This is a genomic window from Pseudomonas sp. 44 R 15, from assembly GCF_900004965.1.
GTDB lineage: Bacteria > Pseudomonadota > Gammaproteobacteria > Pseudomonadales > Pseudomonadaceae > Aquipseudomonas > Aquipseudomonas orientalis_A.
Genome location: NZ_CVTU01000099.1, coordinates 123088 through 179533, shown reverse-complemented (window position 1 = coordinate 179533; position 56446 = coordinate 123088). Strand labels below are relative to the sequence as shown.

General features: G+C 56.9%; 58 protein-coding genes, 2 pseudogenes and 1 riboswitch. Of the genes and pseudogenes, 30 read left to right on the top strand and 30 right to left on the bottom strand.

Annotation, left to right across the window (positions count from 1 at the left end):
- Window positions 1-224: 224 nt before the first annotated feature.
- Entirely contained in the window at window positions 225-794 is a 570-nt protein-coding gene (locus BFP93_RS17050) for a xanthine phosphoribosyltransferase (RefSeq protein WP_003176890.1), read from the bottom strand.
- 58 nt (window positions 795-852) lie between these two features.
- A complete protein-coding gene (gene rep, locus BFP93_RS17045) occupies window positions 853-2862 on the bottom strand; it encodes a DNA helicase Rep (RefSeq protein ID WP_065893961.1) in 2010 nt (669 codons plus the stop codon).
- A gap of 266 nt (window positions 2863-3128) precedes the next feature.
- Between rep and BFP93_RS17040 the strand changes: the two genes are divergently transcribed.
- On the top strand, window positions 3129-4793 hold the full coding sequence (locus tag BFP93_RS17040) for a putative bifunctional diguanylate cyclase/phosphodiesterase (RefSeq protein ID WP_065893960.1): 1665 nt from the start codon (window positions 3129-3131) through the stop codon (window positions 4791-4793).
- A gap of 67 nt (window positions 4794-4860) precedes the next feature.
- On the opposite strand, the gene BFP93_RS17035 is transcribed toward BFP93_RS17040, so the two are convergent.
- Window positions 4861-6264, bottom strand: coding sequence for a NorM family multidrug efflux MATE transporter (locus BFP93_RS17035; protein WP_065893959.1), 1404 nt, complete (start codon window positions 6262-6264; stop codon window positions 4861-4863).
- Window positions 6265-6416: 152 nt separating this feature from the next.
- Between BFP93_RS17035 and BFP93_RS17030 the strand changes: the two genes are divergently transcribed.
- Window positions 6417-7337 carry a LysR substrate-binding domain-containing protein gene (locus BFP93_RS17030; protein ID WP_065893958.1) on the top strand — a complete coding sequence of 307 codons (921 nt, stop codon included), beginning with the start codon at window positions 6417-6419 and terminating at the stop codon, window positions 7335-7337.
- Between the two features lie 178 nt (window positions 7338-7515).
- On the top strand, window positions 7516-9492 hold the full coding sequence (locus BFP93_RS17025; protein ID WP_065893957.1) for a methyl-accepting chemotaxis protein: 1977 nt from the start codon (window positions 7516-7518) through the stop codon (window positions 9490-9492).
- A 5-nt stretch (window positions 9493-9497) separates the two neighbouring features.
- On the opposite strand, the pseudogene BFP93_RS17020 reads toward BFP93_RS17025, so the two are convergent.
- Window positions 9498-10796 (bottom strand): annotated as a pseudogene (locus BFP93_RS17020) (YifB family Mg chelatase-like AAA ATPase); the annotation flags it as partial.
- A 531-nt stretch (window positions 10797-11327) separates the two neighbouring features.
- On the opposite strand from BFP93_RS17020, the gene BFP93_RS17015 reads away from it, so the two are divergent.
- Genes BFP93_RS17015 through BFP93_RS17000 form a run of 4 tightly spaced genes read left to right on the top strand, consistent with a single transcriptional unit; the run spans window position 11328 to window position 16747 of the window.
- Window positions 11328-12638: a tyrosine-type recombinase/integrase gene (locus BFP93_RS17015; protein ID WP_176717571.1), complete on the top strand. Its 1311-nt coding sequence runs from the start codon at window positions 11328-11330 to the stop codon at window positions 12636-12638.
- Entirely contained in the window at window positions 12635-14269 is a 1635-nt protein-coding gene (locus BFP93_RS17010; protein WP_141687983.1) for a hypothetical protein, read from the top strand. The genes BFP93_RS17015 and BFP93_RS17010 overlap by 4 nt, the downstream gene beginning before the upstream one ends.
- Window positions 14266-16332, top strand: a complete 2067-nt coding sequence (locus BFP93_RS17005; RefSeq protein WP_065893953.1) for a hypothetical protein — start codon at window positions 14266-14268, stop codon at window positions 16330-16332. The genes BFP93_RS17010 and BFP93_RS17005 overlap by 4 nt, the downstream gene beginning before the upstream one ends.
- A complete protein-coding gene (locus tag BFP93_RS17000) occupies window positions 16325-16747 on the top strand; it encodes a hypothetical protein (protein ID WP_083205683.1) in 423 nt (140 codons plus the stop codon). Before BFP93_RS17005 ends, BFP93_RS17000 begins: the two co-directional genes overlap by 8 nt.
- Before the next feature lie 206 nt (window positions 16748-16953).
- Here BFP93_RS17000 and BFP93_RS16995 read toward each other — a convergent pair whose 3' ends face one another.
- A complete protein-coding gene (locus tag BFP93_RS16995; RefSeq protein ID WP_032856845.1) occupies window positions 16954-17367 on the bottom strand; it encodes a hypothetical protein in 414 nt (137 codons plus the stop codon).
- A gap of 34 nt (window positions 17368-17401) precedes the next feature.
- Between BFP93_RS16995 and BFP93_RS16990 the strand changes: the two genes are divergently transcribed.
- From BFP93_RS16990 to BFP93_RS28915, 5 genes are all read left to right on the top strand, one after another.
- Complete coding sequence (locus BFP93_RS16990) at window positions 17402-17620, top strand: hypothetical protein (protein WP_065893951.1); 219 nt, start codon at window positions 17402-17404, stop codon at window positions 17618-17620.
- Between the two features lie 217 nt (window positions 17621-17837).
- A complete protein-coding gene (locus BFP93_RS16985; RefSeq protein WP_065893950.1) occupies window positions 17838-18458 on the top strand; it encodes an SLATT domain-containing protein in 621 nt (206 codons plus the stop codon).
- A complete protein-coding gene (locus BFP93_RS16980; RefSeq protein ID WP_065893949.1) occupies window positions 18451-19734 on the top strand; it encodes an SMODS domain-containing nucleotidyltransferase in 1284 nt (427 codons plus the stop codon). The genes BFP93_RS16985 and BFP93_RS16980 overlap by 8 nt, the downstream gene beginning before the upstream one ends.
- Before the next feature lie 72 nt (window positions 19735-19806).
- Complete coding sequence (locus BFP93_RS28530) at window positions 19807-20022, top strand: helix-turn-helix domain-containing protein (protein WP_065893948.1); 216 nt, start codon at window positions 19807-19809, stop codon at window positions 20020-20022.
- Window positions 20023-20071: 49 nt separating this feature from the next.
- Window positions 20072-20689, top strand: coding sequence for a hypothetical protein (locus tag BFP93_RS28915; RefSeq protein WP_065893947.1), 618 nt, complete (start codon window positions 20072-20074; stop codon window positions 20687-20689).
- 288 nt (window positions 20690-20977) lie between these two features.
- Here BFP93_RS28915 and BFP93_RS16965 read toward each other — a convergent pair whose 3' ends face one another.
- The 3 genes from BFP93_RS16965 to BFP93_RS16955 all read right to left on the bottom strand — a co-directional run bounded on the left by BFP93_RS16965 (window position 20978) and on the right by BFP93_RS16955 (window position 26439).
- A complete protein-coding gene (locus tag BFP93_RS16965; protein ID WP_065893946.1) occupies window positions 20978-22099 on the bottom strand; it encodes a hypothetical protein in 1122 nt (373 codons plus the stop codon).
- Between the two features lie 66 nt (window positions 22100-22165).
- Window positions 22166-25471 (bottom strand): UvrD-helicase domain-containing protein, encoded by a 3306-nt coding sequence (locus BFP93_RS16960; RefSeq protein ID WP_065893945.1) that lies wholly within the window; start codon window positions 25469-25471, stop codon window positions 22166-22168.
- A gap of 2 nt (window positions 25472-25473) precedes the next feature.
- Window positions 25474-26439, bottom strand: a complete 966-nt coding sequence (locus BFP93_RS16955) for a hypothetical protein (RefSeq protein ID WP_141687981.1) — start codon at window positions 26437-26439, stop codon at window positions 25474-25476.
- Window positions 26440-26583: 144 nt separating this feature from the next.
- On the opposite strand from BFP93_RS16955, the gene BFP93_RS16950 reads away from it, so the two are divergent.
- The 5 genes from BFP93_RS16950 to ppa all read left to right on the top strand — a co-directional run bounded on the left by BFP93_RS16950 (window position 26584) and on the right by ppa (window position 30479).
- Window positions 26584-27675 (top strand): TauD/TfdA family dioxygenase, encoded by a 1092-nt coding sequence (locus BFP93_RS16950; protein WP_141687980.1) that lies wholly within the window; start codon window positions 26584-26586, stop codon window positions 27673-27675.
- A 138-nt stretch (window positions 27676-27813) separates the two neighbouring features.
- On the top strand, window positions 27814-27975 hold the full coding sequence (locus tag BFP93_RS28910; protein ID WP_176717570.1) for a hypothetical protein: 162 nt from the start codon (window positions 27814-27816) through the stop codon (window positions 27973-27975).
- A 1023-nt stretch (window positions 27976-28998) separates the two neighbouring features.
- Window positions 28999-29060: riboswitch (Fluoride riboswitch) on the top strand.
- 138 nt (window positions 29061-29198) lie between these two features.
- Window positions 29199-29582 (top strand): fluoride efflux transporter CrcB, encoded by a 384-nt coding sequence (crcB, locus tag BFP93_RS16945; RefSeq protein ID WP_017337059.1) that lies wholly within the window; start codon window positions 29199-29201, stop codon window positions 29580-29582.
- A gap of 10 nt (window positions 29583-29592) precedes the next feature.
- Window positions 29593-29946: a DUF190 domain-containing protein gene (locus BFP93_RS16940; RefSeq protein WP_058410836.1), complete on the top strand. Its 354-nt coding sequence runs from the start codon at window positions 29593-29595 to the stop codon at window positions 29944-29946.
- Window positions 29947-29948: 2 nt separating this feature from the next.
- On the top strand, window positions 29949-30479 hold the full coding sequence (gene ppa, locus BFP93_RS16935; protein ID WP_058410837.1) for an inorganic diphosphatase: 531 nt from the start codon (window positions 29949-29951) through the stop codon (window positions 30477-30479).
- A 165-nt stretch (window positions 30480-30644) separates the two neighbouring features.
- Here the strand turns inward: ppa and arsH are convergent, their stop codons facing one another.
- From arsH to BFP93_RS16910, 5 genes are read right to left on the bottom strand one after another with little or no spacing between them, the layout of a single operon-like run.
- Window positions 30645-31358: an arsenical resistance protein ArsH gene (gene arsH / locus BFP93_RS16930; protein ID WP_065893944.1), complete on the bottom strand. Its 714-nt coding sequence runs from the start codon at window positions 31356-31358 to the stop codon at window positions 30645-30647.
- Window positions 31359-31405: 47 nt separating this feature from the next.
- Window positions 31406-31876, bottom strand: a complete 471-nt coding sequence (locus tag BFP93_RS16925; RefSeq protein WP_065893943.1) for an arsenate reductase ArsC — start codon at window positions 31874-31876, stop codon at window positions 31406-31408.
- 16 nt (window positions 31877-31892) lie between these two features.
- On the bottom strand, window positions 31893-33176 hold the full coding sequence (locus BFP93_RS16920) for an arsenic transporter (protein ID WP_020192021.1): 1284 nt from the start codon (window positions 33174-33176) through the stop codon (window positions 31893-31895).
- 25 nt (window positions 33177-33201) lie between these two features.
- Complete coding sequence (locus BFP93_RS16915; protein ID WP_065893942.1) at window positions 33202-33558, bottom strand: metalloregulator ArsR/SmtB family transcription factor; 357 nt, start codon at window positions 33556-33558, stop codon at window positions 33202-33204.
- On the bottom strand, window positions 33555-33977 hold the full coding sequence (locus tag BFP93_RS16910; protein ID WP_065893941.1) for an arsenate reductase ArsC: 423 nt from the start codon (window positions 33975-33977) through the stop codon (window positions 33555-33557). The genes BFP93_RS16915 and BFP93_RS16910 overlap by 4 nt, the downstream gene beginning before the upstream one ends.
- 140 nt (window positions 33978-34117) lie before the next feature.
- On the opposite strand from BFP93_RS16910, the gene BFP93_RS16905 reads away from it, so the two are divergent.
- The 3 genes from BFP93_RS16905 (at window position 34118) to BFP93_RS16895 (ending at window position 36218) form a co-directional block, all read left to right on the top strand.
- Window positions 34118-34552 (top strand): GNAT family N-acetyltransferase, encoded by a 435-nt coding sequence (locus BFP93_RS16905; protein ID WP_065893940.1) that lies wholly within the window; start codon window positions 34118-34120, stop codon window positions 34550-34552.
- 144 nt (window positions 34553-34696) lie between these two features.
- Window positions 34697-35902, top strand: coding sequence for a chromate efflux transporter (chrA, locus tag BFP93_RS16900; RefSeq protein ID WP_065893939.1), 1206 nt, complete (start codon window positions 34697-34699; stop codon window positions 35900-35902).
- A 10-nt stretch (window positions 35903-35912) separates the two neighbouring features.
- Window positions 35913-36218, top strand: coding sequence for a PadR family transcriptional regulator (locus tag BFP93_RS16895; RefSeq protein WP_020192026.1), 306 nt, complete (start codon window positions 35913-35915; stop codon window positions 36216-36218).
- Window positions 36219-36637: 419 nt separating this feature from the next.
- Here BFP93_RS16895 and BFP93_RS29720 read toward each other — a convergent pair whose 3' ends face one another.
- The 5 genes from BFP93_RS29720 to BFP93_RS16875 form a co-directional block, all read right to left on the bottom strand.
- Window positions 36638-36904, bottom strand: a complete 267-nt coding sequence (locus tag BFP93_RS29720) for an antitoxin Xre/MbcA/ParS toxin-binding domain-containing protein (RefSeq protein WP_074847880.1) — start codon at window positions 36902-36904, stop codon at window positions 36638-36640.
- A gap of 134 nt (window positions 36905-37038) precedes the next feature.
- Window positions 37039-37668: an HAD family hydrolase gene (locus BFP93_RS16890; RefSeq protein ID WP_065893938.1), complete on the bottom strand. Its 630-nt coding sequence runs from the start codon at window positions 37666-37668 to the stop codon at window positions 37039-37041.
- Window positions 37669-37749: 81 nt separating this feature from the next.
- Window positions 37750-38247, bottom strand: a complete 498-nt coding sequence (locus BFP93_RS16885; RefSeq protein ID WP_065893937.1) for a hypothetical protein — start codon at window positions 38245-38247, stop codon at window positions 37750-37752.
- A gap of 98 nt (window positions 38248-38345) precedes the next feature.
- On the bottom strand, window positions 38346-38663 hold the full coding sequence (locus BFP93_RS16880; protein WP_033901845.1) for a hypothetical protein: 318 nt from the start codon (window positions 38661-38663) through the stop codon (window positions 38346-38348).
- A 76-nt stretch (window positions 38664-38739) separates the two neighbouring features.
- Window positions 38740-39474 (bottom strand): metallophosphoesterase, encoded by a 735-nt coding sequence (locus tag BFP93_RS16875; protein ID WP_032856874.1) that lies wholly within the window; start codon window positions 39472-39474, stop codon window positions 38740-38742.
- Between the two features lie 176 nt (window positions 39475-39650).
- Between BFP93_RS16875 and BFP93_RS16870 the strand changes: the two genes are divergently transcribed.
- Window positions 39651-40127: a helix-turn-helix domain-containing protein gene (locus tag BFP93_RS16870; protein WP_065893936.1), complete on the top strand. Its 477-nt coding sequence runs from the start codon at window positions 39651-39653 to the stop codon at window positions 40125-40127.
- Between the two features lie 52 nt (window positions 40128-40179).
- Here BFP93_RS16870 and BFP93_RS29310 read toward each other — a convergent pair whose 3' ends face one another.
- Complete coding sequence (locus BFP93_RS29310; RefSeq protein ID WP_235865615.1) at window positions 40180-41376, bottom strand: hypothetical protein; 1197 nt, start codon at window positions 41374-41376, stop codon at window positions 40180-40182.
- Between the two features lie 115 nt (window positions 41377-41491).
- Between BFP93_RS29310 and BFP93_RS29025 the strand changes: the two genes are divergently transcribed.
- Window positions 41492-41620, top strand: coding sequence for a transposase domain-containing protein (locus tag BFP93_RS29025; RefSeq protein WP_218061235.1), 129 nt, complete (start codon window positions 41492-41494; stop codon window positions 41618-41620).
- Window positions 41621-41682: 62 nt separating this feature from the next.
- Here the strand turns inward: BFP93_RS29025 and BFP93_RS16860 are convergent.
- Window positions 41683-41889 (bottom strand): annotated as a pseudogene (locus BFP93_RS16860) (magnesium chelatase domain-containing protein); the annotation flags it as partial.
- A 280-nt stretch (window positions 41890-42169) separates the two neighbouring features.
- Complete coding sequence (locus BFP93_RS16855) at window positions 42170-42433, bottom strand: accessory factor UbiK family protein (protein ID WP_003195432.1); 264 nt, start codon at window positions 42431-42433, stop codon at window positions 42170-42172.
- A gap of 420 nt (window positions 42434-42853) precedes the next feature.
- On the opposite strand from BFP93_RS16855, the gene glnK reads away from it, so the two are divergent.
- From glnK to sutA, 4 genes are all read left to right on the top strand, one after another.
- Window positions 42854-43192, top strand: a complete 339-nt coding sequence (gene glnK / locus BFP93_RS16850; protein ID WP_002555808.1) for a P-II family nitrogen regulator — start codon at window positions 42854-42856, stop codon at window positions 43190-43192.
- A gap of 35 nt (window positions 43193-43227) precedes the next feature.
- Window positions 43228-44568 (top strand): ammonium transporter, encoded by a 1341-nt coding sequence (locus BFP93_RS16845; protein WP_065886966.1) that lies wholly within the window; start codon window positions 43228-43230, stop codon window positions 44566-44568.
- 210 nt (window positions 44569-44778) lie between these two features.
- On the top strand, window positions 44779-45204 hold the full coding sequence (locus BFP93_RS16840) for a secondary thiamine-phosphate synthase enzyme YjbQ (protein WP_065893934.1): 426 nt from the start codon (window positions 44779-44781) through the stop codon (window positions 45202-45204).
- Window positions 45205-45306: 102 nt separating this feature from the next.
- Window positions 45307-45639: a transcriptional regulator SutA gene (gene sutA / locus BFP93_RS16835; protein ID WP_065886968.1), complete on the top strand. Its 333-nt coding sequence runs from the start codon at window positions 45307-45309 to the stop codon at window positions 45637-45639.
- Between the two features lie 195 nt (window positions 45640-45834).
- Here sutA and BFP93_RS16830 read toward each other — a convergent pair whose 3' ends face one another.
- The 6 genes from BFP93_RS16830 to BFP93_RS27595 are packed head-to-tail and all read right to left on the bottom strand — an operon-like array spanning window position 45835 to window position 50417.
- Window positions 45835-46530, bottom strand: coding sequence for an HAD family hydrolase (locus tag BFP93_RS16830; RefSeq protein WP_065893933.1), 696 nt, complete (start codon window positions 46528-46530; stop codon window positions 45835-45837).
- Window positions 46527-47426 (bottom strand): tyrosine recombinase XerC, encoded by a 900-nt coding sequence (gene xerC / locus BFP93_RS16825; RefSeq protein ID WP_065886970.1) that lies wholly within the window; start codon window positions 47424-47426, stop codon window positions 46527-46529. The genes BFP93_RS16830 and xerC overlap by 4 nt, the downstream gene beginning before the upstream one ends.
- A gap of 2 nt (window positions 47427-47428) precedes the next feature.
- Window positions 47429-48145 carry a DUF484 family protein gene (locus BFP93_RS16820; protein WP_065886971.1) on the bottom strand — a complete coding sequence of 239 codons (717 nt, stop codon included), beginning with the start codon at window positions 48143-48145 and terminating at the stop codon, window positions 47429-47431.
- A 13-nt stretch (window positions 48146-48158) separates the two neighbouring features.
- Window positions 48159-48989 (bottom strand): diaminopimelate epimerase, encoded by an 831-nt coding sequence (gene dapF / locus BFP93_RS16815; protein ID WP_065893932.1) that lies wholly within the window; start codon window positions 48987-48989, stop codon window positions 48159-48161.
- A gap of 3 nt (window positions 48990-48992) precedes the next feature.
- On the bottom strand, window positions 48993-50240 hold the full coding sequence (gene lysA / locus BFP93_RS16810; RefSeq protein WP_065893931.1) for a diaminopimelate decarboxylase: 1248 nt from the start codon (window positions 50238-50240) through the stop codon (window positions 48993-48995).
- Window positions 50241-50249: 9 nt separating this feature from the next.
- Complete coding sequence (locus BFP93_RS27595) at window positions 50250-50417, bottom strand: LPS translocon maturation chaperone LptM (protein ID WP_003195417.1); 168 nt, start codon at window positions 50415-50417, stop codon at window positions 50250-50252.
- Between the two features lie 238 nt (window positions 50418-50655).
- Between BFP93_RS27595 and cyaY the strand changes: the two genes are divergently transcribed.
- From cyaY to rnk, 3 genes are all read left to right on the top strand, one after another.
- A complete protein-coding gene (gene cyaY / locus BFP93_RS16805; protein ID WP_065886973.1) occupies window positions 50656-50988 on the top strand; it encodes an iron donor protein CyaY in 333 nt (110 codons plus the stop codon).
- Between the two features lie 2 nt (window positions 50989-50990).
- Entirely contained in the window at window positions 50991-51209 is a 219-nt protein-coding gene (locus BFP93_RS16800) for a DUF1289 domain-containing protein (protein ID WP_065893991.1), read from the top strand.
- Between the two features lie 131 nt (window positions 51210-51340).
- The gene (gene rnk, locus BFP93_RS16795) at window positions 51341-51754 is read left to right on the top strand and encodes a nucleoside diphosphate kinase regulator (RefSeq protein WP_065893930.1); all 414 of its coding nucleotides are present in this window, start codon (window positions 51341-51343) and stop codon (window positions 51752-51754) included.
- On the opposite strand, the gene BFP93_RS16790 is transcribed toward rnk, so the two are convergent.
- The 3 genes from BFP93_RS16790 to BFP93_RS16780 all read right to left on the bottom strand — a co-directional run bounded on the left by BFP93_RS16790 (window position 51751) and on the right by BFP93_RS16780 (window position 55394).
- Window positions 51751-54591 (bottom strand): class I adenylate cyclase, encoded by a 2841-nt coding sequence (locus BFP93_RS16790; RefSeq protein WP_065893929.1) that lies wholly within the window; start codon window positions 54589-54591, stop codon window positions 51751-51753. The genes rnk and BFP93_RS16790 overlap by 4 nt on opposite strands.
- Window positions 54592-54759: 168 nt before the next feature.
- Window positions 54760-55014: a TIGR02647 family protein gene (locus tag BFP93_RS16785; RefSeq protein WP_065886976.1), complete on the bottom strand. Its 255-nt coding sequence runs from the start codon at window positions 55012-55014 to the stop codon at window positions 54760-54762.
- 95 nt (window positions 55015-55109) lie between these two features.
- On the bottom strand, window positions 55110-55394 hold the full coding sequence (locus tag BFP93_RS16780) for a hypothetical protein (protein WP_065893928.1): 285 nt from the start codon (window positions 55392-55394) through the stop codon (window positions 55110-55112).
- 125 nt (window positions 55395-55519) lie between these two features.
- Here BFP93_RS16780 and BFP93_RS16775 point away from each other — a divergent pair, with 125 nt between their 5' ends.
- The gene (locus BFP93_RS16775; protein ID WP_065893927.1) at window positions 55520-56179 is read left to right on the top strand and encodes a glutathione S-transferase family protein; all 660 of its coding nucleotides are present in this window, start codon (window positions 55520-55522) and stop codon (window positions 56177-56179) included.
- Window positions 56180-56446: the final 267 nt, after the last annotated feature.

Here is a 56446-nt window from a genome sequence, read left to right as displayed (position 1 = left end):
AGCAGCCGTTACCGCAGAAACGGATATGTACTCGATCTGATCCAACATCCTGGTCGGCCCAGAGGCCGCCATCGGGGGCAAGCCCCCTCCCACAGGGTCCCGCGGGGTACCTAAAAGTTGTGTAGATACTCATGCCCCGATGACAGTGTGTCAGTCAACACATTGGGTGACTGATACACCGCTATCGGGAGCAAGCCCCCTCCCACATTTTGAGCCGCGTTGATTCAGATGAAGGTCACCACCCCACCGGCCAGCGACTTCACCCGTGCCAGCGATTCAACCCGATAACCCTGCGCATCCAGCTCGGCACGGCCGCCCTGGAACGACTTCTCGATCACAATGCCCAAGCCGGCCACGGTCGCGCCGGCCTGCTTGATGATCGAAATCAGCGCCTGGGACGCCTTGCCGTTGGCCAGGAAGTCATCGATGACCAGCACGCGGTCGCTGCTGGTCAAGTGGCGCGGGGAGATCGCCACGGTGCTTTCGGTTTTCTTGGTGAAGGAGTACACCGTCGCCGACAGCAGGTTTTCGGTGAGGGTCAGGGACTGCTGCTTGCGCGCGAAGATCACGGGCACGCCGAGGTTCAGGCCGGTCATGATCGCCGGAGCGATGCCCGAGGCTTCGATGGTGACGATCTTGGTGATGCCCGAGTCCTTGAACAGCGCGGCGAATTCGTCGCCGATCAGTTTCATCAGTGCCGGGTCGATCTGGTGGTTCAGAAAGGCGTCAACCTTGAGTACCTGATCGGAAAGCACGATGCCTTCTTCGCGAATTTTCTTGTGCAGTGCTTCCACGGAAAGCTTCCTCTGATGGCGCAACAGGCGCCGAAAGTAGATTAAAAAGTAGTCGATTCTAGCGCTTTAACATCGCGCGTATATCGGCCAGGGCGCTGTTGCCGCGAACGGCCTTCACCTCGGTCGGGGTGTCGTCGTTGCCTTCCCAGGCCAGGTCATCCGGCGGCAGCTCATCGAGGAACCGGCTGGGGGCACAATCGATGATTTCGCCGTATTGCTTGCGCTTGGCGGCGAAAGTGAAGGCCAGTGTCTGACGCGCGCGGGTAATCCCCACGTAGGCCAGGCGCCGTTCTTCCTCGATGGTGTCGGCTTCGATGCTGGAGCGGTGCGGGAGAATTTCCTCTTCCATGCCCATGATGAACACGTAGGGGAATTCCAGGCCCTTGGACGCATGCAAGGTCATCATCTGCACCCCTTCGGCGCCGTCTTCCTCTTCCTGCTGGCGCTCAAGCATGTCGCGCAGCACCAGCTTGCCGATGGCGTCTTCGACGGTCATTTCACCGTCTTCGTCTTTTTCCAGGGTGTTCTTCAGGGCTTCGATCAGGAACCAGACGTTGCCCATGCGGTAGTCCGCGGCCTTGTCGCTGGAACTGTTGGTGCGCAGCCAGTTTTCATAGTCGATGTCCATGACCATGCTGCGCAGGGCACTGATCGGGTCTTCGCCGGCGCACTGCTCACGGACCTTGTCCATGAAGCGCTTGAAGCGCGACAGGCGATCGGTGAAGCGGGTGTCCAGGTGTTCGCCCAAGCCGATTTCGTCGGTAGCGGCGTACATCGAGATCTTGCGTTCGGTGGCGTAGTTGCCGAGCTTTTCCAGGGTCGTCGAACCGATTTCCCGACGCGGCACGTTGATCACGCGCAGGAAGGCGTTGTCGTCATCCGGGTTCACGATCAGGCGGAAGTAGGCCATCAGGTCTTTGACTTCCTGGCGCCCGAAGAAGCTGTTGCCGCCCGACAGGCGATACGGCACCTGGTGGTGCTGCAATTTCAGTTCGATCAGCTTGGCCTGGTAGTTGCCGCGATACAGGATCGCAAAGTCGCTGTAAGGGCGGTCGGTGCGCAGGTGCAGGCTGAGGATTTCCACCGCCACGCGCTCGGCTTCGGCGTCTTCGTTGCGGCAGCGGATCACACGGATTTCGTCGCCATGACCCATCTCGCTCCACAGTTGTTTTTCAAACTCGTGGGGGTTGTTGGAAATCAGCACGTTGGCGCAGCGCAGGATACGGCTGGTGGAGCGGTAGTTCTGCTCCAGCATCACCACTTTCAGCGACGGATAGTCATCCTTGAGCAGCATCAGGTTTTCCGGGCGGGCGCCGCGCCAGGCGTAGATCGACTGGTCATCGTCGCCCACCACGGTGAACTGATTGCGCGTGCCGATCAGCAGCTTCACCAGCAGGTATTGGCTGGCGTTGGTGTCCTGGTATTCGTCCACCAGCAGGTAGCGCACCTTGTTCTGCCACTTTTCCAGGATGTCCTTGTGTTCCTGGAACAGTTTGACCGGCAGCAGAATCAGGTCGTCGAAGTCCACCGCGTTGAACGCCTTGAGCGTGCGCTGGTAGTGGGTGTAGACGATGGCGGCGGTCTGCTCCTTGGGATTGCGCGCGGCTTCCAGGGCTTCGGCGGGCAGGACCAGGTCGTTTTTCCAGGCGCCGATCATGTTCTTGATCTCGTCGACGCCGTCGTCGCCCGCGTATTCCTTCTGCATGATGTCGGTCATCAAGGCTTTGACGTCGGTCTCGTCGAAGATCGAGAAACCCGGCTTGTAGCCCAGCCGCGCATGTTCCTTGCGGATGATGTTCAGCCCCAGGTTGTGGAACGTGCACACGGTGAGGCCACGGCCTTCGCCACCCTTGAGCAGGGTGCCGACGCGCTCTTTCATTTCCCGCGCCGCCTTGTTGGTGAAGGTCATGGCGACGATGTACTGGGCGCGGATGCCGCAGTTCTGGATCAGGTGCGCGATCTTGCGGGTAATCACGCTGGTCTTGCCGGAGCCAGCACCGGCGAGCACCAATAGAGGGCCGCCGACGTAGTTCACGGCTTCTTGCTGCCGGGGATTGAGTCGGGACATACAGAGTTCAGGGAGTCGTTATTCAAAAGGGCGGGCATTTTAACAGGCTGGCAAGATTCTGCTGCCTTAGAACGACGGTGTGACGTACCACTCGATCTAAATTTGCCGGTTTTGTTACTTTGCCGCAGGATGTCGTGGGTATCGCAACTATTTTTCACAGTCTGCGTGTTTGATAACACCTATCATTGGTCATGCATTTGTTATCGTCAGGCCGCACGTCATAATGCCCGCCGCCAACGAATTTTTGCAGAGTCTAGGGAGCTAGCTTGTCTACGCCTGTCGAACCCTTGCGTTTGCTGCTGCTGGCCGATACGCCGGCGTGGGCAGCGTTGTTGCGCGAGTGCCTGGCGCCGATGGGCGATGGGGCTGTGCTGATCAGTGCCCCCAGTTGGGACTCGGTGAGTCGTCTGTTCGACGACGATCACGAAGCGGTGCTCTTGACCACGCCCAACCTGCAACCCGGTCCCGGTCGTTGCAGCCTGCCGTGTGTATTGCTGCTGGAACAGGAACCACTGGTTGCGCCGCTCGGCGTCAGCGATTGGCTGATCCATTCTGCGCTGGACGCCGGTACCTTGCGCCGCTGCCTGCGCCATGTGCGCGAGCGTGGCGTGCTGGAAAACACGTTGCAGCGCCTGGCCGAACAGGATCCGCTGACCGGTATTGCCAATCGTCAGGGTTTCCAGACCTTGCTGGCGGCACGGCTGGCGGAAAACGAAGGCCGCGGCCTGGCCCTCGGTCATCTGGACCTGGACAATTTCCGTCACGCCAACGATGCCCTCGGTCACCAGGCCGGCGACCGCTTGATCCTGCAGGTGGTCTCACGGCTCAAGAGCCAGCTTGAAGCCGGTGATCAACTGGCGCGCCTGGGCAGCGATGAGTTCGCGCTGCTGATCGACACCCGCCGTGCGCCCCAGCGCGCCGAATGGATGGCCGAACGCATCACCGAAGTCATGGCTGAGCCTTACTGGGTGGACGGCGAGAGCCTGCTGATCGGCTGCAGTTTGGGTGTGGCGCATGCCCGGGCCCGCGCCGGGGCCGACCCGTTGATGTGGCACGCCCATATCGCCATGCAACAGGCCAAAAGCACCCAGGGCTGTACCTTTCATATCTTCAACGAACGCATCAACCGCAACGCGCGCAGCCTGGCCGACCTGGAAAGCGAGTTGCGCCGTGCCTTGCGCCGCGATGAGCTGGAGCTGCATTACCAGCCGCGCCTGGACCTGGATGACGGGCATATCGTCGGCCTCGAGGCCCTGGTGCGCTGGCGCCATGGCGAGCGTGGACTGTTGCCGCCGAGCGAGTTCGTGCCCTTGGCCGAGCAGAGCGGCCTGATCGTGCCGCTGGGGTACTGGGTGATTTCCCGGGCCCTGCGCGACATGCAGGACCTGCGCGAACGCGGCCTGCCGGCGTTGCACATGGCGGTCAACCTGTCGTTTCGCCAGTTCCAGGACAGCCAATTGCTCTCGACACTCAGCCGGCTGATTGCCGAGCGCGGCGTGGAAGCACAATGGCTGGAGTTCGAGCTGACCGAAACCGCCGTGATGCGTCGCAGCGACCTGGTCAAACAGACCATGGACGCCCTCGGCCGCCTCGGTGTGCGGTTTTCCCTGGATGACTTTGGTACCGGTTTCTCATCGTTTGTGCACCTCAACAGCCTGCCGATTGCCTTGTTGAAGATCGACAAGAGCTTCGTCGGTGGCATGGAAGAGCGCGAAGAGAATCGCAAGCTGGTACACGCCATGATCAACCTGGCCCATAACCTCAACCTGGAAGTGGTGGCCGAAGGCGTGGAAACCCCTGAGCAGCTTGAGCTTCTGAGACTGTTTGGTTGCGATCAGGCCCAGGGTTACCTGATCAGTAAACCCTTGCCGTTGACTGAGCTGGTGGAGTATCTGACCTCCGGCAAAAGCCAGCAGGCGTTGTCGGGCTGAGTTGTAAACTCGATTGAACCTGTGGGAGGGGGCTTGCCCCCTCGCACAGGTCTGACCGAGCAGGGCTTTACTCTGTCTGTGCCGCCTGAAAGGCAGGCTGTATGTCCGGCTCTCGCCGAATCATCCGCTTCATCTTCGCCTCGAACGCCCAGGTCAGGCTCACCGCCGCGCACGCCAACCCCAACGCCAGGCCCCACCACACACCGGTCGGCCCCCAGCCCAGGGTGAACGCCATCAACCAGGCTGATGGCGCGCCGATCAGCCAGTAGCAACCGAGCCCCACCAGGAACGTGGTCTTGGCGTCCTTGAGGCCGCGGATGCAGCCCATGGCAATGGTCTGCACACCATCGAACAGCTCGAACCAGGCGGCGACGGCCAGCAGGCTGACGGCCAGGACGATGACATCATGAAACGCCGGATCGTCATGGTCGAGGAACAGCCCGATCAGCGGGTCGGCAGACAGCCAGAACACCAGGGCAAACCCCAGCATCAACAGGGCACCAAAGCCGATGCCGACCCGTCCGGCCATGCGTGCCCGCAGCAACTGCCCGGCGCCATAATGCTGGCCGATACGCATGGTCACCGCGTAGGACATCCCCGCCGGAACCATGAACGCCACCGAGACGATCTGCAGGGCAATCTGGTGCGCCGCCAACTGCGTACTGCCCATGGTGCCCATGCACAGCGCCGCAAACGCGAACAGCCCGACTTCCACCGCATAGGTGCCCCCAATCGGCAGGCCCAGGCGCCACAACTCGCGCAGGTACCGGGTATTGAGGCGCAGCAGCCCGCTGCTCAGTGGATAGGCGGCGTAGGTGCGGTTGCTGCGGATGTACCACATCAGTGCCAACGCCATGCCATTGGCGACGATGGCTGTGACCAGGCCAATGCCCATCAGCCCGAGTTTGGGCAGGCCGAACATGCCTTCGATCAGCGCGTGATTGAGCAGGTAGTTGACCACCGTGCCGCACAGGCTGATGACCATCACCGGGGTGGCTTTGCCGATGGCGCTGGTGAAGCCGCGCAGAGCCATGAAGCTCAGATAGCCGGGCAGGGCGAACGGCAGCAGGGTCAGAAATTGCCCGGCGGCCTGCACGTTGGTTTCGGTCTGGCCGAACATCAGCAGCACCGGCTTGAGGTTCCACAGCAGCAGCGCTGCCGCCAGGGCCATCAACCAGGCGAGCCACAGCCCGGCCTGGGTCAGCCGGGTGGCGCCTTCAATGTCGCCCGCGCCGTGACGGATGGCCACAAGGGTGCCCACTGCCGCGATCACGCCGATGCAGAAAATAGCCACGAACGAATAGCTCGCCGCGCCCAGGCCACCGCCGGCCAGGGCTTCGGGGCTCAGGCGCGCCATCATCAGGGTGTCGGTCAACACCATCAGCATGTGCGCCAACTGTGAGGCAATCAACGGCCCCGCCAGCCGCAGAATGGCCCAGAGTTCGGTACGTGCCGGATGCTGCATGATCATCGCTCTCGAGATGTCAGGGAGGTGGGGGAGGGTTGATTCTCGGCGCTTTCGGCGCATTGCACAAAGGGATAAAAGCGATCGTTTGCATGATTAAAACTCATGCCTGATTGATTCTGGTAGGGTTTGGCCATTGCGCTGTCGGAGTCATCAAAATGTCTCGTCGTCTTCCCCCGCTTTATGCCCTGCGGGCATTCGAGGCCGCGTCCCGTCACCACTCCTTCACCCGCGCGGCGCAGGAGTTGTCGATTACCCAGAGTGCGGTCAGCCGGCATATCCGTACCCTCGAAGAGCATTTCGCCTGCCGGCTGTTCCAGCGCAGCGGCCGTACCTTGCAACTCACGGAGGCGGCGCGCTTGTTGCTGCCCGGCGTGCGCGAAGGTTTCGCCGCCCTGGAGCGCGCCTGCCATACCCTGAACGCCGAAGATGACATCTTGCGTATGAAAGCACCGTCCACCCTGACCATGCGCTGGCTGTTGGCGCGATTGAGCCGCTTTCGGGCCCTGCAGCCGGGCAATGAAGTGCAGCTCACCAGCGCGTGGATGAACATCGATGAAGTGGACTTCAATCAGGAACCGTTCGATTGCGCAGTGTTGCTCAGTAACGGACACTTTCCGGCGGACTGGGAGGCCAGCCACCTGTTTGCCGAAATGCTGATTCCGGTGGGCGCGCCCAATCTATTGGATGACGGCCCCTGGGACGTGCAGCGGCTGGCAACGGCCGAACTGCTGCACCCGACACCGGACCGGCGTGACTGGCGTTACTGGCTGGAGCACATGGGGCTGACCTCCCGGGTCTCGCTCAAGGGTGGGCAGGTGTTCGACACGCTGGAGCTGGGCATGATCGCTGCCGCGCGCGGCTATGGCGTGTCCATGGGAGACCTGTTGATGGTGGCCGAGGACGTCGCCCAGAAACGCTTGAGCCTGCCGTGGCCAACGGCCGTCGCCAGCGGGGAAAGTTATTACCTGGTGTGGCCGAAAACCCGCCCCGGGGGTGAGCGCTTGCGGCGCCTGGCGGAGTTTCTGCAGAGCGAGGTGCAGGCGATGGTTTTGCCCGCGGTGACTCGCCTCGAATGAAGGGGTTGGTCTATGCACGGCAATCGTTTGCGTCATACCTCTGTGAATCGCTCAAGTATTGTGAAACCGCGCCGAAGTAGGTGTTCTGGACCAATCGTGCCCCAACGTTTCCCACTAGATAATTCGCCGAGCAGCGCTAAGAGATCAGGATGATCCTGGCCTCGGCTCAGGAGCTGTCATGTCTCAACCTCGCGCTCGGATCGCTTCCCAGTTAGGCCTCGCATTAGCCGTGATTCTGGCGGTCGTCATCAGCGGCAGTACCGTTTTCGCACTACGCTCGCTCGATACCGCCAACCTCGCGACCCGTGAGGAGCACCTGGCCAGCGAGGCGCGTTTGCTCGCCGACCAGCTCAATACCTTCCACAGCACCTTGCGCGAGAGCACTCAGCGTTTGAGCGGGCTGTTTGAAAAGCGCTTCGGCGCCGGTTTGAGCGTGCGTGCGGACCAGCCTGTCGCCGTGGCCGGTGTACAAACCCCAAGCCTGTACCTGGGCAGCGAGTTGCTGAACAACAACTTCGGCGAAGTGGACGAATTCAAGGACATGTCCGGCGGCGTGGCCACGGTGTTCGTGCGCAGCGGCGATGACTTCATCCGTATCAGCACCTCCCTGACCAAGCAGGATGGCAACCGCGCCATCGGCACCGTGCTGGATCGCCAGGGCCCGGCCTACCAGCGTGTGTTCAACGGGCAGGCCTATATCGGCCGGGCCGTGTTGTTCGATCGCTCCTATATGACCCAGTACAGCCCGGTGCGTGATGCCAGCGGAAAAGTCATCGCGGTATTGTTCATCGGCTTCGACTACACCGACGAACAAAAAGCCCAGTTCGACAACCTCAAGCGCTTCCGTATCGGCCAGACCGGTTCCTTGTCGCTGCTGGATGAGCAGAAGCAATGGTTGGTGCCGCCGGCCGGTGTGCAAGCCTTGGATCAAGCGGTCGCCGTGATGCTCGACTTGGCGAAGAAACCCGGTGAAGGCCGCTTCTGGAGTGACAAGAACGAAGATTTCTACAGCGTGTCGGTCCCCTTCGAGGGCGGCCCTTGGGCGGTCGTGGCAAGTATGCCCAAGGCCGAGATTCGTGCCGTGACGTGGGACGTGGGCATGCGCCTGGTCATTGGCAGCGTGCTGGCCATGCTGTTGGCTGTGGGGGCCACGGTATGGCTGTTGCGCAGCAAGCTCGCGCCATTGAGTGACCTGGTGCGTCAGGCTGAAGCGCTCGGCGCAGGTGATCTGAGTGCGCGCCTGAATGTCTCCAGCCATGACGAAATCGGCCAGTTGGCGCGCAGCTTCAACCAGATGGGCGAGGCACTGTCGACCATGGTTTCGCACATCCGCAAGGCGGCTGAAGAGGTCAACAGCCGGGCCCAGGCGCTGTCGGGGTTGTCTGGCGGCGCTTATGAAGGCATGGAGCAGCAGTCCGGCGAAATCACCAGCATGGCCGGCGCGGTGGAGGAATTCAGCGCCACCTCGCTGAATATCGCCGACAACATGGGCAATACCGAGCGTCTGGCCCAGGAAAATGCCCAGCAGACCCGTATCGGGCGTACCTCGATGGAAGAAGCGTCGTCGTCCCTGGAGCATATCGCCACCGCGCTGAACAGCACCGCTACGGTGATCAACACCCTGGGCCAGCGTTCCCAGGAAATCGGCGGTATCGTCGGCGTGATTACCTCTATTGCCGAACAGACCAACCTGCTCGCGCTCAATGCCGCCATCGAAGCGGCCCGCGCCGGTGAGCAAGGTCGCGGCTTTGCCGTGGTCGCAGACGAAGTGCGCAACCTGGCCTCGCGCACCCGCCAGGCCACCGATGAAATTTCCGTAATGATCCAGAGCATCCAGCAGGAAACCGGCAATGCCATCAGTACCATGGAGCACGGCAACGTGCTGATGCAGGAAGGCCTGTCGCGCAACGCGGATGTGGCCTCGGCCCTGGCGCGCATCGACGAACAGAGCCGCTCGGCCGGTCAGCAGTTCGCCGCAATCACCACCGCCACCCAGGAGCAGAGCAGCACCGCGACGTTGCTCAGCAGTAATTTGCAAAGCATCGCACTGGCCAACAGCGAGCAGCGTGAAGTGGTGTCGAACCTGGCGATCACCGCCAAAGAGCTGGAAACCCTGGCGGCGGGCTTGCGGCATGAGGTGGATCGCTTCCGCTAAGCCACTCAAGAGCTCGCTGCCGGGCGGTATTGCAAGGCCTCTTGCAAATGGTGGCGAGCGATGGCGTCTTTTTGTTCCAGGTCCGCCAATGTACGCGCTACCTTGAGCAAGCGATGAGCCGCGCGCAACGACAGCGTCAGCCGCTCGCAGGCGTTTTCCAGCCAGCCTTCGTCGACCTTCGCCAGCGTGCAGTACTCGCGCAGCCCCGGCAGGTCGAGGAAGGCGTTGGCGCAGCCCTGGCGTCGTTGCTGGCGTTCCCGTGCGTCGGCCACCAAGGCGGCCGTTTTCGCGGTGGTGTCATCGGTCTGTTGTGCCGGGCTCAGCGCCGTGGCTTCCCGCGCCACCGTCAGGTGCAGGTCGATCCGGTCCAGCAACGGCCCCGAGAGCTTGTTGCGATAGCGCTGTATCTGTTCCGGCGTACACCGGCAACGGCCGCTGGGTTCGCCCATATAACCGCACGGGCAGGGGTTCATCGCCGCGACCAGTTGAAAGCGCGCCGGGAAGCTCACCCGGTCGCGGGCACGGGAAATCACGATATGTCCCGACTCAAGCGGCTCGCGCAGGACCTCCAGCACCTTGCGGTCAAATTCCGGCAATTCATCCAGGAACAACACGCCGTGGTGGGCCAGGGTGATTTCCCCCGGTTGCGGCTTCGAGCCGCCGCCGACCAGCGCAGGGCCCGAGGCCGAATGGTGCGGCTGGCGAAACGGCCGGTGCGGCCAATGGCTCAACGGTGCCAGGCTGACCACCGATTGAATCGCCGCGACTTCCAGCGCTTCCTGCTCACTGAGCGGTGGCAGCAACCCCGGCAGGCGGCTGGCGAGCAGCGTCTTGCCGGTGCCGGGCGGGCCGCTGAACAGCAGGTTATGCGCCCCCGCCGCTGCGATCAGCAAGGCTCGCTTGGCAGCCATTTGGCCCTGGACTTCGCTGAGGTCAGGGTAAGGTTTGTTCAGGTACAACAGGCCGTCCGATCGGTAGGGCTCGATCGGCACATGTCCATTCAAGTGCGCCACCACCTGTAGCAAGTGATCCACCGCAATCACCGTCAACCCTGACGCCAGGCACGCCTCCTCAGCGTTTGCCCTGGGCACTATCAAGGTGCGCCCGGCCTTGCGCGCCGCCAAGGCGGCCGGCAACACGCCTTTGACCGCGCGTACCTCGCCGGACAGTGCCAACTCCCCCAGGCACTCGACCTCATCGAGCATCAGCGCCGGCACCTGCACGCTGGCCGCCAGGATCCCCAGGGCAATCGCCAGATCAAAACGCCCGCCGTCCTTGGGCAGGTCGGCGGGCGCCAGGTTTACAGGTCAATACCGGGGTATGGACATCTAGAGTACAAATGTCCATATGGACGTCTTCCAGCCCAGCCTTAATTAACCAATAAAGTTTCGATGATCCCAAGGGATTTCCAGTGACCCAAACTGAAGTGTTGTCGCTGCGATAACTGGCAGCTTTTGCTGGAGATGAGGATCGCGATGACCCAGCAAGCAGATCTAAGAAGTTCTGTAGATGGGTTGGGGGTGCGGAGGGCAAATATCGTCAGGGTCGACGAGCTGCCTAGCGAAAGCCGCGTGCCTGAATTCTGGATGGCTACTGCACAAAGGCAGCGAGGCGGGGCAACGTAATGGGAATGCGGAGCGGCATATCAGGCTTTTCTCAAGCCAAACCCTTGATTTTGATATAGAAGTCAAGAGAATTACAAGATTGACGAGGAGTAAATCTGGCGTAAAATATACGTTTCTTTGGTCAAGGTTGTGCCTCCAGAATCGACCAGATAACCTAATAATACGGTAAGGGTATGGCGTTGTCAATATATGGCTAAAGGTTCGAAGTGCGTGTCTTACGTGGAGTTCATTACCCTCACCCTTTTTCACATCACAGTGGCTCCAGGTGTCACCTCCTACGCCCTTCCATTCGCGCATGACCTCAAGCGGCAGAAGAATTACATCGTCCTGGGGTTCCCGATCCTGCGGTGGTCGACAGGCGCGTTATGGGATGAGGCGAATCTTTGGCTAGGTGCTCTTGCCCAAAGCATCCCTACTCAGGGCATACGAATTAAGTCTATAAGGTCTTTGGCCTATGCCCTGATAACTTTTATGCGATTTGTAGAGAGCGAAAGGCGCCCATGGAATTATCTTCCCTTGATTCCTGCAGATAGGACAATAAACAGGTACAGAAAGCACCTGATCGACGCCAGAGAGAGCGGTGAGCTAGCACCATCAACGGTCTCCGCAAAAATGTCTGTCGTGCTGCGCTTGTTTAGATGGGCTCAGATGAACAAGATCATTAGCGCCGTTGCTTTTGAGGTAACCGGAGTTAAGGTAGTTAAGGTTCCTGACCAATATGGCCGGGAGTTAGCCGTAAGTGTAAGTTTTTCGAACTTGGCTATTCCTAATCGCAAAGCCTCGGCAGATCGAGTTGAAGGCGGGCTGATGCCAGTTTCGATAGACTATAGAAATGAGCTGATTGATTTTGCACGCGATCATCTAAGTTATGACCTATATCTAATGCTTAGAATTGCGTTTGAATCTGGTCTACGGATTGAGTCAATCTGTAATTTAAAAGTCAATACTGTCAACTGGGGCACTCCTGATTTTTTTGATGCGGAGCTGTCTTGGTTACAGGTGGGGCCCAATGTGGATGGCGCGCCTGTTGCAACTAAGTTCGGGGTGCAGGGGGCCGTCATGATTGGCACAGCGCTTTTAGATGAGCTGAAAGAATATTGCAAATCCATACGGCGAATCACTAGAGAAAATAGAGCATCTGAGGATTGTGGCGAGCTGTTATTCATAACAAAAAATGGAAACTCCTACGGTCGTCGTTCGGATACTGATCGCAGCGCCATAAACTCTCTTGTTTTTGCGGCAAAAGAAAAGGCGAGGAAGATGGGTTTGAACTTCGATGATTTTCACTTTCATCGAGCTCGTGCAACCTTCGGTGTGGCGATAGTTCAGTGTGGGATGGAATGCGAACCCAGCATACCACTGTCAGATATCTTGAGCTTCGCAAGGGACTGTCTTCTCCATAAAGACGTCGAAACCACAATGAAATACGTTAGGTTTCTGCAAAATTCAAAAATCAAAGCCAAATATGCCAATGAATACACTGCAGCAATGATGGGCAGATATAACGAGCGCAGTAAATGATAGACGATCTTGGATTTGACGGTGTGGTTTATGGGGAGGAGCGAATCCCACTGACGTTGAGGTCTTGCCTTTACGTGAATGGCGCTGGCTGCCATACAAAGAAATTTGAAGAATATCGTCTGGGTAACGTCCTTGGGCTCGTGGTGACTGCACGCATCCCGCTCGTCTACGCCCTTCACTCGGAATTGAACGGGATTGTTTCATCAGGGGGTAGTCCCAGAACTTTGGAAGGCGGTGTGTCTCGTGTACGGGCTTTTTATATGTACAGTGACGGACTAGGTATCGACCCAACCAAGGCAAATGCTTGCAGCCTATATTGTGGATGGGTCAAAAGCCTCTATAAAAGTGTTAATAGCGGTGATGCTAAAGAGGACGGCTGTTACGGGAAAGCTAGTGGCATGGCGACGTTGCTCGGAAACGCTACAGGCCTGGGCCGGGAATTTTTTGTATTAAATGCTGGGCTAACGGCCCCTAGCAAAAAAAATGCATTCCCCCAAATAGATAAGCAAAACCTTGGCGATGCTAAGCGCTTTATCGATGACTTGATGGATATTCGTAACTGCTTAGGAATCGAAGCATTTCAGCGACCTCTGCCAGCGCAGCTTAAGATGTCAAATGGTCAGGAGATAATGCTGTACAGTGGCCTAACTCAGCATGAACAATTACTGACTGATAAGCTTGCAAATGTAAGTTTAAGAGTTCGGTATGCCTTATATAATGTCCGAGTGGAAACTGAATTGATGTTATTTATAAGTCAGACGTCCATGAACTTGTCGGACGCTGCAGGGCTCAAATTTCAGGAGCTAAAGTTCTACACAGTTGGTGACAGTTTTGAAGCGCGCACATACAAAGGCCGAAAACAAGGCGAAGTTATATTCACGGCTTACGGTGAGTATAAGCCTTATTTCTTGGATTTTCTTGCGTTCAGAAAAGCGCTGGGCATCAGCGAACATACCAACCTGTTATTCGGTAAGTTGCCACAGGCCGGAAGAACTGTTAGCGACAATCCTAACCCTCGTTCACTAATTCGTTTGATGAAGAAGCTGGAGCGTCCGTTTGTTATAGCGGGAGAGCTCCGGAAAACCCGGCAGAACTGGTTAGCCCGAAAAGCAGGTGACCCCGCCCTCGCCGCTGAGATAGGCCAGCATGATTTGGAAACTTTCGGTAGATATTATGAGCGCCCAAATCACCAGACAGCGACCACTGAGTGGTCGAACTACTATAGAAGTAGTGCGAAGGCTAAGCGTGCTGCACTCGTGGGAGAATGTACTGGCCAGCCTATTCCTGTAAAAGAGTTACCAGCGGGTTTTGAGAAGCCAAATTGCGTCAATCCGAATCTTTGCATTTTCTGTATTAGTTACAAAGGCATAAAAACATATTCTTATATATGGTCTATTCTTTCTTATAAGGTTTTACGCGAGCGTGAAAAGTTGGTTTCTTTGCGCAGTAGTGCGGATGTTTCTGGGTTGGAATCTGCAATAAGTCGCCTTGACCAAATCATTGGCGCGTTTGAGACCGCTGGAAAGAAATGTGCGGGATGGTTAGCAAAAGCTGCGCAGCAGACGCAAATGGGAAATTACCACCCTCGGTGGAGCGGCTTTATTCATTTGTTAGACGTGGCCAGTTTATGAGTGCGTTAGATCCTGAGTTGTTCAATAGTCTTGAAAGCCCAGAAAGCCCAGAAAGCTCGGAAGGTCTAGAGAGCCTGGAAGTCTTGCAAGGCATGGGGACAGGGCTCAAGTTTCCGCTAGATAATGACTATCCTATTTTGGTGAAAAAGGATGAGTCCACGGGACAGGATCAGGTGCTTGTCACCTATAGTCAAGAGCGATGGGATTTTTCAAGTGTGTCTGGAACAATTAAAAACTTCTATTTCTATAGGGTTTCAAATTCAGCGAAGGGGGAAATTTCTGCTTCGGGATGGAAAGCATTTAAGATGGTAATGGCGTACTTGTGGATTAACCGTGGGCACTCGATCTCGATTGAGACTTACAGCTACTACTACAAGCAGTTTCGTGCCCTTTTCGTCATAATGACTTCGCATAATGTGGATGTGCTTGAAGCCCCAATGAATGAGGATCAGGCCTACAAGGTGTTTGGGCTCCACCGTCGCGCTAGCGTGATGCTTCAGCTCATTGCCGTTTTGTATGTTGGACGTAGTCGCTTAGGCTTTTATTTTTTGGCACCGTGGGAGAGCACCTTGGTGCAGCGAATGCTTGAGCCAGTAGAGTTTCAACAAACGCCATGTATTCCATGGCGGATTTGGGAGTACCAGAAAGATCGGCTTAAGGAGTTTATGGATGATTTCATCTCATCGTCAGAGCGGCTAGGTAGGCTCCAAAACCGTTTGATCGATCTTTACGAAGGGTCTGATTATAAGCGAAACCGGGTTAAGGGGCGCGTCACCAGCGACACGCATAATATCAAACCATTGGGTAAAGATGGTCATAGGTATTTAACCTTTCACCATTATTCTACTTTCTATAGATTGTCTCCGTTATTGAGAAAGTGGATGGTACCTATTGGGAGAGATCTTGATACGATTATCTCTCAAGATGGGGCGAGAATTTTTTCATCGTATTTGACCGCTGTTTCTTATGTGGGCTTGCTCTATCTTGCTAACTATTCCGGCATGCGAAGAGGCGAGCTTTCTAAGTTGAGAGCAAACTGCTTTATTTCAGATGATGATGAAGTTCTAGGTAAGGCTTACTTTCTTTGTGGCGGCACATCAAAGACAATCAATGACCCCAATGCTCTTTGGGTAACTGATGAATATAGTGGTGAGGTCGTAAAGGCGCTGGGTGCCGTTTCAGCAATGAGATTGAGGTGCGCAAAAATTTTTAATCGGGGCAATGTCGTAGGCGCCGATATGCTCAACCCTCTTCTGCTCCTACGTGCTTATGAGCCTTGGGGCCGTGCTAGGGGTGAAGCATTAGATAAGAGCGTCGAACTCTGTAAGGATTTTTCCTACAATGGCTGGCAGGGGGTATGCCCTAACCTTTTTGATACAAGAGTGCTTACTATTACTGAAGAAGACTTCCTGTTGGCCAAAAAGTATACCCCGTCATTGGACATACAAGAATTTGCCGTTGGCAATATTTGGCCTTTTGCTCTTCATCAGCTGAGACGTACGCTACTGATAGACGCCACTGAATCTGGGGTAAGCAGGTCATCAACTCAGTATCAAGCGAAACACCGGGATACATCGATGACTCGCTATTATATATCAAATTTTCAGAGCAATCTTAGCGCTGAAATGCGTAAGGGCCTAATGGCTGAAATTGTTGCAAGTTTATCAAGGGCTGCTGTGGGTCTTAAAGAAAATCATTTTGTTTCTGTCTATGGTCAGGAGCATAAAGCGAAGCTCATCGAATTCGTAGATGTGACCGACATCAAAGACCTGGGCGAGACTGCCGACACAAGGTCTTTTTCGATCCGAGAAACATTCTTCGGTATATGTTTGAAAAAAGGCTATTGTTCATCAGGTGGAATTACTTTTGTAGGCGATTGCGGTACCTGCGCAGAGGGGCTGGGGGATAAACGTAAAGTTGCTGTATTAGTCGCTCTTAAAGATGACCTAACTTCTCGCCTCGTTGATTTCAAGTCAGGTGATTTGGATTATATTTCCATGGAGTTCCAAGTAAAGGCTATAGATGCAGCCCTCAAAACTCTTCGGAGTGATGATAATGGGTAAGGCGGAGCTTGATTTCAGTGCGGCCTTCGAGAGGCTTAAGTATGGAAACACCCTGATCCTTCCACCCGGCAGCCCGGTCTCTCAGAATAACGTTGCTAGGGAGGCCGGGAGAGACCCTTCTGCTTTGAGGAAGTCTCGATATCCTAAGCTTGTCGCAGACATCCAGGCTTGGATTGTAATGGAGGCCTCCACAACGACGGGCACGTCCACAAAGGTGGTGATTGCGGAGGAGAAGGATCCACATTTTGAATCCCAGCTAGCGGATGCAATGCTCCAACTGGACTCCCTTCGAGAAGAACGCGACCTACTGCTGTCCAAGCTTTTGATAGCAAATGACAGAATCCTACTTCTGACATCAAAAATCAAAGAAGACGACAATGCAGGCAAAGGCTCGGCTCCTATTGTGTTCACGTAGGTTATGTCGAGTGCGCCAACCGACAAGGTGAGCGATACCGACTTGCCGTCCAGATCCGTCCAGCTGTGCCGCTCGAAGGAGGCGCAGAGAGTTTCGCAGCAAGGCCAGCTGACGGCACTTGTGGCCGTCAGGCCTGATTCATCTGGCTGAGCCGTCCGAGCTTCCTGCCATACCCGACAGGAAGCTTTTCCCGATAGACTCAGAGGTCAAACAGGCAGCGTCATCTGTACCAGCCAGACAAGAGCCTCCAGGGCTTGTGTGTGGTAGTAGGCGAGGATCAGCAAGGCCGCGCCATTCAGATATCTCCCAGCCGCGATGCCTGCCTTCCACGTAGGCTTCACTTTGAGGCCATGCTCACGCTTCAGTCGTTTGATCAGTTGCTTCTGAGGCCGCTTTGACAAGGCAGCCAAACGCGAGAGCCCCAGGAACACCACCGCGAGCAACTGCATGTGGTCGCTTAAGTAGCGTTCGCCGGCGCCGAAGCCTTCAGGCAGGAAAGGCGGGGGCCCCGAGAAGGTGGCTGCAACCGCGAGGGTCGCGATCAGCACCCAAAACAGGGCCAGGGTTCGTTTGGACTGCAGGGCCGGGTATTTGGCAACGACAAGGGAGTGCGTTGTCATCAGACTCTCCGATTTGGTAGTGGACTGGGAATGAATGAGTTCAAGGAAAATTTCCCAGAACAGTCACCGCAGCGCTACTCAACTCACTGCTTTTACTGCATTCCTCGCTCTTGACGTGCTCTCGCTGTTCTCCCGCCTGGCGATGGAGGGGCATTCACTGATGCGGTGGTACTGGTCGATTTCACTGGCCTTCTGCGTGGACACCCACGCGCACAGCGACGACACCTATCGTAGGAATCGCCTGATGGCTTGAGAGTAAGGGGGCCCGGTTTCGGGCACCTGAATGCCTTACTAGCGCTTAGCCATCGCTGGCCGATTCGGCTTATGGTAACGTCCACAAGCCTTCTACCGCAGTAACCGGGACATGCTGCGGCCCAGAGGTAAATGCCGGCTTGTCAGACGACCACGTGACCTCGCGGCTCATTGGCACTGCAGTTGAGCAGCCACAAGGATTGAGCTCAGAGGTTCACATGGATCAGCAGGTAGCGCTGCGAATGATTGCGGAAAAGGCATACGACGTTGGGTATGCCGCCAAGCTTCACTTTTCGACTTTCGACATCGTTGAAAAAGCGCCTGGGTGGATCGGTATGGTCTCACTCATCATAGGTGTCCTCTCCCTCTACATCGATGTTTTGGCCGCCAAAAACATATCAGCCCTCATTACAGTGATTGGCATCTGCAGCCTTTACATCACGCTCTACTCAGAGACGAAGGGACAGTATTACCAGGCGGGTAGCGCGCTGACCGCGCTGTTTGATCGGTTGAAGGTGCTACATGCCCAATGCAAATCTGCCACTGGATTCATGCCTGCCCACCAGCAGGAATATGACCTCATTACCGAGGCGTTCCGAGGTGCGTGCCTGAACAAGCACATCCTGTTTTCTGGGTGGCTCGCCCACAAGAAATTTTTCTGGGAACAGCAGATCGACTGGATCGCCGAGTCCAGGACGTTTTCCCTGTGGAGAGACAAATTCCCGTTCTCTTTCTACGTCGTGATCATCGCAGTTTTGACTGCCATAGGCGCGGTTTCGTATCTCGGCTCCCACCCTGAAATCGCGGACGCCCTGCAAAGGATTTGCACCCATGAGTAAAGAGCTGTTTGAACAGTTTCGGAAGAATCTGGCGGTCAGGAACGCTGATGAGATCTCCAAGAGCTATCGCCAGATCACGGAGAAGCTCAACGGGAAATATTACGACAGCGACTCCACCACCCTGCACTGTCGCCAAGTCGGGTCGTACGGGCGCCATACGGCAGTCCATGGCATCAGCGATTTGGACATGGCGTTCGTACTGCCGTGGTCGGTGTATGACCGGTTTCAAAAGTATGAGAACAACAAGCAGTCCTCGCTGCTTGGCGAGATCCGCCTGGCACTCAAAGACCGGTTTCCAAACCATACCGTCCGCGCTCAGCAACAGGTAGTGTCTGTCGACTTCACGGACTATATAGTCGAAGTCTTGCCAGTATTCGAGCACGATGATGGCAGCTACACCTACCCTGATTCCAACGATGGCGGCAGTTGGAGAACCTGCAATCCGGTCGCAGAGATCAATGAGATCAACAGCCTTAACCAAGACAAGAACCACAATCTCAAGCGCCTCTGCAAAATGGTTCGCGCCTGGAAGAACGACCACGGCGTCCCCCTGAAAGGGATGCTCATCGATACCCTGTGCTACCAGTTCCTCAAAGGCACGACAGCCTACGACGATGAGTCGTACTCAGCGTACGGCGAGATGTCGCGGGACTTCTTTGCGTATCTGGTGGATATCGATGAGGACAAGGAACAGTGGCGAGCGCCGGGGAGCGGTTCGATCGTCACAAAGTCGGGCCACTTCCATCCAAAAGCAAAGAAAGCTCTGCGTCGACTGCAGGAAGCTCTGGACGATGCTGACGTTGCCCACGAGCGTTGGAGTACGGTTTTTGGCGAGCACTTCCCCGAGTACGTGGAAGAAGAGAAACAGCAAGCGATCAACGAAGGCCGAGTCAAGAACATGGAGCAGTTCATCGGCCAGAAATTCAGCCTGGATATCCAGTACAACCTGCGCATCGACTGCAGCGTCAAAAACGAAGGGGATCAACTGCGCAATCTGATGTCGAGGGTCATCCGCTACAAAATCCCGAAGGAGCGCGAGCTAACATTCTGGGTAGCCGATATTGACGTGCCGCCGCCCTATAAGATTTATTGGAAGGTAAAGAACGTAGGCCCTCAAGCAATTGAGCGAAACATGATCCGTGGAGAAATTCGGATGGACAGCGGGCCGCATCAGATCACCGAGCGATCAAGCTTCCAGGGGGATCACTACGTAGAGTGTTTTGCCGTCAAAGAAAACGTCTGCGTGGCCCGCAGTCGAATCGTTGTCCCGATCTAAGCTCACTCTCCCGCTGCGCGCCAGACGATCAAGGGCACCCGAGCAATCGGGTACCCTTCGAGCCATCAGCGGTTGACCACCGACCTCGGCATTGCCAAGCAAATGCACGCAGCGAAGACCAACGAACCTGCGATGCAGTACAGCGCGATGTCTGTGAAAGACGTCACACCCTTGAGAAAGGTACATCAGCTCAAGGCGGAAGGCCTTAACCAGAAGCAGATCGCCGAAAAAATGGGGATTTCTAAACAGACAGTGCACGACCTGTGGCACCGCAAACTGGACGTGTGACGCTCCTCACCGGGCGAGCAAGGAGTTTCTGCATCGTGAGTAAAGCGATATGAAATTGAGTAAGTTCCGTGTCGGCTGGTGGGCAAGTATCGTGGCGGGAATCGTTTTCCTGATTCCGCATCTCAGAGACGTGTCAACCATACTAGGGCCGCTGGCACCCTACATGGTTCAGCCCAGCACATCCGATGGTCTGAACCCAAAACTGCTGGGCTTGTGGTATGAAGAATACCAATACCCTCAACGCAATGGCGTTGTTGGCTTTGAGGGCACTACTGAGTTCTTTCGTAACAGGACATACCGAATCAATGGCCTCCTGAAGAGCACTACCTTTTTGCCTGTCCCGCTCTCTCCCTACACCACGATCTATAACTTCGATGGCAATGGAGAGTGGCAAGCCTCGGACGATGAGCTGGTCATCAAACTGCTGAGCGTAAGAATGCGTGTAGCCGCAAGATTGCTGGCTGGCATGACCCTCAAGATACGTGATACCTCGCGCCCACCGAGCACTGAAGAAGCCGAGTTGGAACATGGTCTCCTCATGGCCCAGTCACAGCGTTACGACATCCGCAGCACGAAAAAGAGCGAAGTAGTACTGGAGACAAACGGCCTGTTCGCTGACAGCTACCGAATCAACATGACTCGCACCAAACAGGTGTACATGAGATAGATGAGGCGCCACGCATGGGACGCCTGGGGCAAGCAACCTCGGGTGTCTATGCCTTCCGGCCTTCCGATGAACGAACCCATGGAGCTTGTTACCTACATAGGCCCCACAGTCACCGAGCCCTAGGCCCTGAATCGGCCCCATGCGCTCTTCATCCAAACACTTGCGTACCGCTGATCGAAGCACCGCCTCATCGACATCGGTGATTGCAGCTTGCTGATCACTGGGCAAGTTAATGTAGGTCATAACGAAAACATTCCTCGCTTACTGGTAGTTGGGGGTTACCTGATCTCAGGTTGAAAACGGCCAAGGCAGCCAATCCTCATCGCGCACGCCAAATTTAATATTTGACCAGTCACCCGCCATTCCACGAATCTTCTGATAGTGCTCATGATTCGCAGGAATGGCAGCCATCTCACGCCAAGATACAAACTCATCATCACCAGCAGCACAAATCAATTTATCAGTGTAATTCTTCATACCAATCGCCATACCCTGATGTGTTTCTTTATTACCGCCAGCCAATTGATTTTCAAGGGCAGCATTCTCAATACTTTGCAGCCTGAAAAGATGAGATGGATAATCATTTTCTTGGGCATCATTGCGCATTGGCTGCTGAAAGCTAAAACCCCAAAACAAGGAAGCCACCATATAGTGACACACGACAAAATTAAGGACGCGCAGTGCCATTTCATCATGACCGGAATATTCCGACTCAGGAAATAAGCTATCCCTAAGCTCTACAATCATAAACTTGAATGCATAAGCATCTGCAACTATCTCACGAGTGTGGGCAGCCAGCCTATCGGCTTCGCTCACCGTCTCGCCGCGTCCCAGTGCCTCGTGTACAAAAATATCATCAACGTCTAAAGGCGATGTAGAGGTTGCAGTCCTTGAGTTCTCAATCCTTCTGTCCCCGTGCAGATTGTGGAGATGCCCTATTTCATGCAGCAAGAGGAATACAAACAAGCCCTCGGCAAGCATTTCAAAGGCTTTTCTAAAATCATCGCGATGAAGCCACCAATATCTATTATCCGACCAATCAAATTCTGCATATTTGAACCAATAACTTAGATTGTTTCTCCAAGGCTCATAAAACTCCTCATCTGGGAATTTTTGGCGCCGCTCTGCCCCCACCAACATAGCAGAGATGCGGAATATCAAATCTAGCATACCCTTATAGACTAGAACCGCCTGGTAGCCATGAATAGCTGCTGCCTGGACTTGAATACTATCCACGAGATAGAAGCTTGAGTCACCCGTTATATACTGCTTACAAAGCCATCGACCAACATCGTTAAACTCAGAATAAATTATGTCTTCTTGAATCGAAAGATCTAGAAAAGCCTCTCCCGTTTCCGAAAAAATTTCTCTCCTAATGTAGGCTTCTACTGAGTCCGTATAATTTTGCATAGCAATCCTTTGCATGAACTTTATGTTGAATCGAACTTTAATTACGAGTAGCTCAAAGAAGGTCAGTCAGGGGATGTTGGCACAGATGCTCAGATAGGCGCAGCGCCCACAATGCCGACCTCTGGAGGCGGATCGATCACCTGCGGCAAAACGTTGAGCCATCTTGTATACGGACGTGCTCGCGGCCTGCTTGGAAGGGCCATCCATCACGTGCTGGTCAGTGATAATGGAGTAGATCTTCGCACTCGGCCTTCGAGAGCCATTGATATCAAGCATCATGGGCCGTAGGTGACTAAGGGTGTACTGGATCCCCGTCTGAGCTCGAATCCAGTGCAGCTGCCCTTTATCGACGATCATCCAAGGGAGCTCGATGCGCACACCGTTGACTTCAGAAACCATCCCTTCTTCGACGGCACCGCCGACGCTGTTAACCACCACCAGCCCACGCTTGGCGGCGGCAATCGCATCATCCATCAAGCCAGGGTCTTCTGCCCTATCTGGAAGTCCGTGTAACGCCCATGCGGCTTGGAATGCCGTGTTGGGGTCAGTGCCATCCCTCGCCACGGCCAACAGCATGTCCATAATCGCCCAGCGAGCACGGATCGAGACGTCGATTTCCTGCTCAGCAGTGAGCGCTAGCTCATAGCGATAGTGGTACTGGAGGGGGCAGCTCATGTAGGCCTGGAACGCCTCATAGCTCACAGTGGGTACCACGGTGCTGCTAGCCAACGGCAGCGGTATGATGGGTGCGGGCGGTACCTTCACCCCCGAGCGCTTAACCAGACTCGCGGGAGCAGCGCGATTGAGCGGAACTGGACGTGGCCACCCACTGATCTCATAGAGATACAAGTAATCACGAGCCCGAGACAGGGCGACATAGAGCAGGTTATTGCGCTCTACTCGCTCTTCGAACATGAACTCTGACCCAGTGCTGTTCAAAACTTCGGGAGGGATGAGATCCAACCCCCGCACATCGTATGCATAGGGTCGATTGGCACCGTATGACGCGTCGTCAACATCGGTGACGTGAACTGCTGGGTACTCAAGGCCCTTGCTGGAATGCACGGTCATAACGCTCACCGCATCCAGAACTCGCGCTTCAGGCGGTAAACCGCGATCCCCTAGCTTTTCTCCGATCCTACGGCGTAGCTCCTCGCGAAGCAGGAACTGGGAAAGCCGTGCCTGGCGGATATCTCCGTCACCATTGCGTACGGCATAGACGAACAGCCATGTTGCCAAGCGCTGAGTATGGGCCTGAATGGTCTGATCAGCAGGGTTTGGAAGACCGTAGCGCTGATCGAGCAGTACTTTGGCGACAAAATCCCAAGGCCTTGAATTCCGCTTGAGCCCTCTCAACAGCAACGCCAAATTTGACTTGGCTTGCTGGCCAGCGGGCGAGAGGCCTGGCGTAGGCAGCCATAGCCACCGGCCTCGCTGCATGCTCAATCCCGCGCCTTTGCGGGTCAGGAATATGAGGTGCTCGATGTCTTGGGGCGGCATTCGAAACGCTGGCTCAGAGATCAGCCCGACCAGTGAGCGCGGCTGTCGCATGCACAGCAGTTCCATCAGACACAGCAGCTTCTTAATCTCAGGGCGCTGGCAGACATCGCCGATGTGCAGCACTGGCACATTCAAGTTCTCAAGCGACTCAACAATCTGCTCAACGTTTGCCGATTTACGGCTGATCACGACTTGATCCCTGTACGGGACACCCCTCTGCACCAGCCCATCAATGCGCTGAGCGATGGTGACGGCTTGGGAGGGCTTGGAGTCGCACTCATACAGGGTAGGTATGACCCCGATCGAGGGACGATACGCCGTGACTGGTTCCAGAGGCATCCGGTCATTCAGTGCATGATGGATGCCTGCGCAGGAAAATAGCTCCAAGATCTCAGGCGTGCTTCGCCGATTCAGGTCGAGAGCGTAGCGGCGCACCGTTGCTCCTGGAATGGTGCTCAAGAACGTGGTGTCGAAGTGCATCAAGCTACGGATCGACGCGCCTCGCCAATGGTGAATGGCCTGACGCACATCACCGACGACCCAGAATGATTGAGCATTCAGCGCCAATTGACGAAGGAGGTCGACCATCACCTCGGTGACATCCTGATACTCGTCCACTAGTACGTGCGAGAAATGGTCGATGTACTGAGCAACGCTTGTTCTATCCCGCTTGGCCTGGGATGCAGGGAGGGCAATGAGGTCAACGTAGTCGACCAAATGCTCAGCTCGCATTGCTGTTTCGTACGCTTCAAACAGGGTGGCGATGTCTTCGCGCTCATTGGCTACATCCGGCTCGCAGGGCGGAAGTGCAGCCAAGCGCGTGCGGTAGTCGGCAACTGTGAGGCATTCTTCCTTGAGTCGTTTGATATGGCCCAGAACGCCAGGTAGCCAATCGTACGGGTTCTGTAGCCTCAGATAATACTTGAGCCGCACCTTGGGCAGCGTGCTCACCATCAGGCGAACTTGCATCAGCGGATCTGCGAGCCGAACGTCGGACTCCAGGCCGAAAATCTGATGGTATTTGCGAAGGAATTCGAGCCCGAATGCATGAAAAGTCCCGGCCCACACGTCGGCGGCTCCGGCGATGCCAGACACCTTCAGGCGTTCAACCAATTCATGAGCCGCCTTGTTCGTGAAGGTCAGCACCAAGATTTGGCTGGGAGGGATACCGCGCTCGACCAGGTGCTTGATGCGATGGATCAGTGTCGTCGTTTTACCAGTACCCGGCCCGGCAACAACGTTGACGAAGGTTTCGGACGCGGTAGCAGCATCGTGCTGCCCCTGCGTCATAAGCGGCAGAGGAGGAGGTGGAGCAGGAGGCAATATGGGGAGCAAAATGCCGTCGAATAGCTGAAGACGAACGATCTCCAGCGGTACCTCCAGAGTGGCTGCGATGACCGTGGCACCAGTACCGCTATAGAACAGTTGGCTTGCGACACCACGGGGTAGCAGAAGCTCACGAGCAAACACGTTGGCTTGAAGCTCCAAGCGCTCACGAGCACCGTATGCTTCCACCGCCACCGTAGCCTGACTGCCATAGGAATCCGTCATGCTGGTCAGATGAGCGACCGTCTGTGCAGGGCGATCGCCGTCGAGGTACCAGTGACCCAACTCATGGGCGATGAGATAGGCCGTTTCTCCTGGAGACACATCGTTGCGGATGTAGATGGTTTGAATTTCTCGCTTGAGCACCCCGCTGCCGCCACCCAACTCCGGGTGCCCGAAAGGTAAGCGCTCAATCGCGATTTCGAGTGTTTCCTCAACATGAGCCAGGAGCTCAGAGGAGCTGACGCCACCTAGAGAAGCGGCCAATCCGACCAGGGCTTCTCGGGTTTCGAATGCTTGCCGACGTGCCCGGTCGAATGGATTCACACTTAGCCCTCTAGGTTCAGGAGACGCTCTTGTTCCTCAGCCGGCAGCTGAAGCTCTTTGACTGCGACACTCCACGCCTTGCGTTCCGCTTGCACGGTGGGTTTTCCATCAGTCGCTTTGAAAGCTGGAACGCATTGGGTGGCGAACCGACGCTCCAAGGCTACCGACACAACGTCCAAAGGCTTCTTCAAAACGACAGCCAGCTTCGCCAGGACTCGCGCAGGCGCCAGTACAGAGCCACCAAGGATCATGTTGGTCAGGCCGCGTTGCTCACCTAGATCGATCTGAGGAGCGAGAGCACGGGCTTTTACCCCACTGACCTGCTCGATCGCCTTGATAGCCTCTACGACAACCTCATCACTGGTAATCGAATTAGTCGTTGCCTCACGCACAGCAGCAGCGTGAGGGCAATGGCTCAAAGCGTTGGCGAGAAGGAAGTTGGTGAATGATGACAACGAGCGCTCATATTCACCTGCGCGTAAGCGCGTTCTCATCACCAGACGCCTGTCAGCCCGGATGATCCAACTCTCCGAATCGGCACCTGCGTAATCATTGGCAGTGCGCTCGTAATCAGTCAGCAGCTCCGAAGGGTCTACTGTCCTTGATTCTTTATCGAACCGGGTCAGCCCGTCCTGCACCAGATCTCGCGCAGCGATCGACAGCGATACCCCACGGCGTTTTGCTACGCGTCTTACCAACTCATGAAGCGAGACCTTGGTAGTTAAACCAATTTGCAAGCGGGCAGCTTGTGTTCGTTCATCGGTGATTTTGGTAGTAGCGGTAGGTTGCATGGTCGCCTCCAAAGTCTGCTTATCCGCAGGCACTGTGCGTGAGACAGGTGGCATCGCTAACCGTTCGTCGGCTGGAACTTGAGGAATCAGTTCGACGAGTACGGACATCAAGCCAAGCAGCAGGTGCGGCTCGTCCTTGCCGGTGACCACTACAGGCTGGCCATTAGCCAGAGTCATCTCACACTCAATGCCCTGGGAGGTCTCCCGCAAGTGCATGAATGGCTTAAGGCAGGCTAGGAAACTAGCGCACCCTTGGAGATAATCGGCAGGCTGAAGCTTGGGCATTTTCATAGACGGATTTGGTCGCTGGTGAGATCGTGCGTGATAATCACGCTGACATACATCACTTTTATATCACTCGCGCGTGTAGGGACACAATTGATCCAGGCAATCTTTACAGAAGCAGTGCGTGTCGCAGTCAGCGAATGGCGAGCGAACGTGACCTACGAGCAAGTGCTTGAGTACCTGGCGCGCCCCGGCGATCTGGGGCGTGAGCTGCAGCCTGCGATCGAACGCGAGCTCAATAGCCGGGGGAGTAGCTGTGCAGAGGTGCAAGCCTTTGCATGGGCACAGCCTTGCCTGACGCTGGAGGGTATCTTCCGGCCAGATGACCTACCCGATACCCCTATTGATTTTTGCCCGGTGCCTGAAGCGGAAGGCACGGTTATTGCCCGAGTTACTGCGATCGCGTGCCTTGCGGCTATCAATTCCGCCACGGTTTCCTACGGCTCCGAGAACGGAGGCGATCTGTTCGTGAATCTGGTGGTATTCCCGCCTGGCCGAGGTAAATTCACAGTCAAATCGGCGGACAAGATGAGTGGGCACACGGATGGAGTGACCTTCCCGTTGCGGGGATACCGCGACCCCCTGAATGAACGCATTGCACCCTCTCCAGACTTTGTGTGCTTGTCGGCACTGCGCAACCCGAAGCAAGTTCCGACTACGGTGATGCCTCTCGACCACCTCATGGCGCGCTTGAGCCAAGAGCATATCGACGAACTCCAGAAGCCCCAGTACATCATTGGTTCGCAGCTGACCTTCCAAGATGGGATGGTAGAAATCCTAGGCGACGAACTTGATGTCGATGATGCGCAGCTTCTCTTCCAAATGAATGGAAGCTGGTGGATCCGATTCAGCCACAGCACCACGCAGATTGCTGACATCGACCACAAGTCCGCGCAGGAGGCAATGGACGCTCTGAAACACGCATGTGCTGACTGCGCAATCGCTGTTCCTCTGCAGCCAGGTGATATCGCCTTGGTAAACAATCGCATTGCGCTGCATGGCCGCAGTGAGCCTGGAAGTGAATACGGCGAGCAAACACGCTGGCTCCTGCGCACCTACGGGCTAGAAATCACTGATATCGATCCTAGCCAGTGGCATGAGGGCAGCGACTTCAAGCTATACCCGTAAACCTCAGCGCTCGGGCTATCACAAATGAGCTCGTCCGCTGCAAGCCTCTGCAAGTCCGGAATCCGTAGGTATCTCAACTGGGCAAGGTCAAAGCCCCAGGTCTGCCGCAAAACGCTGGTCGCGGATTGAAGCAGGGGCATGCCCATCGATGATCAGCTTCTGCTGCAGATGGCGTACGAGATGCCACGCCAGAGGCTCGCGGATCTCCAAGCAACCTTCGAGCTGATGGAAGCCACTGAAGCGCTGCGTGGTAAGGGCCTCTCGAAGCGCTGTAAAGCCATCAACGGTGAACACGGATAGGATTGTTCAGCCCCGGACGACGCTCGTAGGCGCTCACAATCGATCCAAGGATTCCAGGAAGATCATCCCCATAGGCTTTGCAGGCAAGAGACCAGAGCTGACCATCAGACAGTAGGGTCATTGGGCTCGCATTATCAATAAATTGGCAAAATAGCCCCAAGCGCGGCCAGAATCCAGATCCACCTGTAAACCAATTTTTTGACGTGTTAACCGCCGAGGTTTACAGATCAAAAATTTAGTTTACAGATCCGAATTTTCGAAGCGCGTAGTAGGTCACCGAGTGCGTCTTGCTAGAACATTGAAGGCGACGGACGCCAGCCGAGCCTGTTGTCCGAGACGGGTGGGATTTCAGACGGACTGATCCCAGCAAAAAAGCCCTATTGGTTTGACGTCAAAGCGTAAGCAGCAGCCTGCGGCTGCAAAGAAAGCGATTTCTCCTTGGCCCCCGGCCCACCCATTCCAACCTCAGCTTCACACCAGACCCTCAAACCCTGTGATCTAGAAACCGTAAATATCAGATGTAAAAGCCGGTGGTAGTCTGTGGGAAAGGCGGCGTCTGGGCCACTGCCGCTTTTCTCTTGCTCTCAAATATAAGAACTCCGTCTCGCTTAAAAATTTTCAAGAGGGGGGGTGAAAATAAATTGGCGATTGCCGACGAACGGTTGATAAATTGCCTATTTGTCAATCTGAGTTTTCACTCAAACATCCTCGAAAACCTATAAAAAAGGCTTTAAAGCAGGCGAAAACGCTAACATTTATGAGTTTCGATTCATCAAATGCGAATTTTGATCGCCTACGACCGCGCCCAGTAGCAGATACATTGGCCATGTCGATCATTTGTAACCGTCCGGCCAACTCACCTTCCTATCCACAATTGCTGGGACAAAAATCAGCAATCCTCCCTGGGTCAATTTTCAATCAGCGCCAACAATCAAACATATTGCCTAGCCAAAAGGGCCTTCAGATCGCTTGCATGCAGCTGCTCTTGATGCCTATTGATACCATTGGCGCTGATGCTATAGGATCAGATCAGGAGATGGCATTCCTCCTTTAACCGCCTTCGTGCTGATGATGCCTACGTGAACCCTGGACAGGGTGCGTAGGTGCGTCTCCCTGTCCTCCATTTTAGGACAGGCTATGATCTTATCCTCCGAGTTTCCTTTTTCTTTCGGCGCGAGCCGCTTGCCAGTTAGTCCACTCAGGTCTGATGAGGTGGGCTCGCCATGCTGAAGTCTTTAATGGTCATCGCCGTTGGCGCTTCACTTGGAGCCTGGTTGCGCTGGATATTGGGCATGAAACTGAATGCTCTGTTTCCTACGATTCCCCCAGGTACTGTGGTCGCGAACATGGTTGGGGGCTACATCATCGGCCTGGCCATCGCCTTCTTGGCCGCTTCTCCTACCCTCAGTCCAGAGTGGCGTCTCCTGATCATCACGGGTTTCTGTGGTGGGCTTACCACCTTCTCTACATTTTCAGCCGAAACGGTTGCCTTGATTCAGGAGGGCAGACTGGTCTGGGCGCTTGGCTCAATTTCGTTGCACGTTGCAGGCTCGTTAGCGATGACCGCTGCCGGGCTTCTGTCCTACCAAATGATTGGTACTCGCTGAGGAGATAGAAATGAAAGGCTATATGGTCGTTTTCTTCACCCAACAAAACCGTCGTTATCAGGGAAAGATGCTAGGCGATTGGATCGTCGACGTGGCTAAAGAAATGGGGTTGCGAGGCGCCACGCTCTGCACCGGAATCGAAGGGTTTGGGCACACAGGAAAACTGCATTCATCGCACTTTTTTGAGCTGGCGGATCAACCCACGGAGATTCGCTTGGCCATCACGGAAGATGAGGCAGAACGATTGTTCAAACGATTGGACTCTGAGGAAATATCGGTGTTTTTCACCAAGACGCCAATCGAGATGGGCACCCTTGGAAAAACGCCCTCCAGCTCAACACCCTCCACAACTTCGGAGCTATGAACATGAGCTACGCGGACATCCCAGCTGGCAACGCCCTCCCCGATGACTTTTTCACCGTTATCGAGATTCCTGCAAACCACTCGCCGATCAAGTACGAGGTGGACAAGTCGAGCGGACAAATTTTCGTTGACCGCTTTCTCAGTACACCGATGTTCTATCCGGCCAACTACGGGTTTATCCCGAACACGCTGAGCGACGATGGCGATCCGCTGGACGTCCTGGTGGTTTGTCCATATCCCGTCTCACCTGGAGTTGTCATCCGCAGTCGCCCGGTTGGTGTGATGTACATGACTGACGAAGCCGGAGCCGATGCCAAGGTGATCGCAGTGCCTCATGAAAAACTCAGCTCCATGTACATCGACGTAAAGGAGTGCTCAGACCTCCCTGCGTTACTCCTCGCACAGATCCAGCACTTCTTCGAAAACTACAAAGCATTGGAACCGGGTAAGTGGGTGAAGATGGGCCGCTGGGGCAGCGCCGATGAAGCGCGGGAAGAGATTCGCAAGTCGGTAGCTGCGTATATCCCCAAATAGACTTACGCCAGATTCAAATGCCTGTGTCGGAGGATCGCGCTGAGGTTCTTGCATTATGCTGGGCCTCAGTTGCTCCGATCATCAAATATCCGGGGAAAAATATGCTGGGAATGAAGGAGCGATGTTGACTCGTGATCTGACTCATATCGCTTCCTCGTACTGACGTTAGATGGAGCGCTGGCTGACGCGTTTGGAAAGCTCTTCGGCGGACTCTTTACGCTCGGAGTACCGATCAACCAAATAATCCTGGCGATCCCGCAACAGCAGGGTGAACTTCATCAGCTCTTCCATCACGTCCACGAGTCGGTCGTAGTACGAGGACGGCTTCATACGACCTGCCTCGTCGAACTCGGTAAATGCCTTGGCCACCGAAGATTGGTTTGGGATGGTGAACATCCGCATCCATCGGCCCAGTACGCGCAGCTGATTGACCACGTTGAAAGATTGCGAGCCACCGCAGACCTGCATCACTGCAAGGGTCTTCCCTTGCGTAGGTCGTACAGCGCCCATCGCCAGCGGTACCCAGTCAATTTGGGCTTTGAATACTGCACTCATGGAGCCGTGACGCTCAGGGGAGCACCACACCTGCCCCTCAGACCATTGCATCAACTCGCGCAACTCAGCGACCTTGGGATGTGTATCGGGGGCGTCATCCGGCAGCGGGAGACCTGATGGGTCAAAGATCTTGGTTTCGGCGCCAAACTCTTCCAACAAGCGGGCTGCTTCTTGAGTCACCAGCCGGCTGAAAGAGCGCTCTCGCGTCGAACCGTACAAAAGCAGAATTCGAGGCTTATGGAGCGAAGGCGTACGAGGTGCCAGTTGCTCCAACGAAGGAATGTCGATCAGGTCGGCGTGGACGTTCGGCAATGTGTCTTGCATATAAACTCCTACGGCGGCACCTGGTTGGGTGCCGCCTCGGTTGATCTTTAAAGCGAACCGATGCGGTTCAGTTCAGCTTTCAACTGGTCAGTGCTGATGGTCTTCAGTGGCAGCGCAAGAAATGCGCTCACGCGTTCGTGAATTTTGGCCAGTGTGGTTTCAAACGCTGCTGTGATCTCGGCTTCCGACCCGCTAGCCTCAGACGGGTCGGCCAGCCCCCAATGCGCCTTCAAAGCTGGCCCGAAGAAGATTGGGCATGCCTCACCTGCAGCCCGGTCACAGACAGTGATCACCATGTCTGGCGGCGAGCCTTCAAAAGCGTCCGAAGCCTTGCTGCTTAAGCCGGCAGTAGAGATACCCGCCGCCTCCAGTGTTTGCAGTGCCCTTTGATTCACCCGGCCACTGGGAAAGCTTCCTGAGCTGACAGCTTCTACGCCCTCGGGCGCCAAGTGGTTGAAAAGCGCCTCGGACAGAATGCTGCGGCAGCTGTTGTGGGTGCACATGAACAAGACTTTCATCAGAAGATTCCTTGATTCAGAAACTGAGGCGCAATGCCAGGGCAGACAAGGTGGCGACGAGGATAGGCAAGGTCAGCACGATCCCAGTCTTGAAGTAGTAACCCCAACTGATCTTGATGTCCTTCTTGGCCAGCACATGTAGCCACAACAGCGTGGCCAAACTGCCAATTGGGGTGATCTTCGGGCCTAGGTCGCAGCCAATGATATTGGCGTACACCATCGCTTGCTGAACGACGCCATCCACTTCGGCGGCATGAATGGATAAGGCACCCACCAGAACCGTGGGCATGTTGTTCATGATCGACGACAGCAATGCCGTTAGCATCCCAGTACCCAGGGATGCCCCCCAGACGCCATAACCGGCGAATACGTTCAGAATCTGGGCGATGTGATCAGTCAGGCCCGCGTTCTTAAGGCCATAAACGACCAGATACATACCCAGGGAAAAAATCACCACTTGCCATGGAGCCTCCTTGAGCACCTTGCTTGTGTTGATGGCATGACCACGAGCCGCGATGACATAGAGGACGAATGCGCAGACCGTAGCAATGGCGCTGATTGGCACACCCAGCGGCTCAATGACAAAGAATCCGATCAGGAGTAGTGCCAGCACCCACCAGCCGGCTACGAAAGTAGCGCGGTCGTGAATTGCCTCGTCCGGGTTGTCCAGTTGGTCGAGGTCATAGGTCTTTGGTAAATCTTTGCGGAAAAACCACAGCAGCATGGCTAATGTCGCTGCCACGCTGACGATGTTTACCGGCACCATGATCGAAGCATATTCGTTGAAGCCGATATCGAAGTAGTCGGCAGAAACGATGTTGACCAGGTTGGAAACCACCAGCGGTAAGCTCGCCGTATCGGCGATAAAACCGGCTGCCATGACGAATGCCAACGTAGCAGCAGGAGAAAAGCGCAACGCCAGCAACATCGCGATCACAATGGGTGTGAGGATTAACGCTGCTCCGTCATTGGCGAACAGTGCCGACACAGCTGCGCCCAGCAAGACGATGAACGCAAACAACTTACGAGTGCTTCCAGCACCCCACCGCGCTACATGCAACGCAGCCCACTTGAAAAAGCCTGCTTCATCAAGCAGCAGACTAATGATGATGACTGCGATAAACGTCCCGGTGGCATTCCAGACAATGCGCCAAACCTCTGGTATGTCAGCCAGGGTAACGACGCCTGCCAGCAGCGCCACGATGGCACCCAACGTCGCGCTCCAACCTACCCCGAGCCCCTTGGGTTGCCAGATGACGAGCACGATAGTGGCGATAAAGATCAATACGGCAATCAGCATTTCAGTAATCCGGTTGGGGCGTGAATCAGCTGCACACGCCCTGATTGATAGGGCGGTCGTTCATACCGCACAGGCGTTTAGCCTCGGTTTCCAGCCAATGCTGATTGGCGTCTACGACTTCTTTCAAAACCGCAGTTACCCACGCAGGCAAGTCGGGGTTCAGGCGGTAGTACACCCACTGACCTTGCCGGCGATCCATCAACAAACCAGCAGAACGCAGCAGGGCCAAATGACGAGAAATCTTCGGCTGGTTCAGGTCGAGTGCCGCCGTCAGCTCGCAGACACACAGCTCGCCTTCGCTCACGACAAGCAGGGAAATTTTGGCTCGGGTGTCATCCGCCAAGCACTTGAATAACGTGGTGGGGTTCATGGGTTCTGTCATAGATCCTCCAGGTGTTTGGTCTTGACCAAAACGAAGAGCTTGATGCGCTCGTGGATGTCGTGGAGCGTGTGGCGAAATGCACCGGGATCATCGCTCGTTACTGGGTCAGGAAAGTCCCAGGCAATGACTTCACCTGCACTGGGCATTGGTAGGCACTCGCTGGCGGATTTATCGCAAAGAGTGATTACGTAATCGAATCGATCAGCTTGAAACTCGCTGATGGACTTGCTTCGCAGGCCCGTCGCATCGACTCCAACTGCCTCCAATGCCTGAATCGTGCGCGGATCAATCTCAGACGGTTGGGATCCTGCGCTGAAGGCCTCGAAGCGCGGGTCGGTGTGCCGCAGTAACGCCTCTGCAAGCTGGGAGCGGACTGAGTTGGCAACGCACACGAAAAGAACTTTGATAGCAGGGGTCATGACTGGACTCGATGCATATGGAAAATCGAATATACGCTTTGGCAGATATTCGGTAAAGCGAATATGATGACCGCTGCTCAGGCTTGAGCCATAGCGGTCATGCAAAGCAAGGCATAGGGAATGACAGGGTGGAGACGGAGATGATGATCCAGACAATGCAAATAGCCGGAGGGCAATGGCAGCGCTTTCGCGACGCCTTGGAGTCTGCTTACCTTCCATCAGACGATGTGGATCTTCCGAACCGAACCTTTTTCGAATTCACGCGGGATGGTGAGACTGTTGGGTGGGGAGGGTTTGAAACGCATGGGGCAGATGGATTGCTGCGTTCCCTGGTCGTGGAGCCGGCATACAGATCGACAGGGGTTGGAGCTGAAATGCTTCGAGTCGTTGAAGCAATAGCTGCGAAGCAGGGAATCGCTCGATTTCATTTGCTGACAACAATTGCATCAGGCTTTTTTGAACAGCAGGGATACGCACTAAACCAGCGAGACTCTGAGCCGCCTCTGATTGGGAATTGCACCTCACTTGACCAATCGTTTGCATTGCACTTGACCACCTGTTTGCATCGGACTTGACCAGCCAATTGCATTGGATCTGACCACTTGAAGCACGGCGTAAGCCGATCAGAACGAGTTCCATGATGGTCGACCTCAATTATCGATTTACGCTATCGTATATCGATAATTTCATCCAGCCTTGTCAGAGATCAGGTATTGACCATGACTGAAATCACCAAGACTGACCGTAGCCCTTGGGCTGTTTTTTTGATCTTCCTCCGCTTGGGGTTCACCTCCTTCGGCGGCCCAATCGCACACCTGGGCTATTTCCGCGATGAGTTCGTGGTGCGTCGACAATGGTTGAGCGAGCGCAGCTATGCGGATCTTGTCGCCCTTTGCCAGTTCTTACCGGGGCCAGCCAGTAGCCAGGTCGGGATTGCGCTCGGGTTGTCTCGATCCGGCTACGCCGGGGCACTAGCCGCGTGGATGGGATTCACCTTGCCCTCCGCAATCGCCTTGATCCTCTTCGCACTCGGCATCGCCAGTTATGGTGATGCCATGCCTGCTGGCGTGCTGCACGGTCTGAAGGTGGTGGCCGTGGCGGTGGTCGCCCAGGCTGTCTGGGGCATGGCGCGCAATCTTTGTCCCGATGCGCCGCGTATTTCCATCATGGCAGCGGCGACCTGCTTCGTGCTGCTCGTACCCTCTGCCTGGGGGCAAGTGAGTGTCATCATCCTTGCAGCCATCGTCGGCCTGCTGCTATTCAAACCACAGCAGGGCGAGGCCCATGATCCACTACCGATCAGCGTGCGGCGTCGCGTTGGCTTGTTCTGGCTGGCCCTGTTCTTTGCCCTGCTGCTTGGGCTGCCGTTGCTGACAGCTGTGTTCCCGAGCCAGACACTTGCGATGATGGATGCCTTCTACCGCGCCGGCTCGCTGGTATTCGGTGGCGGGCATGTGGTGCTGCCGCTGTTGCAAGCTGAGGTCGTACCAACAGGCTGGGTCGACAACGAAGCATTCCTCGCGGGCTATGGTGCGGCGCAGGCCGTGCCGGGGCCTCTATTCACCTTTGCAGCATTTCTCGGTGCCTCGATGATCCAAGCACCAACTGGCTGGCTTGGCGGGCTGATTTGCCTGCTGGCGATCTTTGCGCCGTCTTTCCTGCTGGTGGTGGGGGCCTTGCCATTCTGGAAGCACCTGCGCCGTAACCTGCGTACGCAGGCAGCACTGCTGGGCATCAATGCGGCCGTGGTCGGCCTGCTGCTTGCTGCTCTCTACCAGCCGGTATGGACGAGTGCGATTCATGGCCCGCAAGACTTTGGCCTGGCCCTCGTGGCACTGGTGGCGTTGATGTTCTGGAAGCTGCCGCCGTGGCTGGTCGTGCTGGGCAGCGGTGTCCTGGGCGCGCTGTTGAGCATTGCACTGTGAGATACATCGAGTGACCGACAAAGACCTCTACGGCGGGTTGATCCGCCTGCATATCCTGCACCACGCTGCCGAGGCTCCCATCTTCGGGCTGGCCGTCATAGAGGAGCTGAGCCACCACGGTTACAAGCTCAGCGCGGGCACGCTGTATCCGATGCTGCACGGTTTGGAGAAGAAGGGTTATCTGTGCTCGCACCATGAACGCACTGGGCGCCGCGAGCGACGCATGTATGAGATTACCGATGAAGGCCGAGCCGCGCTGGCAGATGCCAAGGTGAAGGTTAGGGAGTTGTTCGGCGAGTTAATCGAAGGACGCTGATGGTCTTAACCGGAGTGCCTGCGACCAGCTACTTGCTTTCATGACCGCACACTGACCGAAAGCAGTGGCCTATTAGCTACGTACGCTTTTGGCCGACTTCTGCCCGTCAAGGCGTACCCGTGCGCCGGTCAAATTCGATGCAAACAACTGGTCAAGTCGAGTGCAACAGGTGGTCAAGTCCATGCAATTACGCATCTGATCTCACAGACGGAGCAGTTCAGGGGGCTTTGCCCTGGCTCGGCTTGCTACATGTGCAAGGCGTTACCATTCGTCAATGGCTTATAGTCTGCCCACCCGATAGTCTGAAAAGCCAGATCGGAAAAATGTGGCAGTGAGGCTCAGCACACAAGACCACGAATCGCACAGTCTCTGGTGCGGCGGCCCTCACTCGATAGAACGCAACGACAGGCTAAATGGGATTAGGCACGTATGCCGTGATCAAGCCGCATAATCTCGTCATGGATAATTGTGAATCCCATAGGTGTGCACAGCACCCTGCAGGGTGTCTGACGGCCTACACCTACTATAGATCTTACTAGCCATCGCTGCGCCTTCTTTCGGCTTCCAAACACTTCCAGCGCGATTGAGAAGACCTGCTCGTAACGCGTCTGAAAACAGCGATGCCTAGCACTCCAGCAGCCGATCGGGGAGCGAACGCATCGCCCGACAATCCTAAGCTCATTCATGCTTCACCCTCTGGTGATACTGGTCTGGTCGCCCCTCGTACTCTGTGCAGGGGGCATCCTGGTAGGGCCACCTCGTGGCGCGGCCCTTTAGCTCAGACGCAACGCCTACCATCGAATTGAGGATCTGCTAGCAGCTACCTATCACTCAGCACTGATTGTGCAAAATGGGAAAGATTGGAAGCCCCGCCTCCATTCCTGCGCAACAGGTAGCCCTTGATACCAACCTGGCCAGGCCCATCCCGATCACACCTTTCTGAGTCGCCAATCATGACGATCCGCCTCTGACCACTGAGCTCATTTTCTGGCCGGACATTAAGCAGATCGCAGGTGTGCTGATAGATGCCGGCTTGCGGTTTCATAACACCAATGCGATAGCTGAAACCATAGGCCCCAAGGTGCGGGAAAATCCTTTCCACTACGGGGCCGTAGGCCATTGCCAGGTTTGAACATACGGCCAGTCTCACCCCTGCAGCTTGCAGTAGCCCAACGGCCTCAACCGCGTCTGGATAAGGCTGAATGCTTGCCAGCTCTTCCTCCAAGCATTGATCAAGAAATGCGAGTTGGGAGGGCGAGATCTTGATACCAAAGGCCAGCGCAGCCTCGCTTAGAGAAAGGCAATGGGTCATGATCGTTCGGATGTCATCAGCGCGAGGCAAGCGGCCTTGGCGTCGCCCCTCTCGAAGCAACTGTCGAAACGGATGTGTCGGCTGCTGTATCTCTACCAGCGTTCCGAAGGCGTCAAAGATTACGGCACTGGTCTTCATCTGAGTTTCCTTCGCTGGTCACCGTCCGCAAGACAGCCAGCCACTCTAACGAGAATCAAGTTCAACAACCAAAAAACCAAGCTACCGAAGAGTAACGCCAAATTTTGAAAATTCATCCACCAGCGTTTTTCGACCCAGCATTTTCGGAAGCTTGAAGACGTTCCTGTACCCATACCACAAAAACATAGGAATAATGACAAGCCCAACTCCAAAGGTTGCCGTTGCAGCAATAATCCCAGCTGGAACCGCTGCTAGCGAAATAACCACACCCTTTACCAAAGCCGACCTTGCAATAATTCGCAGATCATCCAAGTCGCACTCAACTTTCCCACCAGCCTTCTCAAAAGCGACAACAATTATCGATTTCTTTGAGGCATGCTTATAGTACCAAGTTCGCGGAACATCAGTCGCCAAAGCACCATGCTTCACAAGGTACTTCAGCATCACAACCTCTTTGAAATAGAGAGTAGCGCCGTGCTCATCCTCATATCTAACACGTCGATAGAGAGCGTCTAGATCACCGCTCGCTTGAACATCATAGTTCTTAACAGTCAATGTCAGCTTCTTTAACTCGGACATGCTTCTTCCTTTAAACACACATTAACTATTAATGGATTAGATGACGGTGGGGCCTAATGAAGCAGGCTGAGACAGCGGCCTCGACGACGCGGGGGCACTCAAGCGGCGGCAGGCAATCGGCTGACCATGACGTAATGATCGTTGCCTGACACTGTCCGCAATAACGCCATGCCTTCGACCTCCGCTATCACCTCACTAGGGGGTGTGACAATTGTCATCCCATCAACCAGTTGCCCTGAAAGATCGCCATACACATACGCAACGAAACGATCGCCAACTTCAGCTGCATCTACCAGGTACGCGTCCACTAGTGCACCCCAATCATGGGCCTGCGCAATCGCCAACTTAGCTGACACCAGACTGGGCAGTCGTATTCCGCCCTCAGCCGTCCAGTCCTGGGAATTCAGACAACTCATGGATTCTCCATCACGTTCGAATTTGAAACCTACTCACTTACTGAAAAAAGCTAAACGCCGGCAGCCCTGTCAGTCTTCATACACTGACAACTAGGTCTGGCCGAAAGCCAGTTTCTTCATTGGGATAACCACGAGGATTACTCACAAACCGGATGCCGTTAACCACCTCATCCACGGCTTCGTGGGTATGGCCAAAGATCCATAGATCGATCTTAAAATTCATCAGGCCATCCCAATTGTTGCCATAGGCTGCTCGCAAGTGAGGATCGGCTCCTTGGTCACTCACGAACTTCATAAGGGGCGGATGGTGAGTCACAACTACACGCTTACCGTTGAATGGCAGCGACAGCTGAGCCTCTAACCACTCCTTCGTCTCTCGATTTCTCGCGATCAGGTCATCAGGGCGCAAACGCCGATACTGTTCACCGACACGGATGGCGCGAAAGTCATTCAGTGAGTCACGAGCACACCAAGAAGCAGCTACTGGGTCTCCGGTTGCGGCCAGGCTTGTCCAAGCCGTAGCGCAGAGAAACTGCACATCACCGTACTCTAAAACCTGATTTTCCAAGACGTGGACGTGCTCCTCAGCAGCGTCAAGCAGCTTGCTGTGGGTTCGATCTATATTCCCGCTGTAGTGCTCATGATTGCCCATGGCATATACGACAGGCGTGCTGAAGGTCAGGCTGGCCCATCTGGCCCCCCTGGACTTCACGTGGATGTCGCCGGCTAATACGACCACGTCACAGTCCACCACAGGGGGGACGAAATCGGCGAACTCACAATGTAGATCAGACAGTATATGAAGCTTCATCCCAACCTGCTGACGTCGACTTTCTAATAAATTGATCATTCCCTGGCCCGGTCGCCCGGACGCGGCGAGGCTGTCATCTGTAGGCCCACGATAAACGATGGCCGCCATTATTACCAGTTTTCGATATTTATCGACGCGTGGCGCTGTGGCCCTATTCTTCGTTTTGAGCGCTCAGCATGCAGAACGAGATAGCAGCAATAGTCCGAGCTCTGCGCGACCTTAGAGGATCGGCCCAGGAGGAGCTCGCCGAGATCAGTTCCCAAGCCAATCTGTCGCGATTGGAGCAAGGGAAAACGCAGGTCTCTTTGGTCAAGCTGAGCAAGATCGCGCGCACCCTAGATTTCGACCTCGTGGCTCTCGTCGCGCTGTGTCAGGCCCTCCAGGATGGGTCATCACCTATCGATGTCATGGCGAAGGCTTCGCAGGATTTGGAGGGCTTCATAGCCCTGGGAGGCTTGCAGGGCCTGAAGAAGCACTGGGACGCAGGTGAAGGGCTGGTAAAGCGCACGCGAGGCAAACCCAGCAGCCCAGATCGAATCCGAGCTGTGCTAGAGCTCAAGGCCAGCGGCATGTCGAAGGCGGAGGTGAGCCGGGCGCTGGATTTACCTGAAGCGACTGTCAGGCGTTACTGGCTCAAAGAACTGCCTGGTTAGAAAGGGAGTCGTGGGGCACGAGCAAAGAAGCTCTCCACTTGTCCGATTCGATTTAGCGCGGCGGCAGATCCGTGAAGCGCAGCCTGGGATAGATCCGCCTTTCCTCAGCGCATTTGGAAATCTGGAAGAACGCTGACAGCAGTGCATCTTCCGAAGGGCAGTGGCGGGTCATGACCTCGAACTCATTGTAATCGAAGGCTAGGACGCGGACACCGACCTCATCCATGAACTTCAAAATCATGGTGCTGTATTCATCGTAGTTGTCGATAAAAAACTCTCTGACCACGACAACTCCCACTAGGGGGCGTGCAGCAAGATCAATGTCCAAGGGCGTGCCGCCCACAAGCGCCAAGGCTGGATTGCCTTCTCGCTTGATCGTTGAAATAGCGCCACGTAGTTGCTGAAGACCGTTCTTCAACTGACTTGTAGCCTTCTTTCGCTTTCTCTCAAGCGTTGTGTTCAACGTCGCTGGGGTATTGGGACTGTCCTTCGCCTGCAGCAGTAAAGTCACTTCATCGCCCATTACCACTACGTCAGCCAGCTCCTCGCCATCGGAGACCTTCAAGGGGCCATGGATGATCCGCTCGGAGGTATATGCCCGCTGGAGCAGATAGATGATATCCAGTTCCTGAAACGTACCCGGCTCAGTGCGCTCCAACTGTGTATTGGAAAAGCCTTTGGAGCCTCGAAAGTCCTGGCGGGTAAGGTCGGTGATCAAATAGTCCGAAGGGAACAGATCCTCTTGTAGGAACACCGTTATGGCACGAGCGTCGTCCGCATAGGTCGTGAGGCTGAACCATCTGTCCGCCTGCTCATACATCTTGGGCCAGTGATCTGCTCCAATGGGGCTGAGTGTACCGAGCTCCTTGCGGAGCTGACCAAGCTTCGCCTGGGCCTTACAACTGAACAGCTCACGGTTGTGCTCGTCGAAAAAGCACACACTGAACTCGTCAGGGAAGCTCTGCAGTGCCTCGGTGAGAGGGTCACCAGGGATGAGTGGGGTTTTGATCAATAGCGGGCTTTGTGGGTCATCAAAGCAGGCTGTGAGAAGCGTAAGCCCCGTCGTTTCGTCTGCCTTGTATGGCGCGAGGTAAAGCTTCAGTTCACGCCTTTGCTGAGCCGCCAGGATCAGCTCTTTCCCTGCCTTGATTACCAGCACGGAGCCCTCAGGGCCTTCAACGATCCATAATCCACGGGCTAATACAGCGATTTGCTGAAGCGATTGTGGCTTCATGATCGTGAGGTACATGTGAACTCCTTGGTGCCTGATTGCGTCCTGCATAACCTGAAGCCTACGCTGGAGGTCGTCCGAGAGATAGCAGCTCACTGGTATATCAAGATCGAAGTAGCCACTTGGAGCAGGCGTGCCCGGCTATGCCTACCTGAAGGATGTGTTGACGCGCCTGCCTACGCAGCGAGCTAGTGAGATTGGCTATCTCAATATTACAGAAATCAGCGTGGACGTCGCCGCAGCCATTGACGTCCATACCTAAGATGCTACGGCCCCTGAGTGCGGGCTCAAAACCGTGTCCATACCCCTCATTGATGACCTTTAGACGTTGAGCGTGATGCGCCGCGCCGGGTACTGCAGGGCCGAGTTGAGAATGGCGCTGCGCACGCGGTCCTTGCTTTCCTTCACCGCAGCTTCCGGCAAGCCCACCAGCGTCAGTGACGGCAACCCATTGGCCATATGCACTTCAACAGTGACGGCGGGGGCTTCGACGCCGACCTGGGCGCGGCTGTGAACGATGGCGAGGGACATGCTCGATCCTTGAATGGGGGGCCGCTTCCTGCGGATTATTCAAGGGTAGACGAGGTGGGAATAAGGATGGCGGGGAGGTTTTACAGAACGTATCCAGACAACGAAGTGAGGGAGGGGGCAAGCCCTGATGCCAAGGCTTTTTGTAGGAGCGAGCTTGCTCGCGAAAAACGTCAACGATAACGCGTGCTTCCTGAATGAACGCGGTGCCTATGAGTTCTTCGCGAGCAAGCTCGCTCCTACAGGGGGCGGCATCAGGGCTTGCCTCCCACACTCATCGGGTTTATTCGGCCGATGGGGGCGTCAGCCGCGCTTCCAGTTCCGCTACCTTCGCTTCCAGGCTCTCAAGCCGTGCACGCGTGCGGGCCAACACCACCATCTGGCTGTCGAATTCTTCACGGCTAACCAGATCGAGCTTGCTGAAGCCACTTTGCAGCAGGGCCTTGAACTGGCTTTCGATTTCGTTGCGGGGCAGCGGGGTGTCGCCGCTGAACAGGCGAGAGGCGTGGCCGCTCAGGGCGTCGAGGAAGTCTTTGGGCGCGAGCATGGGAAATATTCCGGAAAACAGTTGGCCGGCAGTGTATCACGCAGCGTCTATAGTCTTTTCATGGCCCGGCACGCACGCTTTTCGCGCATAGGGATGGGCGGTCGCGCACTGTTTTGATGCGCATCGCCGTCGCCGGAGCGCCCCGCAGGTGGGCATAAGTGGGCAACGGACTGATTTCAGTGATTTTTACGGAGCTGGCAAGGTTTCTGCTTAGACGATCATGACCCATGCACTGATGCAGTCGCTGTGACGAATGCAGTGCGCCGACGGATCAGGGGTACAGGTTTCGTCACCAGTGGTTCGCTGGCGTCGCCACGGTAATACGCAGGCGACGATGCGTTACAAAGCCAGGCACTGCGCTTAGACTTGAGACGGGTTTGTTTTCCTGGGGCAAGTCCACCAATTCGGGAGAGAGTTTTCATGAAGCTAGTCACTGCCATCATCAAGCCGTTCAAGTTGGACGACGTACGCGAGTCACTGTCCGAGATCGGCGTGCAGGGCATTACCGTTACTGAGGTCAAGGGCTTCGGTCGGCAGAAGGGTCATACCGAGCTGTATCGCGGTGCGGAATACGTGGTCGATTTCCTGCCGAAGGTGAAGATTGATGTCGCCATTGACGACAAGGATCTTGACCGGGTTATCGAGGCGATAACCAAGGCCGCCAACACCGGCAAGATCGGTGACGGCAAGATCTTCGTGGTCAATCTGGAACAGGCTATCCGCATTCGTACCGGCGAAACCGATACCGACGCAATCTAAGCCGCCAAACCCCAACGCCCCAGGAGAAAAACACTATGACTCTGCGTAAATTCGCAGGGCTCGGAGCCCTGTTGTCCATCGTAATGCCAAGCCTTGCCATGGCGGCGGACGAAGTGGCGGCTCCAGTCCTCAATTCCGGCGATACCGCCTGGATGCTGACCGCCACCGCACTGGTGCTGTTCATGACCATCCCTGGCCTGGCGCTGTTCTACGGCGGTATGGTCCGCTCCAAAAATATCCTGTCGGTGATGATGCAGTGCTTCGCCATCACTGGCCTGATCAGCATCCTGTGGGTTGTCTACGGCTACAGCATTGCGTTCGATACCACCGGTATGGAACAGGGCGTCGTCAACTTCAACTCCTTCTTCGGCGGCATGGGCAAGGCATTCCTGGCGGGCGTCACTCCGGCCAGCATCACCGGGCCTGCGGCGCTGTTCCCGGAAGCGGTGTTCATCACCTTCCAGATGACGTTTGCCATCATCACTCCGGCGCTGATCGTCGGTGCATTCGCCGAGCGCATGAAGTTTTCCGCGATGCTGATCTTCATGGCCATCTGGTTCACCCTGGTCTATGCGCCGATTGCGCACATGGTCTGGAGCGGCAACGGCGGCCTGATGTGGGACTGGGGTGTGCTGGATTTCGCCGGTGGCACCGTGGTGCACATCAACGCCGGTGTGGCTGGCCTGGTGGCGTGCATCGTGCTCGGCAAGCGCAAAGGCTTCCCGACCACCCCGATGGCACCGCACAACCTGGGTTACACCTTGATCGGCGCGGCCATGCTGTGGATCGGCTGGTTCGGCTTCAACGCCGGTTCCGCTGCCGCGGCCAACGGCACGGCCGGTATGGCGATGCTGGTCACCCAGATCGCCACTGCCGCCGCTGCGCTGGGCTGGATGTTCGCCGAGTGGATCACCCACGGTAAGCCAAGCGCACTGGGCATCGCCTCGGGCGTAGTGGCCGGCCTGGTCGCAATCACTCCAGCTGCCGGCACCGTGGGCCCGATGGGCGCTTTGGTCATCGGCCTGGCAGCGGGTGTGGTGTGCTTCTTCTGCGCCACTACGCTCAAACGCAAGCTGGGATACGACGATTCCCTGGACGCCTTCGGCGTGCACGGTATCGGCGGTATCCTCGGCGCGATCCTGACCGGCGTGTTCGCGGCTCCATCGATGGGTGGCTTCAATGCCGCTACCACCGACATCGCTGCACAGGTCTGGATCCAGTGCAAAGGGGTCGGCTTCACCGTGATCTACACGGCGATTGTCACCTACGTCATTCTCAAGGTACTGGACATGGTCATGGGCCTGCGGGTCACTGAAGAGGAAGAGGCGGTCGGCCTCGACCTGGCGCAACACAACGAGCGCGGTTACAACTTGTAATTACGCGAAAAAAAGATGCCCGGCTTGCCGGGCATTTTTTTGCCTGGCGTTTGTCTTTGACTATAAGTTGCATGGGTTTTCCATCGACTTTGTGGTGCGATCCACACGGCACTTTCAAGGGTGCGAATGTCTTACAGGCATGTGGGCGTATTCGGCACTTTGTTTTTTTCCAGAGCGCGCTAGAATGCGCGCCGATGGGCGGAGAACTGTATGTGGCAACAGACCCTGATTACGCTGCGGGCCAAGCCCCGGGGCTTTCACCTGGTGACCGACGAGTTGCTTGCCGGCCTGCCTGAATTGAAGGCCTGCCGCGTGGGTCTGTTGCATCTGTGGCTGCAGCACACCTCGGCCTCGTTGACGGTCAACGAGAATGCCGATCCGGCGGTTCGCCGCGACTTCGAACGTTTTTTCAACCTGCTGGTGCCGCAAGGCGAGGCAGGCTTCGAACACAACGACGAAGGCCCGGATGATCTGCCGGCGCACTTCAAGGCCAGTCTCCTGGGCTGCCAGCTGAGTTTGCCGGTGAAGGCCGGCCGCTTGGCGATGGGGACCTGGCAAGGTGTTTATCTGGGCGAGCACCGTGATCATGGCGGTGCTCGTAAAGTCCTCGCCACCTTGCACGGTGAAGGGGCATAAGCCACTGGTGATCCAGTGGATGTTGATTTTTTTCCGGCGGCCTCGACAGAGGGTAAAGCTGGGCTATAACTAATCTGCTTTTCGCAAGTCATGAGGTAGAACATGAGCGACGATGATCTGGAAAACGACGACCTTGAAGTAGGTGACGAAGAGGACACTGAAGACAGTCTTGAAGTGGCGGCTGATGACGTTGCTGAAGACCTCGAGGACAGTGCTGCCGACGATGCCGCTCCCAAGGCCAAAGGCAAGGCCAAGGCTGCTGTTTCGGTAGACGAGCTGCCCAGCGTTGAGGCCAAGAACAAAGAGCGCGATGCCCTGGCCCGAGCGATGGAAGAATTCCTCGCCAAAGGCGGCAAAGTGGTCGAGGTCGAGCCCAATGTGGTTGCGGATCCACCGAAGAAGCCGGATAACAAGTACGGCAGCCGCCCCATCTGAGGTCAGCTGACTGCTTGTAAGAAGAAGCCCGCCGTCGCTGCGGGTTTTTTCATGCCTGGTGATTTGTTCAAGCCCTTGTGGTGATCCCAATGTGGGAGGGGGCTTGCCCCCGATAGCGGTGTGTCAGCCACCAGATGTATTAGCTGATCCAGCGCAATCGGGGGCAAGCCCCCTCCCACATTTGGATCTCCAGTGTTACTGCCAACTGCGCAGCAACGCCGGCAACTCCGTCAGGCTGCGAATCTCTGCATCAGGGCGCTTATCTGCTTCCCATGCCTTGGCGCTGGGGTTAAACCACACCGCCCGTAACCCCGCCTGCTGCGCGCCGGCGATGTCATCCCCGGGGTGATCGCCCACATGCACCGCCGCACTGGCGTCCACACCGCCGCGCTGCAACGCTTCCTCAAACAACCGCGCATCCGGCTTGGCGATACCGATGTCTTCAGCGCGCAGGGCAAAGTGGAAGTAGTCCGCCAGGCCTACACGTTGTACGTCGGCATTGCCGTTGGTGATCACCCCCAGGAGGAAGTGCTGGCGTAGCGCTTTGAGCATCGGTTCGGCTTCGGGGAAGACCGTGAGCTGGTGCCGCGCATGAATGAACGCCTCAAAACACACATCGGCCATCTCTGTCGCTTCGGGCTGCGGATAGCCGGCCTCTTCGAACGCATGCAGCAATACGCGATGGCGCAGGACGCTGATGCGGTGTTTGAGCTCAGGATGACGTTCCAGCACCTGTTGGCGCAGGCTGGCGAAATGCTCCAGGGGCAGGTCGCCGACCCTGGATGCATTGACCGCCAACCATTCGCGCATTGACGCTTCGGCGCTGATGATGACGGGTACGTTGTCCCAGAGCGTGTCGTCCAGGTCGAAGGTGATCAGCTTGATGCTCATGAGTCGCCGCCCTTGATGCGTTTGGCCCGTGGATGGGCGCTGTCGTACACCGTTGCCAGGTGCTGGAAGTCGAGGTGGGTGTAGATTTGCGTGGTCTTGATATCGGCGTGGCCGAGCAGCTCCTGGACCGCGCGCAGGTCCTGGGATGACTCCAGCATATGGCTGGCAAAAGAGTGCCTGAGCATATGCGGGTGCAGGTTTTGCCCCAGTTCGCGCTCGCCGGCGGCCTTCACGCGCAGCTGAATGGCCCGTGGCCCCAGGCGTCGGCCTTGTTGGCTGATGAATACCGCGTCGTCTTTCGGATTGGCCAGCGCCCGTAACGGCAGCCACAGCTGCAGGGCTTCGCGAGCCTTCCTGCCGACGGGCAGCACGCGCGTCTTGCTGCCTTTACCCAGCACCTGCACCAGCCCATCGGCCAGGTCCAGTTGCTCAAGGTTCAGGCCGGTCAGCTCCGACAGGCGCAGGCCCGAGGAGTAGAACAGTTCGAGGATCGCCTGGTCGCGATGGGCAAGGAAGTCATCCTCGATCGCGCCATCCAGCAGTTGCAGGGCGCGGTCGGTGTCCAGGGTCTTGGGCAGGCGTCGCTCGCCTTTGGGCGGCGACAGGCCGTTGGCCGGGTCGTGGTCGCACAGGCCCTCGCGGTTGAGGTAGTGATAGAGGCCGCGCACCGCTGACAGCAGGCGCGACAGGCTGCGCGAGGACTGGCCTTGCTGGTGCAGCCGTGCGACCAGGCTGCGCAGGCCCTGGATATCCAGGGCTTTCCAGCTGGCAACCTGCTGTTTTTCGCAATAGGCCAGGACCTTGTTCAAGTCCCGCCGGTACGCTTGCAGGGTATGAGGCGACACCTGGCGCTCGTTGCGCAGGTGAGCGCAGTAAGCGTCCAGTTGCCGTTCCATGGCTAGCGCACCGCGCGCAGGGCAGTGGTGAAACGCGGCAGGACGCGGCCCAGCACTTCGGCGATATAGGTCAGGAACAGGGTGCCCACCGAGCTTTTATAGTGCGCCGGATCACGGCTGGCGATGGCCAGTACGCCGTGCAGGCCTTGGTGGCTGAGGGCAACCACGGCGGTAGAGCCGATCTGTTTGCGCTGTTCGGCGCCGAACAGGAAATCCAGTTCATGCTCGCGCAGCGTACCGCTGATGGTCTTGCCTTCCGAAAGCAGGCCGCCGATAGCGGTCTGTGCTTCGCCACCGCTGACCCAGCGACCTACCGGCATTGGGTTATCGCTGAACAGGATGAGGCTGACAAATGGCACCTGGAAGTCCTGGCGCAGGCTGTCTTCCACCGCCATCACTGTTTCTTCCAGGCTGGCGGCGTCCATCAGGGTCAGGATCAGGCGACGGGTCTTTTCGAACAGGCGATCGTTGTCGCGAGCGACGTCCATCAGGTGCGAAAGGCGGTGGCGCATTTCGATATTGCGCTCGCGCAGGATCTTCATCTGCCGCTCCACCAACGACACGGTATCGCCGCGTTGGTGAGGGATGCGCAAGGCCGGGAGCAATTCTTCGTGCTCGACGAAGAAGTCCGGATGAGCCTCAAGGTACGCCGCAACCGCAGCGGCCTCCAGGCTTTCACTCGAGGTGACGGGGGCGGGTACTTGAGGCTTATCGGTCATTGGCTTGGCTCACTCATAGACGGACCTGTCCTTCGTATACACGCGTGGCCGGCCCGGTCATCATCACCGGGTGGCCAGGGCCTGCCCATTCGATGGACAAGCGTCCACCCGGCAGGTCGATCAGCAGCGGCGAATCCATCCACCCCTGGCTGATCGCGGCCACGGCAGCGGCGCAGGCGCCAGTGCCGCAGGCCTGGGTTTCGCCGGCGCCGCGTTCCCACACACGCAATTGCGCGCGGGAACGGTCGATCACCTGCAGGAAGCCCACGTTGACTCGCGCTGTAAAGCGCGGGTGATGTTCGATCTTCGGCCCCAGTTCGTGCACGGGTGCATTGTTGATGTCGTTGACGCGCAGCACCGCATGGGGGTTGCCCATGGACACAGCCGCGATATCGACCGTGTTGCCGTCCACGTCCAGCGCATAACTGAGGGCCTGCTCGGGCGCCTGGAACGGAATGTCCGCCGGCACCAGGCGTGGCGCGCCCATGTTGACGCTGATCTGGCCGTCACTGCGCACATCCAGTTCGATCACGCCGCCCTTGGTTTCGACGCGAATCTGGCGCTTGGCGGTCAAACGCTTGTCCAGCACAAAGCGCGCGAAGCAGCGCGCACCGTTGCCGCATTGTTCCACTTCGGAGCCGTCGGAGTTGAAGATCCGATAACGGAAATCCACCTCCGGGTTGGTCGGCGCTTCCACCAGCAGCAGTTGGTCGAAGCCGATACCGGTATGGCGGTCGCCCCATTGTTTGGCGTGCTTGGGCAGGATGTGTGCGTGCTGGCTGACCAGGTCGAGAACCATGAAGTCATTGCCCAGTCCGTGCATCTTGGTAAAACGCAGCAGCATGGCTTACTCCGGCAGCGGGCTTTCGCCAGCATACAACTCGGCTACCGTCTCGCGGCGACGCACTTCAAACGCTTGATCACCGTCCACCAGCACCTCGGCGGCGCGGCCGCGAGTGTTGTAGTTGGAACTCATGACAAACCCATAGGCACCGGCCGAATGCACGGCCAGCAGGTCGCCTTCCTCCAGGGCCAGCTGACGATCCTTGGCCAGGAAGTCGCCGGTCTCACAGATCGGGCCGACAATGTCGTACGCACGCGCCTGGCTGTGGCGCGGCGCCACTGCCGTGACGTTCATCCAGGCCTGGTACAGCGCCGGGCGGATCAGGTCGTTCATCGCCGCGTCGACGATGGCGAAGTCCTTGTGCTCGGTGTGCTTGAGGTACTCGACCTGGGTCAGCAGTACACCGGCGTTGGCGACGATATAGCGGCCCGGCTCGAACATCAGCGTCAGGTCGCGCCCTTCGATACGCTCGCGCACGGCCTTGATGTAGTCGGCAATCAGCGGCGGCTCTTCATCGCGATAACGCACGCCCACACCGCCACCGAGATCGATGTGATGCAGGTAGATGCCGCAGTCGCCCAGGCGGTCGATCAGCGCCAGCAGGCGGTCGAGTGCATCCAGGAACGGCGGCAGGGTGGTCAGTTGCGAGCCGATATGGCAGTCGACGCCCAGCACGTCCAGGTTCGGCAATTGCGCGGCGCGGATGTACACGTCTTCGGCGTCGGCGATGGCGATGCCGAACTTGTTCTCTTTGAGACCGGTGGAAATGTACGGGTGAGTGCCGGCGTCGACGTCCGGGTTGACGCGCAGGGAGATCGGCGCGCGAACGCCCATCTCGGCGGCCACGACCTGCAGGCGCTCCAGTTCGTCGGTGGACTCGATGTTGAAGCAATGCACGCCCACTTCCAGGGCGCGACGCATGTCTTCGCGGCTCTTGCCGACGCCGGAGAACACGATCTTGTCGGCCTGGCCGCCAGCGGCCAATACCCGTTCCAGCTCGCCACGGGACACAATGTCGAAACCGGCGCCAAGGCGCGCCAGGACATTGAGCACGCCCAGGTTGGAGTTGGCTTTGACCGCGTAGCACACCAGATGCGGCACGCCTTCGAGCGAGTCGGTGAACGAGCGGTATTGCGCTTCGATATGGGCGCGCGAATACACATAGGTCGGGGTACCGAAGCGCTGGGCAATCGCGGACAGCGCCACGCCTTCCGCGAACAGCTCGCCGTCCCGGTAGTTAAAAGCGTCCATGGGGATCCCTTAGTAAGTGTCGTGCTTGTGCGCTTTGGACGGCTTTTGCGACGACTGCGCCTGTTCGTTCGGGTCTTTGCTGTCGTCAGGCAGGTACAGCGGTCCTTTCTGACCACAGGCACTGACAAGGCAAGCAACCGCGACGAGCGCAGCAAGGGAAGAGATCAGGCGCTTCATGGCGAAATCCTTGAATATGCATTAATTGCGCCCGAGTATACCGACCACCCGCCAGCTTGCCTATGCGCTGGAATACCCGTCCGGCGGGGGTTTGCCGAGATAGTCGGGAAGCGGGCTACGTTGGTTGAGGATATTTCATACCGCCATCTATGATGAAATCGGTATCCTTTGCAATCGGCGGGGCGCGTCCGTATCGTGCGGCGCTTGAGCAAAACCAGACACTTTCGAGGTTGCCACAATGAGTTTGACCGAAGCCCGTTTTCACGACCTGGTGGATGCGACCCAGCAGGCGCTGGAAGATATTTTCGACGACAGCGGTTTGGACGTGGACCTGGAAAACTCGGCCGGCGTGCTGACGGTCAAGTTCGAAAACGGCACTCAGTTGATCTTCAGCCGTCAGGAACCGTTGCGGCAGTTGTGGCTGGCGGCACGTTCCGGTGGTTTTCACTTCGACTACAACGAAGAAGACAACAATTGGCAATGCGATAGCAGCGATGAGCTGCTCAGCGAGATGCTGGCGCGTCTGGTTCTGGAACAATCCGGCGCCGAGCTGGATTTCGACGAGATTTGACCGTGAGCCAGTCCGCACCCACGCGCCCGCCCAAGCCGCTGTTCAGCAATGTCAGCCCGGCGGTGCCGTCACCTTGTATCAGTTTATGTCGCCTGGACGAGCAGAAAGTCTGCCTCGGCTGTTTCCGCCATGTGGAAGACATCCGCGAATGGCGCTCCGCCGACGATGAGCGGCGCCGGGTGATCTGTGCCGAGGCCGAGCAGCGCCGAGCCCAGGCCTGAAGTCGTCTTGTTTATTTGTGACGCTGTGGTAGTGTCCGGGTACGCCTCAACTCATCGAGGCCCGTGAGAACCCCGCCTTTTCCTGGCGGGGTTTTGCTTTTTTGTGCAGAAAAAAGGAGTCTGCCTGAATCATGACCACCGCACCGTCCATCATTCTCACCCGTCTTGACGTGCAGCGTCTGGAGCAACTGATCGACCGCCTGGGCGACGAGTTTCCCGGTGTCGAAGCGTTGCAACACGAACTCGACCGCGCCGAAGAAGTGGTTGGCCACGATGAGGTGCCTGCGGGTGTCGTGACCATGAACTCCAGCGTGCATTGCCGTGAGCAAGGCAGCGGCAAGGATTACCACCTGACCCTGGTTTACCCGAAAGACGCGAACGCCGATGAAGGCAAGATCTCGATCCTGGCACCGGTGGGCAGCGCGTTGCTCGGTCTGCAAGTGGGCCAGCATATTGACTGGCCCGCACCGGGCGGCAAGACCCTCAAGCTTGAGTTGCTGAGTGTCGAAGGCCAGCCCAAGGATGGCGGCGCCTTTGCGCTTTAAATCTGCTTCAGCGCCTGATTGAGCGCGAGCTCAAGCTCCGCCTTGTAGCGCAGGTACAGATTGCTCGGGCTTTGCACGTCGCCAAGCAGGCCCGATAGATCCAGATCGGTGATGTAGCAACGGTAACGCTCGGTTTCCCGGCGCTGCCCGACGATTTCCCGGGCGACTACCGCAAACAGCTGGTCGCCAAACTCCAATTCGGAAAATTCCCGCTGATTGCAGTACAGCGTGATACCCACCTGCCCGGGCGCCGCCCTGGCGATAATCGCCTGCACGTCATAGAACGGCTGGTTGGCGCGGTTTTGCGGAGCCGGCCTTGGCTCAACGAGACGAGCGCGGGCATTGCCCGACGGCAGCAGTTGGTAATACGCGATCTGCACTTCGCCCAACGGCTGTTGGGTGTCCAGAGCCGATAGTGCTTCGCGGCGATAGATGATCGAGAGCAGAAAACGCTGCAGCGGTGCCAGCAGGCTTTGCTCATCATGGAACGGCAAACGCTGCTGCCAGAGTGCATTGAACTCGTCGAGCACATACAGTTCGGCAAATTCTTCATGGACCCGGTAGAACACCTGTATGCAACCGGCCGCACCCATGGGCAGCAGCAGCGCCAGGTCGTGATCTTCCAGGGCCATGGCGTCCAGGTGCCAGGGGCTGTAACTGGCCAGCTCTTCGCTGAGGTAGGCGATCAATGCGTCCTGGGTCGGCAGCGGTACATGGGTGGCTTGGCCGGGGATCAACTCCATGACGTGATAGTGCTGCTGCACCTGGAGCAGGTAGCGGTGATTGCCCTGGCCGAGCAGCAGGTTCTGCGCGGTGTCGAATACCTCTTCCACACGCTGGGCAATGAACTGCGCTCGGTTGTGACAGAAGCAACGCACGCGCAACCGTGGCAAATGATCCGACGGCAGTTGGTTGAGGTAGTCGCGCAGGCAGTCGAGCAGCGCATGGGGCCCGTCGTAGCGGCTGACCATCACCTCGTTCCAGCTATTGAGCGTGACCTGGTCCAGGGTCAGTACCAGGTTCTCACGCACGCCGGCATAACTCAGCGAGTCGGTACGCTCGGTGGTCATCAGAATATTCAGGTCGCGGTGATGCTTGAGCGGGTCGACGCCGACGTTGATCAGCAACAGCACTTCTTCGGGCACCGCCGAGCGTAACAGGCGGGTTTCATCGACGCTGGCCATGGGCAGGGCGATAGTCTGCTGCAGGCTGCCCAGCAGGTTGAACAGCTCGAACTCGGTCATGTCGCTGGCGCCCGGGTGCAGCGCCAGGCGCGTACTGCTGTCGATCACCCCGTTGCGATGGCACCAGGTAAGCATTTCCAGCAGGTCGCGGCTGCGCTTGATGGGCGCGAAATGCTCCCATTCCAGTGCGGTGAGGTTGCCGTTATACAGGCCCCAATGGTGCTGCCCCGGCTCCTTGCGGTTGGGTGAGTGCACCAGGGTCAAGGTGTCTTCGGCCAGGTCCGGGGCAATGCCGGGGTTGATGAACTCGACCTTGCCGGCCTTGCGTTCAAAGGCTGCGTACAAGCGCCGGCCCAGTACATTGAGGTCGCGCCGGTTGATCGGGCTGACGGTCTGTTCCGTGCGGGCGAACTGGGTGAGGAAACGATAACTGTAGTTCAGCTCGTTGACCAGGGCGCGGCGCTCGGAGGCGACCTGACGCACTTTCCATTGGCTGCGGCTGTCCAGCAGGGCCAGTTGGCGCTGGTCCCAGTCCCATTCATGGGCCAGGCGTTCCAGCAGCAGTCGTTGCCAACTGGCAATGCGCTGGCCGGCGCTGAGCTTGCGGTTGACCTTCAGGTACAGGCTGCGCCGTACCAGTTCCAGGCGCTCCGGTTCATTGCGGGCCTTGAGGTATTCCTCGATGCGGCGGTAGACCACGATGTAAGGGTCCAGCTCATCCAGGTCCATCTGATTGGCAAACACCGCGCGCTTGAAGCGCAGGCTCAGGCACTGCACGTTGGGGTGCTCGCTGGCATAGACCTCGGTCAGCAGCAGCTTGAGCACCGATTTATAGGGCGATTCGATGCCCTTGAACAATTGCCACAGCCCGGCACCGATGAACTCCCCTGGAGGGATGTGCGCCAGATGGCCGAGATCCAGGGTTTCGTCGGCGCGGATGAAACGTTTGGTGAGCAGCGCGTGGGTGAACTCGGCGTAGCGGCTTTCTTCATACACCGGCACCAGCCACCAGATCGGCGTGCGCCCGGCCAGCCAGATTGCGGTGCGGTAGAACTCATCCAGCAGCAGGTAGTGCTGAGTGGTCCCGCAATCGTCGGAGCTCAGTTGCGTGTCCCGTTCACCCAGCACAAAGCGTGTCGGTTCAATCAGGAAGAAGTGCGCCTCGGCGCCCATGGTCTGGGCCCAGGCTTCCAGCAGTTGGCACTTCTTGCGCAGCTCGACCAGCTCGTTGTCACTCAAGTCGGGCGCGTGGCATACCCACACGTCCATATCGCTTTGATCCGCCTGGGCCAGCGTGCCCAGGCTGCCCATCAGGAACAGGCCGTGAATGGGCGTTGGCGGGTTGCCGCGACGGGCTTTGTAGGAGAACGAGCGGGTCAGGCGCTGGGCTTCGGTCAGGGCCTGGGTGTCGGGTTCGAAATTCGACAGGCCTGCTGGCGTACTGCCTGATACATAGCCGGGCAGCAGCGGATGGTTGACGTGAAAAAACAGTGGCAACAGGGTCAGCACGCTCTGCTGGCGCGGCGTCAGCCCTTCGATCGCCCGGGCCATACGCCCTTCGTTGAGGGCCATGAAACGCGCGCGCAATTGGGCCAGCACCTTGCGGTCGATGCCTTCGTCCAGGTCGGGGCGGATTTCATGGGTGCGGGTCATGTCGAACTCGGTGGCTCGCAGGGCCCGACGTGGGCGGCCGTGTAGGAGTTTACAGACAGTCGCGTAGGAGTTTTAGAGGAAATGGACGTTGGCTGCAGAATTTTGTGAGCTGCGCAGCAACGCCCGTGGAATCCGCAGAGGGCGGACTCCATGGGCGGGGATCAGGGGTCAGGCGGCTTCTTTGGTGGAGGCGGTGGTCAAGATAGTCAGCAAGGTCTGGGCTTGCTCGGCGGCGTCCCGGCCAAGGCTGGTCAGGTAGCCTCCGTCCGGTTGGTCGATAAGCCCTTTGGCATGGAGGCGCCTGGCAGCGGCAACGGCAGTGGGAGCGGCGGTCTGATGGACTTTCAGACCCTCCTTGGTGCTGTCCAGGGGGAAGAGTACAAGGATTTCCAGTTCGGCAACCAACTCAGGGGTATACGACATAAGGACTCCAGACTTTCTAAAATTTATTAGAGGCTAGCAGGCCATAAGGTGAACGCACTTTGCCGAACTGTCCAGCGTGTTGCAGCGCGGCCGGATTATTCCTTTTCAGGCGGCAGCTCGGGCAGTGCCCGCAGCGCGGTTTCATACCATTGGGTATCAAAGGCGCGGTCCTCTTCCAGCATCGCGTCGATCTCGAAAGCCAGCACGTGGGCCATGAGATTCAGGATCTCTTCTCGCTCATAACCGACCAGCGTCAGCTTGTTGAACGTGGCCTTGGCCGCCGGCGGGTTGTCGCTTTCGATCTGGTTCTCGATGGCCTGGATCAGCGTGCTTTCGGTGAATTCTTCTTCGTCATTGTCGATATCGGTCGGCTCGCTCATGGCAGGCTCCTCAAGGAAAGGGCGCCAGTCTAACGCCATTCAGGCCGCTGATGCTGCTGGCCAGTCCCAGCCTTAGCGTCTATAACGCTTGCAGCCAACCCCGCACCCGGCCTGGAGGCTTTGCGATGCTCAAGCTTTATGGATTTTCGGTCAGTAACTACTACAACATGGTCAAGCTGGCGCTGCTGGAGAAAGGGCTGCCTTTCGAGGAGGTGCCTTTTTACGCAGGACAAACGCCTGAAGCCCTGGCGGTGAGCCCGCGAGGCAAAGTGCCCGTGCTGGGTGTCGAGCAAGGCTTCATCAACGAAACCAGCGTGATCCTCGAATACCTTGAGCAGACACAGGAAGGGCCTGCGCTGCTGCCAGCCGACCCGTTCCAGCGTGCCCAGGTGCTGGCGTTGTGCCGGGAAATCGAGCTGTATATCGAATTGCCGGCACGGGCGTGCTTCGCCGAAGCCTTTTTTGGCATGACGGTGCCGGAGGCGATCAAGGAAAAATCCCGCGCTGAATTGTTGCTGGGGGTCGGTACGTTAGGCCGGCACGGTAAATTCGCGCCCTATGTGGCGGGAGAGCACTTCACGATTGCCGATCTGTATTTCATGTACAGCTTGAATCTGGCCTGTGGGGTAGGCGAAAAGCTGTTCGGACTGGACCTGCTGGCGCAGTTGCCGCAAGCGAAGGCGTTGCTGGGGCGATTGAACGAGATGCCCAATGCGCAAAAGGTCGAGGCGGACAGGCTGGCGGCGATGCCGGGATTTCTGGCGATGATTGCAGCAAGGAAATAATCAGATGTGGGAGGACACTTCCCCCCGATAGCATACGTATCTACACACCACCGTAGCACCCAACCGTAACCACGATGCGAAGCGAGCCGCTCTTGATCTGGCCGTGGCTTTTGATCTTGATCTGCTTTTGATCCTGGGCGCCCCGTTAAACCACGCTGGCCGAACGCAGGCTGGAATCCGTGGGTAACCCGGCAGGACGCCGGGTTAGCCGCACTGGGCCATGGATGGCCCATTGCGGCGGCCCACGGATTCAAGCCGGAGAGAGGG

Coding starts and splice junctions, on each gene's coding strand:
- rep (WP_065893961.1), bottom strand. CDS start 2,862: ATGTCCCGACTCAATCCCCGGCAGCAAGAAGCCGTGAACTACGTCGGC.
- BFP93_RS17035 (WP_065893959.1), bottom strand. CDS start 6,264: ATGATCATGCAGCATCCGGCACGTACCGAACTCTGGGCCATTCTGCGG.
- BFP93_RS17030 (WP_065893958.1), top strand. CDS start 6,417: ATGTCTCGTCGTCTTCCCCCGCTTTATGCCCTGCGGGCATTCGAGGCC.
- BFP93_RS17025 (WP_065893957.1), top strand. CDS start 7,516: ATGTCTCAACCTCGCGCTCGGATCGCTTCCCAGTTAGGCCTCGCATTA.
- BFP93_RS17010 (WP_141687983.1), top strand. CDS start 12,635: ATGATAGACGATCTTGGATTTGACGGTGTGGTTTATGGGGAGGAGCGA.
- BFP93_RS17005 (WP_065893953.1), top strand. CDS start 14,266: ATGAGTGCGTTAGATCCTGAGTTGTTCAATAGTCTTGAAAGCCCAGAA.
- BFP93_RS17000 (WP_083205683.1), top strand. CDS start 16,325: ATGGGTAAGGCGGAGCTTGATTTCAGTGCGGCCTTCGAGAGGCTTAAG.
- BFP93_RS16995 (WP_032856845.1), bottom strand. CDS start 17,367: ATGACAACGCACTCCCTTGTCGTTGCCAAATACCCGGCCCTGCAGTCC.
- BFP93_RS16990 (WP_065893951.1), top strand. CDS start 17,402: ATGAGTTCAAGGAAAATTTCCCAGAACAGTCACCGCAGCGCTACTCAA.
- BFP93_RS16985 (WP_065893950.1), top strand. CDS start 17,838: ATGGATCAGCAGGTAGCGCTGCGAATGATTGCGGAAAAGGCATACGAC.
- BFP93_RS16980 (WP_065893949.1), top strand. CDS start 18,451: ATGAGTAAAGAGCTGTTTGAACAGTTTCGGAAGAATCTGGCGGTCAGG.
- BFP93_RS28915 (WP_065893947.1), top strand. CDS start 20,072: ATGAAATTGAGTAAGTTCCGTGTCGGCTGGTGGGCAAGTATCGTGGCG.
- BFP93_RS16965 (WP_065893946.1), bottom strand. CDS start 22,099: ATGCAAAATTATACGGACTCAGTAGAAGCCTACATTAGGAGAGAAATT.
- BFP93_RS16955 (WP_141687981.1), bottom strand. CDS start 26,439: ATGACTCTGGCTAATGGCCAGCCTGTAGTGGTCACCGGCAAGGACGAG.
- BFP93_RS28910 (WP_176717570.1), top strand. CDS start 27,814: ATGCCCATCGATGATCAGCTTCTGCTGCAGATGGCGTACGAGATGCCA.
- crcB (WP_017337059.1), top strand. CDS start 29,199: ATGCTGAAGTCTTTAATGGTCATCGCCGTTGGCGCTTCACTTGGAGCC.
- BFP93_RS16940 (WP_058410836.1), top strand. CDS start 29,593: ATGAAAGGCTATATGGTCGTTTTCTTCACCCAACAAAACCGTCGTTAT.
- ppa (WP_058410837.1), top strand. CDS start 29,949: ATGAGCTACGCGGACATCCCAGCTGGCAACGCCCTCCCCGATGACTTT.
- arsH (WP_065893944.1), bottom strand. CDS start 31,358: ATGCAAGACACATTGCCGAACGTCCACGCCGACCTGATCGACATTCCT.
- BFP93_RS16925 (WP_065893943.1), bottom strand. CDS start 31,876: ATGAAAGTCTTGTTCATGTGCACCCACAACAGCTGCCGCAGCATTCTG.
- BFP93_RS16920 (WP_020192021.1), bottom strand. CDS start 33,176: ATGCTGATTGCCGTATTGATCTTTATCGCCACTATCGTGCTCGTCATC.
- BFP93_RS16915 (WP_065893942.1), bottom strand. CDS start 33,558: ATGACAGAACCCATGAACCCCACCACGTTATTCAAGTGCTTGGCGGAT.
- BFP93_RS16910 (WP_065893941.1), bottom strand. CDS start 33,977: ATGACCCCTGCTATCAAAGTTCTTTTCGTGTGCGTTGCCAACTCAGTC.
- BFP93_RS16905 (WP_065893940.1), top strand. CDS start 34,118: ATGATGATCCAGACAATGCAAATAGCCGGAGGGCAATGGCAGCGCTTT.
- chrA (WP_065893939.1), top strand. CDS start 34,697: ATGACTGAAATCACCAAGACTGACCGTAGCCCTTGGGCTGTTTTTTTG.
- BFP93_RS29720 (WP_074847880.1), bottom strand. CDS start 36,904: ATGAATGAGCTTAGGATTGTCGGGCGATGCGTTCGCTCCCCGATCGGC.
- BFP93_RS16890 (WP_065893938.1), bottom strand. CDS start 37,668: ATGAAGACCAGTGCCGTAATCTTTGACGCCTTCGGAACGCTGGTAGAG.
- BFP93_RS16885 (WP_065893937.1), bottom strand. CDS start 38,247: ATGTCCGAGTTAAAGAAGCTGACATTGACTGTTAAGAACTATGATGTT.
- BFP93_RS16880 (WP_033901845.1), bottom strand. CDS start 38,663: ATGAGTTGTCTGAATTCCCAGGACTGGACGGCTGAGGGCGGAATACGA.
- BFP93_RS16875 (WP_032856874.1), bottom strand. CDS start 39,474: ATGAAGCTTCATATACTGTCTGATCTACATTGTGAGTTCGCCGATTTC.
- BFP93_RS16870 (WP_065893936.1), top strand. CDS start 39,651: ATGCAGAACGAGATAGCAGCAATAGTCCGAGCTCTGCGCGACCTTAGA.
- BFP93_RS29310 (WP_235865615.1), bottom strand. CDS start 41,376: ATGTACCTCACGATCATGAAGCCACAATCGCTTCAGCAAATCGCTGTA.
- BFP93_RS16855 (WP_003195432.1), bottom strand. CDS start 42,433: ATGCTCGCGCCCAAAGACTTCCTCGACGCCCTGAGCGGCCACGCCTCT.
- glnK (WP_002555808.1), top strand. CDS start 42,854: ATGAAGCTAGTCACTGCCATCATCAAGCCGTTCAAGTTGGACGACGTA.
- BFP93_RS16845 (WP_065886966.1), top strand. CDS start 43,228: ATGACTCTGCGTAAATTCGCAGGGCTCGGAGCCCTGTTGTCCATCGTA.
- BFP93_RS16840 (WP_065893934.1), top strand. CDS start 44,779: ATGTGGCAACAGACCCTGATTACGCTGCGGGCCAAGCCCCGGGGCTTT.
- sutA (WP_065886968.1), top strand. CDS start 45,307: ATGAGCGACGATGATCTGGAAAACGACGACCTTGAAGTAGGTGACGAA.
- BFP93_RS16830 (WP_065893933.1), bottom strand. CDS start 46,530: ATGAGCATCAAGCTGATCACCTTCGACCTGGACGACACGCTCTGGGAC.
- xerC (WP_065886970.1), bottom strand. CDS start 47,426: ATGGAACGGCAACTGGACGCTTACTGCGCTCACCTGCGCAACGAGCGC.
- BFP93_RS16820 (WP_065886971.1), bottom strand. CDS start 48,145: ATGACCGATAAGCCTCAAGTACCCGCCCCCGTCACCTCGAGTGAAAGC.
- dapF (WP_065893932.1), bottom strand. CDS start 48,989: ATGCTGCTGCGTTTTACCAAGATGCACGGACTGGGCAATGACTTCATG.
- lysA (WP_065893931.1), bottom strand. CDS start 50,240: ATGGACGCTTTTAACTACCGGGACGGCGAGCTGTTCGCGGAAGGCGTG.
- BFP93_RS27595 (WP_003195417.1), bottom strand. CDS start 50,417: ATGAAGCGCCTGATCTCTTCCCTTGCTGCGCTCGTCGCGGTTGCTTGC.
- cyaY (WP_065886973.1), top strand. CDS start 50,656: ATGAGTTTGACCGAAGCCCGTTTTCACGACCTGGTGGATGCGACCCAG.
- rnk (WP_065893930.1), top strand. CDS start 51,341: ATGACCACCGCACCGTCCATCATTCTCACCCGTCTTGACGTGCAGCGT.
- BFP93_RS16790 (WP_065893929.1), bottom strand. CDS start 54,591: ATGACCCGCACCCATGAAATCCGCCCCGACCTGGACGAAGGCATCGAC.
- BFP93_RS16785 (WP_065886976.1), bottom strand. CDS start 55,014: ATGTCGTATACCCCTGAGTTGGTTGCCGAACTGGAAATCCTTGTACTC.
- BFP93_RS16780 (WP_065893928.1), bottom strand. CDS start 55,394: ATGAGCGAGCCGACCGATATCGACAATGACGAAGAAGAATTCACCGAA.
- BFP93_RS16775 (WP_065893927.1), top strand. CDS start 55,520: ATGCTCAAGCTTTATGGATTTTCGGTCAGTAACTACTACAACATGGTC.